The organism is Tardiphaga sp. 42S5 (genome assembly GCF_034044155.1).
GTDB lineage: Bacteria > Pseudomonadota > Alphaproteobacteria > Rhizobiales > Xanthobacteraceae > Tardiphaga > Tardiphaga robiniae.
This window is the reverse complement of sequence record NZ_CP139027.1, coordinates 1428757-1485885: the sequence shown is the minus strand read 5'-3', so window position 1 is coordinate 1485885 and position 57129 is coordinate 1428757. Positions and strand designations below refer to the sequence as shown.

At 62.0% G+C, this 57129-nt stretch carries 55 protein-coding genes, 1 tRNA gene and 1 other RNA gene (1 of these 57 only partly in view); 36 read left to right on the top strand and 21 right to left on the bottom strand.

Features of this window, described 5'->3' with window-relative positions; translation table 11 throughout:
- Positions 1-209: 209 nt before the first annotated feature.
- Both SFY93_RS06925 and SFY93_RS06920 read left to right on the top strand, forming a co-directional pair.
- On the top strand, positions 210-494 hold the full coding sequence (locus SFY93_RS06925) for a hypothetical protein (RefSeq protein WP_320446521.1): 285 nt from the start codon (positions 210-212) through the stop codon (positions 492-494).
- Between the two features lie 657 nt (positions 495-1151).
- Positions 1152-1430 (top strand): metallophosphoesterase, encoded by a 279-nt coding sequence (locus SFY93_RS06920; protein WP_320446520.1) that lies wholly within the window; start codon positions 1152-1154, stop codon positions 1428-1430.
- Between the two features lie 253 nt (positions 1431-1683).
- Here SFY93_RS06920 and SFY93_RS06915 read toward each other — a convergent pair.
- A protein-coding gene (locus SFY93_RS06915; RefSeq protein ID WP_320444660.1) for an IS3 family transposase occupies positions 1684-2876 on the bottom strand; the annotation gives its coding sequence in 2 pieces (ribosomal slippage) (positions 1684-2615 and positions 2615-2876; 1194 coding nt in all).
- A 78-nt stretch (positions 2877-2954) separates the two neighbouring features.
- Between SFY93_RS06915 and SFY93_RS06910 the strand changes: the two genes are divergently transcribed.
- On the top strand, positions 2955-4073 hold the full coding sequence (locus SFY93_RS06910) for a hypothetical protein (protein WP_320446519.1): 1119 nt from the start codon (positions 2955-2957) through the stop codon (positions 4071-4073).
- Positions 4074-4243: 170 nt separating this feature from the next.
- On the opposite strand, the gene SFY93_RS06905 is transcribed toward SFY93_RS06910, so the two are convergent.
- Both SFY93_RS06905 and SFY93_RS06900 read right to left on the bottom strand, forming a co-directional pair.
- Positions 4244-4320 (bottom strand) — tRNA-Arg (locus SFY93_RS06905).
- A 150-nt stretch (positions 4321-4470) separates the two neighbouring features.
- Positions 4471-5898, bottom strand: a complete 1428-nt coding sequence (locus tag SFY93_RS06900; protein ID WP_175368586.1) for an ATP-binding protein — start codon at positions 5896-5898, stop codon at positions 4471-4473.
- A gap of 447 nt (positions 5899-6345) precedes the next feature.
- Between SFY93_RS06900 and rpmH the strand changes: the two genes are divergently transcribed.
- The 12 genes from rpmH (at position 6346) to SFY93_RS06840 (ending at position 16069) form a co-directional block, all read left to right on the top strand.
- A complete protein-coding gene (rpmH, locus tag SFY93_RS06895) occupies positions 6346-6480 on the top strand; it encodes a 50S ribosomal protein L34 (RefSeq protein WP_011471298.1) in 135 nt (44 codons plus the stop codon).
- A 24-nt stretch (positions 6481-6504) separates the two neighbouring features.
- Entirely contained in the window at positions 6505-6867 is a 363-nt protein-coding gene (gene rnpA / locus SFY93_RS06890; protein WP_089262790.1) for a ribonuclease P protein component, read from the top strand.
- A 73-nt stretch (positions 6868-6940) separates the two neighbouring features.
- Positions 6941-8809 carry a membrane protein insertase YidC gene (yidC, locus tag SFY93_RS06885; protein ID WP_320446518.1) on the top strand — a complete coding sequence of 623 codons (1869 nt, stop codon included), beginning with the start codon at positions 6941-6943 and terminating at the stop codon, positions 8807-8809.
- Between the two features lie 134 nt (positions 8810-8943).
- A complete protein-coding gene (gene yihA, locus SFY93_RS06880) occupies positions 8944-9594 on the top strand; it encodes a ribosome biogenesis GTP-binding protein YihA/YsxC (RefSeq protein WP_089262794.1) in 651 nt (216 codons plus the stop codon).
- Positions 9594-9971: a DUF423 domain-containing protein gene (locus SFY93_RS06875; RefSeq protein WP_320446517.1), complete on the top strand. Its 378-nt coding sequence runs from the start codon at positions 9594-9596 to the stop codon at positions 9969-9971. Before yihA ends, SFY93_RS06875 begins: the two co-directional genes overlap by 1 nt.
- A gap of 92 nt (positions 9972-10063) precedes the next feature.
- On the top strand, positions 10064-10960 hold the full coding sequence (argB, locus tag SFY93_RS06870) for an acetylglutamate kinase (RefSeq protein WP_068732793.1): 897 nt from the start codon (positions 10064-10066) through the stop codon (positions 10958-10960).
- An 80-nt stretch (positions 10961-11040) separates the two neighbouring features.
- Positions 11041-12024, top strand: a complete 984-nt coding sequence (locus SFY93_RS06865) for a DUF1036 domain-containing protein (protein WP_320446516.1) — start codon at positions 11041-11043, stop codon at positions 12022-12024.
- Between the two features lie 23 nt (positions 12025-12047).
- A complete protein-coding gene (locus SFY93_RS06860) occupies positions 12048-12755 on the top strand; it encodes a pyrimidine 5'-nucleotidase (RefSeq protein ID WP_320446515.1) in 708 nt (235 codons plus the stop codon).
- Positions 12756-12855: 100 nt separating this feature from the next.
- Complete coding sequence (gene dapD / locus SFY93_RS06855; protein WP_320446514.1) at positions 12856-13701, top strand: 2,3,4,5-tetrahydropyridine-2,6-dicarboxylate N-succinyltransferase; 846 nt, start codon at positions 12856-12858, stop codon at positions 13699-13701.
- A gap of 165 nt (positions 13702-13866) precedes the next feature.
- Positions 13867-14343, top strand: coding sequence for a DUF805 domain-containing protein (locus tag SFY93_RS06850; RefSeq protein ID WP_320446513.1), 477 nt, complete (start codon positions 13867-13869; stop codon positions 14341-14343).
- The gene (dapE, locus tag SFY93_RS06845; protein ID WP_320446512.1) at positions 14343-15512 is read left to right on the top strand and encodes a succinyl-diaminopimelate desuccinylase; all 1170 of its coding nucleotides are present in this window, start codon (positions 14343-14345) and stop codon (positions 15510-15512) included. The genes SFY93_RS06850 and dapE overlap by 1 nt, the downstream gene beginning before the upstream one ends.
- Complete coding sequence (locus SFY93_RS06840) at positions 15509-16069, top strand: phosphorylase family protein (RefSeq protein WP_320446511.1); 561 nt, start codon at positions 15509-15511, stop codon at positions 16067-16069. Before dapE ends, SFY93_RS06840 begins: the two co-directional genes overlap by 4 nt.
- Here SFY93_RS06840 and truA read toward each other — a convergent pair.
- Genes truA through def form a run of 3 tightly spaced genes read right to left on the bottom strand, consistent with a single transcriptional unit; the run spans position 16066 to position 18298 of the window.
- A complete protein-coding gene (gene truA / locus SFY93_RS06835; RefSeq protein ID WP_320446510.1) occupies positions 16066-16806 on the bottom strand; it encodes a tRNA pseudouridine(38-40) synthase TruA in 741 nt (246 codons plus the stop codon). The genes SFY93_RS06840 and truA overlap by 4 nt on opposite strands.
- The gene (gene fmt, locus SFY93_RS06830; RefSeq protein WP_320446509.1) at positions 16806-17738 is read right to left on the bottom strand and encodes a methionyl-tRNA formyltransferase; all 933 of its coding nucleotides are present in this window, start codon (positions 17736-17738) and stop codon (positions 16806-16808) included. The genes truA and fmt overlap by 1 nt, the downstream gene beginning before the upstream one ends.
- A 38-nt stretch (positions 17739-17776) precedes the next feature.
- Positions 17777-18298 carry a peptide deformylase gene (gene def / locus SFY93_RS06825; RefSeq protein ID WP_089262812.1) on the bottom strand — a complete coding sequence of 174 codons (522 nt, stop codon included), beginning with the start codon at positions 18296-18298 and terminating at the stop codon, positions 17777-17779.
- Between the two features lie 231 nt (positions 18299-18529).
- Here def and SFY93_RS06820 point away from each other — a divergent pair, with 231 nt between their 5' ends.
- On the top strand, positions 18530-19744 hold the full coding sequence (locus SFY93_RS06820; RefSeq protein ID WP_320446508.1) for a DNA recombination protein RmuC: 1215 nt from the start codon (positions 18530-18532) through the stop codon (positions 19742-19744).
- 40 nt (positions 19745-19784) lie between these two features.
- Positions 19785-21152, top strand: coding sequence for an AmpG family muropeptide MFS transporter (locus SFY93_RS06815; protein WP_320446507.1), 1368 nt, complete (start codon positions 19785-19787; stop codon positions 21150-21152).
- Between the two features lie 11 nt (positions 21153-21163).
- Here the strand turns inward: SFY93_RS06815 and SFY93_RS06810 are convergent, their stop codons facing one another.
- The 5 genes from SFY93_RS06810 to ffs form a co-directional block, all read right to left on the bottom strand.
- Positions 21164-21610, bottom strand: a complete 447-nt coding sequence (locus SFY93_RS06810) for a hypothetical protein (RefSeq protein ID WP_320446506.1) — start codon at positions 21608-21610, stop codon at positions 21164-21166.
- A gap of 15 nt (positions 21611-21625) precedes the next feature.
- A complete protein-coding gene (gene recR / locus SFY93_RS06805; protein ID WP_089262818.1) occupies positions 21626-22228 on the bottom strand; it encodes a recombination mediator RecR in 603 nt (200 codons plus the stop codon).
- A 1-nt stretch (position 22229) separates the two neighbouring features.
- Entirely contained in the window at positions 22230-22550 is a 321-nt protein-coding gene (locus tag SFY93_RS06800; RefSeq protein ID WP_089262819.1) for a YbaB/EbfC family nucleoid-associated protein, read from the bottom strand.
- Positions 22551-22571: 21 nt separating this feature from the next.
- Positions 22572-24449, bottom strand: coding sequence for a DNA polymerase III subunit gamma/tau (locus tag SFY93_RS06795; protein WP_320446505.1), 1878 nt, complete (start codon positions 24447-24449; stop codon positions 22572-22574).
- 170 nt (positions 24450-24619) lie between these two features.
- Positions 24620-24716, bottom strand: an RNA gene (gene ffs, locus SFY93_RS06790) — signal recognition particle sRNA small type.
- 180 nt (positions 24717-24896) lie between these two features.
- On the opposite strand from ffs, the gene SFY93_RS06785 reads away from it, so the two are divergent.
- The 6 genes from SFY93_RS06785 (at position 24897) to SFY93_RS06760 (ending at position 29892) form a co-directional block, all read left to right on the top strand.
- A complete protein-coding gene (locus SFY93_RS06785) occupies positions 24897-25319 on the top strand; it encodes an HIT domain-containing protein (protein ID WP_320446504.1) in 423 nt (140 codons plus the stop codon).
- 5 nt (positions 25320-25324) lie between these two features.
- Positions 25325-26263, top strand: coding sequence for an NAD(+) diphosphatase (gene nudC / locus SFY93_RS06780; protein ID WP_320446503.1), 939 nt, complete (start codon positions 25325-25327; stop codon positions 26261-26263).
- 18 nt (positions 26264-26281) lie between these two features.
- A complete protein-coding gene (locus SFY93_RS06775) occupies positions 26282-27214 on the top strand; it encodes a sugar kinase (protein ID WP_320446502.1) in 933 nt (310 codons plus the stop codon).
- Between the two features lie 78 nt (positions 27215-27292).
- On the top strand, positions 27293-27802 hold the full coding sequence (locus tag SFY93_RS06770; RefSeq protein ID WP_089262825.1) for an Lrp/AsnC family transcriptional regulator: 510 nt from the start codon (positions 27293-27295) through the stop codon (positions 27800-27802).
- Between the two features lie 145 nt (positions 27803-27947).
- Complete coding sequence (locus SFY93_RS06765; protein WP_320446501.1) at positions 27948-28985, top strand: YeiH family protein; 1038 nt, start codon at positions 27948-27950, stop codon at positions 28983-28985.
- Between the two features lie 10 nt (positions 28986-28995).
- Positions 28996-29892 (top strand): LysR family transcriptional regulator, encoded by an 897-nt coding sequence (locus SFY93_RS06760; protein ID WP_320446500.1) that lies wholly within the window; start codon positions 28996-28998, stop codon positions 29890-29892.
- A gap of 59 nt (positions 29893-29951) precedes the next feature.
- Here the strand turns inward: SFY93_RS06760 and SFY93_RS06755 are convergent, their stop codons facing one another.
- From SFY93_RS06755 to hrpB, 3 genes are all read right to left on the bottom strand, one after another.
- Positions 29952-31451, bottom strand: coding sequence for a phosphomannomutase/phosphoglucomutase (locus tag SFY93_RS06755; RefSeq protein WP_320446499.1), 1500 nt, complete (start codon positions 31449-31451; stop codon positions 29952-29954).
- Between the two features lie 144 nt (positions 31452-31595).
- The gene (locus SFY93_RS06750; RefSeq protein ID WP_093759832.1) at positions 31596-32114 is read right to left on the bottom strand and encodes a TIGR02281 family clan AA aspartic protease; all 519 of its coding nucleotides are present in this window, start codon (positions 32112-32114) and stop codon (positions 31596-31598) included.
- A gap of 141 nt (positions 32115-32255) precedes the next feature.
- On the bottom strand, positions 32256-34730 hold the full coding sequence (gene hrpB, locus SFY93_RS06745; protein ID WP_320446498.1) for an ATP-dependent helicase HrpB: 2475 nt from the start codon (positions 34728-34730) through the stop codon (positions 32256-32258).
- Between the two features lie 202 nt (positions 34731-34932).
- On the opposite strand from hrpB, the gene SFY93_RS06740 reads away from it, so the two are divergent.
- Positions 34933-35997, top strand: coding sequence for an acyltransferase family protein (locus SFY93_RS06740; RefSeq protein ID WP_320446497.1), 1065 nt, complete (start codon positions 34933-34935; stop codon positions 35995-35997).
- Positions 35998-36000: 3 nt separating this feature from the next.
- On the opposite strand, the gene SFY93_RS06735 is transcribed toward SFY93_RS06740, so the two are convergent.
- The gene (locus SFY93_RS06735) at positions 36001-36606 is read right to left on the bottom strand and encodes a hypothetical protein (protein WP_320446496.1); all 606 of its coding nucleotides are present in this window, start codon (positions 36604-36606) and stop codon (positions 36001-36003) included.
- Between the two features lie 139 nt (positions 36607-36745).
- Here SFY93_RS06735 and polA point away from each other — a divergent pair, with 139 nt between their 5' ends.
- Positions 36746-39766 (top strand): DNA polymerase I, encoded by a 3021-nt coding sequence (gene polA, locus SFY93_RS06730; RefSeq protein ID WP_320446495.1) that lies wholly within the window; start codon positions 36746-36748, stop codon positions 39764-39766.
- Positions 39767-39885: 119 nt separating this feature from the next.
- Positions 39886-40521 carry a LysE family translocator gene (locus SFY93_RS06725; RefSeq protein ID WP_089262849.1) on the top strand — a complete coding sequence of 212 codons (636 nt, stop codon included), beginning with the start codon at positions 39886-39888 and terminating at the stop codon, positions 40519-40521.
- A 219-nt stretch (positions 40522-40740) separates the two neighbouring features.
- On the opposite strand, the gene SFY93_RS06720 is transcribed toward SFY93_RS06725, so the two are convergent.
- Positions 40741-41367, bottom strand: a complete 627-nt coding sequence (locus SFY93_RS06720; protein WP_320446494.1) for a glutathione S-transferase family protein — start codon at positions 41365-41367, stop codon at positions 40741-40743.
- A 175-nt stretch (positions 41368-41542) separates the two neighbouring features.
- On the opposite strand from SFY93_RS06720, the gene pyrE reads away from it, so the two are divergent.
- From pyrE to SFY93_RS06705, 3 genes are all read left to right on the top strand, one after another.
- Positions 41543-42106, top strand: a complete 564-nt coding sequence (gene pyrE / locus SFY93_RS06715; protein ID WP_089263651.1) for an orotate phosphoribosyltransferase — start codon at positions 41543-41545, stop codon at positions 42104-42106.
- A 115-nt stretch (positions 42107-42221) separates the two neighbouring features.
- Positions 42222-43586: a sodium:proton antiporter gene (locus tag SFY93_RS06710; RefSeq protein ID WP_320447712.1), complete on the top strand. Its 1365-nt coding sequence runs from the start codon at positions 42222-42224 to the stop codon at positions 43584-43586.
- A 100-nt stretch (positions 43587-43686) separates the two neighbouring features.
- A complete protein-coding gene (locus SFY93_RS06705; protein ID WP_414717075.1) occupies positions 43687-44508 on the top strand; it encodes a DUF2865 domain-containing protein in 822 nt (273 codons plus the stop codon).
- Between the two features lies 1 nt (position 44509).
- On the opposite strand, the gene SFY93_RS06700 is transcribed toward SFY93_RS06705, so the two are convergent.
- Positions 44510-44941: a hypothetical protein gene (locus tag SFY93_RS06700; RefSeq protein WP_089262853.1), complete on the bottom strand. Its 432-nt coding sequence runs from the start codon at positions 44939-44941 to the stop codon at positions 44510-44512.
- Between the two features lie 230 nt (positions 44942-45171).
- Here SFY93_RS06700 and SFY93_RS06695 point away from each other — a divergent pair, with 230 nt between their 5' ends.
- Positions 45172-47703, top strand: a complete 2532-nt coding sequence (locus tag SFY93_RS06695; protein WP_414717132.1) for a glycogen/starch/alpha-glucan phosphorylase — start codon at positions 45172-45174, stop codon at positions 47701-47703.
- A gap of 12 nt (positions 47704-47715) precedes the next feature.
- Here the strand turns inward: SFY93_RS06695 and SFY93_RS06690 are convergent, their stop codons facing one another.
- From SFY93_RS06690 to SFY93_RS06680, 3 genes are all read right to left on the bottom strand, one after another.
- Complete coding sequence (locus tag SFY93_RS06690) at positions 47716-48153, bottom strand: EamA family transporter (protein WP_320446493.1); 438 nt, start codon at positions 48151-48153, stop codon at positions 47716-47718.
- 286 nt (positions 48154-48439) lie between these two features.
- Positions 48440-50053, bottom strand: a complete 1614-nt coding sequence (locus SFY93_RS06685) for a phosphoenolpyruvate carboxykinase (protein WP_320446492.1) — start codon at positions 50051-50053, stop codon at positions 48440-48442.
- A 183-nt stretch (positions 50054-50236) separates the two neighbouring features.
- Positions 50237-50974: a HugZ family pyridoxamine 5'-phosphate oxidase gene (locus SFY93_RS06680; protein WP_320446491.1), complete on the bottom strand. Its 738-nt coding sequence runs from the start codon at positions 50972-50974 to the stop codon at positions 50237-50239.
- 215 nt (positions 50975-51189) lie between these two features.
- Between SFY93_RS06680 and SFY93_RS06675 the strand changes: the two genes are divergently transcribed.
- The 5 genes from SFY93_RS06675 (at position 51190) to SFY93_RS06655 (ending at position 55185) form a co-directional block, all read left to right on the top strand.
- Positions 51190-51891 carry a response regulator transcription factor gene (locus tag SFY93_RS06675; protein ID WP_068733897.1) on the top strand — a complete coding sequence of 234 codons (702 nt, stop codon included), beginning with the start codon at positions 51190-51192 and terminating at the stop codon, positions 51889-51891.
- Positions 51892-52026: 135 nt separating this feature from the next.
- Positions 52027-53832, top strand: a complete 1806-nt coding sequence (locus SFY93_RS06670) for a sensor histidine kinase (protein WP_231081226.1) — start codon at positions 52027-52029, stop codon at positions 53830-53832.
- A 17-nt stretch (positions 53833-53849) separates the two neighbouring features.
- Positions 53850-54353: an HPr kinase/phosphorylase gene (locus SFY93_RS06665; RefSeq protein WP_414717131.1), complete on the top strand. Its 504-nt coding sequence runs from the start codon at positions 53850-53852 to the stop codon at positions 54351-54353.
- Positions 54354-54484: 131 nt separating this feature from the next.
- Positions 54485-54886, top strand: coding sequence for a PTS sugar transporter subunit IIA (locus tag SFY93_RS06660; protein WP_068733893.1), 402 nt, complete (start codon positions 54485-54487; stop codon positions 54884-54886).
- Positions 54883-55185, top strand: coding sequence for an HPr family phosphocarrier protein (locus tag SFY93_RS06655; protein WP_089262865.1), 303 nt, complete (start codon positions 54883-54885; stop codon positions 55183-55185). Before SFY93_RS06660 ends, SFY93_RS06655 begins: the two co-directional genes overlap by 4 nt.
- A gap of 33 nt (positions 55186-55218) precedes the next feature.
- Here the strand turns inward: SFY93_RS06655 and SFY93_RS06650 are convergent, their stop codons facing one another.
- The gene (locus SFY93_RS06650) at positions 55219-56850 is read right to left on the bottom strand and encodes a glycosyltransferase family 39 protein (protein ID WP_320446490.1); all 1632 of its coding nucleotides are present in this window, start codon (positions 56848-56850) and stop codon (positions 55219-55221) included.
- A 126-nt stretch (positions 56851-56976) separates the two neighbouring features.
- Between SFY93_RS06650 and lepA the strand changes: the two genes are divergently transcribed.
- On the top strand, positions 56977-57129 hold the beginning of the coding sequence (lepA, locus tag SFY93_RS06645) for a translation elongation factor 4 (RefSeq protein WP_175368555.1). It continues 1653 nt past the right edge of the window; the window shows 153 of its 1806 coding nt (coding positions 1-153); the start codon lies at positions 56977-56979; its stop codon lies beyond the right edge, outside the window.

Sequence of the window (57129 nt, the reverse complement as noted above, 5' to 3'; positions counted from 1 at the left end):
GTCGCAATCAAACCAAGCCCATCAATGCAATACTTCCGGGAGTGACGCATGCCCGCAAAGTACAAGCGAACTGCAGCGGACGAAATCGAGACAAACGTCTCCAATGTAGCCGCGCCATCAGCACCTAATATTCTGCCATTTGCCAATCCGCCCACCCTCTGCATTGGTGGCGCAGCCGCTCGCCGCATGCCTTCCGGGGCAAAGACGTCATGGTCATACGTCAGGCGTTACTGTTGGCAGATCCCGTCGATTTCGACTGGATGCGCGCAATTACGGGAAGCTCTCCGACCGCGATTCGAATTGCCGTCGAGCAGCTCAAGAACCATCGGATAACAGCTCCGGTGATTGACGATGTTCTGTCGGCTGTCGTGTGTTGCGCGATCGAAGGCAACGCCGCGTCTTCGATCTTGATATCCAGCGCCCTGCGTCGCAGGTCAAAGATAGATCCGGCTTGCCTTTCGCTGAGCTCACTTTGGCTTGTTGCTCGCCTTTGAGAAGTTGCACGTTTGACGCCAAGCCAGATTTGTTGCTCTCGCGAACAACATCGATGAAACGGCTCACGCCGTACGAGCCCGATTTCAGGGGCGCTAGGTCGCCGAAAGAAATTCGATCGATTCTGCCGTGAACTCTGCTTGCTCTCGCATGCTGCACATTTCTGATATCCATGCACCGTCGGGAAATGCCTCTATAGATCGTCAATCGTTGGAGCCCGCAATGCCAAACACTTCTCACCACGTCGGTTCTCTTCTCCGTGACTTAGAAAGACTAACTACTGACATACGCGGCCTGAACGCAGGTAACGCACCGTCCGAACAGGAACTGCGAGCCTCTCCAGTGATTGATCAATGGTCGCTCGGATTCCGACCGACAGCCTGCCTTGTCGGCGCAATTTACCAGCACCCGTTACTCGGTAACCGTCCGGACGCGCAAACCTCGGCATTGGTGTTCATCGATCCGGACAAACGCTAGGCTCGCACTTGGTCAAGATATTATAGGCTCGGAAATCAGCAGAGAAACGAGCGCGACGCCGGGACCAATAGTCACCCATAATTTAGTCACCCATAATTCCATTCGGCTTCAAGGATTCTAGATACCGCCTGAATGTCGCGCCCTCTCGGGCGCGGCTCGCCAATGCAACCTGGAGAAGCCGCGTGCGAATTTGGATCCTATCCGATCTACACCTTGAGTCGACCCGCGGGTGGGACCTGCCGCCAGCTGATGCGCGCCCGCAATTCGACGTCCTGGTTGTCGCCGGCGACCTGATCACCCGAATGGAACGCGGCGTGAACGGAACGGTGGAGATTTTTGAAACGAAGCGCGATGACGACCGAAGGCTGCAGGAGCCTCTCGCCCGCGTCATTGCGAATATCGCCGTACCATTGTGGAAGTTGGATGTTGAGGCCGCTCCATTACTGCCCGGAGAGTGGTGAAAAGCTAGTTTCCTCCTGTCCCAACCCGAACTGCGGACGATCGCTGGGCTGGAACACGGCTTACGGCATTCCGTTTTGCGAATACTGCCTCGACGAAGATTGCGGACCGACGACCGACCTCCGCAACTTCCCTCAACCGATGCTTGAAGAACAGGATTTCAAGATCTATGCGCCTGTCGCCCGTTTCCTGACTGACCCGTCCAACAGGGACAAAACCGTGCCCGATTGCTTCTCGACATGGTGGCCTGCCCCATTAGGGAGGTCCGCTGGATAAGTTAGAGCTCCGGCGGTTGTAGTCGCCGAGATTGGCTGAGCGTGGTGGAGCGTAGAGGATGCTGGCCGCACGAGGCAAGATGGCTTGCGGTGTCGGCGGTACATAGCCGAGTGAGCTGTGCGGCCTGATCGTGTTGTAGTGCTGCCGCCAGTTCTCGATCAGGATCTGAGCCTCCTTCAGTGTGTAGAAGATTTCCCCGTTGAGCAGTTCGTCGCGAAGCTTGCCGTTGAAGCTCTCGCAGTATCCATTCTCCCAAGGTGATCCTGGCTCGATGTAGAGCGTCTTGACGCCGATGCGGCCCAGCCATTCGCGAACAGTAATGGCGGTAAATTCGGCGCCATTGTCTGACCGGATATGCGCCGGCGGACCATGCCGAGCGAACAGATCGGTCAACACCGCCAGCACGTCGTCGCTTCGGATCTGACGCTGGACGTGGATCGCCAAGCACTCACGGCTGAACTCATCGATCACCGTCAGCATGCGGAAGGCCTTGCCGTCGTGGGTGCGGTCAGCCACGAAGTCATAGCTCCAGACGTGACCGCGATAGCGTGGACGCAGTCGAACACACGATCCATCGTTCAGCCATAGACGGCCACGTTTCGGCTGTCGGTGCGGCACTTTCAGCCCCTCTCGACGCCAGATGCGCTCCACCCGCTTGGCATTTACCGTCCAGCCTTCCTGACGAAGCAGGGCTGTGATGCGGCGATAGCCATAGCGACCATAGTTCGAAGCCAGCCGGACGATATCCGCCGTCAGGCGCTTCTCATCGGATCGTGGCTGCAAACGCCGGCGCGGGGTCGAGCGGTGCTGGCCAGTCACACGACATGCACGACGCTCGGACACACCGAGCGCCGCACAGACATGGGCTACGCCAGCACGACGTCGGGAAGGGCTCAGTACTTTCCCTCGACGACTTCCTTCAGGATCAGCGCGTCCAGCGTCAGATTGGAGACCGCTTTCCTGAGCCGCGCGTTCTCCTTCTCCAACGCTTTCAGCCGTGCTGCCTGGGTCATCTTCAGACCGCCATACTCACGACGCCAGCGGTAGTAACTCTGCTCCGATATCCCGAGGCTGCGGCAGATCGCACCGGTCTTCTCACCCTGTGAAAGCCGAACCTCAGCTTCGCGCAACATCCCGATGATCTGCTCTGCCGTGTAGTGTTTCCGTGCCATTCCGTGCTCCTTTCAAAGCCCAAAATAGCCGAAACTCTAACTCTCAAACCGGACCACTTCTCAGGGGGGAGGCCAGTCATGGACTGGCCGCACGGCATGGGCGCTGTCGTTCAGCTAATGAGAGAAACTGCGGATTCGCGGGCTGGCTATTACGGTCTGCGGAAAGAACTCGGCCCGTTGGCAGACTTTGGCGTTGACTACGGCGCAACCCAGAGGGTCGTCGCGGAAGTTAGCACGGCGACTAACAACTTCTACGCCTCAAACGGACGAACTAGGCCTGGGACTAGTTACGAAGCCCTCGAAAATGCACGCCATCGGCTATTGTCCTACCGTGAGGCAGTCCGAAAGCCCGGCGCCAATCCAGCCTATCTGACCTCAATCGTGAAGCATCACGACATTGAGGTCGTTCAGGCTGACGCTGCAAAACACGCTCCCGTCTTTTTCAACGAGAGCGAACTGAATCAACTATTGAAGGAGCGCAATCAGCTACGGCCGCTCGACCGGCTCCCGGTCATAACCGGCCTGCCAATGTTTGCGGTGCATGGGCTCGTGCAATCGGGTCACATCTGCCTCGCGGCAGGTGCAGTCGCACGGTTTCGATCCGCGGTCTTTCACCCGAGCGAGATCGAAAGGCTCGAGGCGCGACTTCTTGCAAACGCAATCGAGCAGGACGTTGACAATGCCAAGCCATTGCTAATCGCGATCAGGGATACCTGCAGCAGAGGTAGAAATCTTCTGCCGCTGCTTCGTCTCTCTCTCGACGGAGACCTGCAGTACTCCTTCCACGGAGGTTCCGAGCCCTTGCTCTCGCGCATCATGGTACGCGAAGAAATCCTCCTCGCTTCCATCAGGAAGATTTCCAATCACTCGGTCCCGGTGCCAGACAAGATGTCGCGGAGGGACGTGTCGATCTACCTCGACGTTGACAATGACGACATCATTGGCCTGGTCCAGGCAGGTCTGTTGAAAGTAGCCGACCTGAGATATGGCAGAATGGTGGAAGGCAAAAGTGTCATCGATTTTGCCGAAAAGTACATGTCGACACATTTCATCGCACGAAGCTTCGAATTTGCCACCCGTTCCGTCCAAAAAAATCTGGCGCTCCTCAACATCAAACCTGCAGCAGTTTTTCAATCGGCCAATCGGACGAACGGTTATGCTTGGCATAGACGGGATATTGATCCGTACTTGGGGTAATGCCCGCCACCGCCGCAGACCGATCACAGGCCCCTTCGGGGCCTTTTTCGTGATCCATCGATATAGACTCGCCGTTATTGAAAAAAGCGACTCAGGGCGAAAATGAAAAGGCCGGCTTTATTGGGCCTAATAGACTCGCTCTTAACTTGGCCCGATAAATGAAGCGGAAATGGCGCGCCCGAAAGGATTCGAACCTCTGACCCCGTGATTCGTAGTCACGTGCTCTATCCAGCTGAGCTACGGGCGCGTGCCGCGATGTGGGGCCAAAGCCACCAGCACCGGATGCGTTTCGGAAACGATGTTTGCGAAAGCGGGCCATAGCTACCGGGTCGAGCCCGGCTTGGCAAGCGCCCTGAGCCGCTTATTTCACTCCCGTGACATACCCGGAAAAGACGGCTCAGGCCCGCGCGCGTTCGTTACGGATGCTGTGCAGTTCCACCGGCCGGTCGGGAAGGCTGATCCGGAAGGTGGCGCCCAAAGTGCCTTCCACAAGGTGAATATCGCCGTCATGAGCGCGGACCAGTTCGGCCGCGATCGCGAGGCCCAGCCCACTACCACCGGGGCGGGACGAGCCCTGAAATGCCTCGAACAGGTGGTCGCGCGCCCGCTGCGGGACGCCTGGGCCGGTGTCGGACACTTCGAGAATGGTGACAGCGCCTTCGCGGCGGCCGGTGATGCGGATCTGCTGCGGGGCGACGTCGCTCTGCGGCTGCCCCTCCAGCGCCTGAGCCGCATTGCGGACCAGATTGAGCAAAATGCGAAACAACTGGTCGGGATCGGCATCAATCATCAGCCCGCGCTCGATGGCGTTGACCCAGCCAATCGACACGTCGGTCGCAAGCCCGGCCGATTCGCGGACTTCGTTGACCACCGGCTCAACGAGAATCATCTTGCGATCGGGGGCAGCTTCCTGCGCGCGGCCATAAGAGAGTGTCGACTGGCAGAAGGCGATGGCGCGCTCCAGCGAGCGCATCAGCTTCGGCGCGAAGCGCTGCACGCGGGGATCGGGCACGCTGGCGAGCTGATCCGACAGCAATTGTGACGACGCAAGCAGGTTGCGCAGGTCATGATTGATCTTCGAGACCGCGAGGCCCAGCGCAGCGAGACGGCTCTTCTGATGCAGCATCGAAACGAGATCGCGCTGCATGTCGGACAATTCGCGCTCCGCCACGCCGATTTCGTCGGCGCGCTGGCTCGGCACGATGATCCGCGCCGAGCTCTCGGGGTTTTCATGGAAAGCGACGAGATTGGCCGTCAAATTCCGCATCGGCCGCACGAACAGGTAATGCAGCGCCAGATAGACCAGCCCTGCAGAGAGAATCGCCAGCCCGAGAGACACCCACAACAGATTGCTGGAGAAACGATACATCGCCTGCCGCAGCGGCAATTCATCGACCACCACTTCAATGAATTGCGCCCCGCCGGGCGCCGGCCCGATGATGCGCATCGTCTGATCGCCGGTTTCCAGCATGACTTCGAAGGCATCGACGATCGCCGACCACACCGTCATCGACCGCATGTCGATGTCATGATCGATCTGCGCCGGCAGATCAGCGCTGGCGAGCAGACGGCGCTGCTGGCCCATCTTGATGGCCACCGCACGCGCGCCGATGCTGCTCAGGATTTGCCGCGACAGCGATTCCGGGACCATCCCAAGCGGCGCAGCGTCCAGCACCAGCGCCGCCGTATTGGCCGCCGCAAGCCTGTCATTCAGCCGGTTGATTCTGAAATTGGCGATCGAGGGCACATAAATGAGAATTTCGGCAATCAGCACCAGCGGAATGGTGAGCAGCAACAGCTTGCCCGACAGCCCCAGCCGTCGCATGGGGCCGAGCCTGAACGCGGGCTCGATGGGCTTTTCGCCGGCCGAAGACACAATATTGGCCTCTGATCTCACGGTCTGACGCTGAACTATCGAGAGATACGGGTCCAACGACGATTTGTTACGATGATGTTTGCGACCAGTTCTTAAATTTGTCCGCTGAGCGAACACGCTTAAGCCATAGAGCAATTTCACAACCGCCAACAACCTGAAAACACCGGGAAATTGGGATTAATCCCATGGTTCCAGGAATTTGGCGGATCAGAACACCGCTACAGGGCAACATTGACGAAAACAGGACGCTCCCGTATAAGCCCGCCAACTGTCCGCGATGACCCGGTTTTAGATCGGGTGCGGCTCGTCTTTGGGCCGGAAATGGCTCGTTGAGCCAACATCTTAGGACTTACCTCAAATTACTCGGCGAATTGCCCGGTCAGCGGAGAACGACCCGTGAAGCGGACTTATCAACCCAGCAAATTGGTGCGCAAGCGCCGTCACGGCTTCCGCGCTCGCTTGGCGACCGTTGGCGGCCGCAAGGTTCTGGCTGCGCGCCGCGCACGTGGCCGCAAGCGCCTCAGCGCCTGATCGGATCTCTTCCGAGAGTTCATCATGGACCGGTTACGGCAGCGGGCGGACTTTCTCGCCGCTGCCAATGGGCCGCGGGTGAACAGCCCTGCCTTTGTGATGCAAACCCGGCGACGTGACGACGACGGCCCGATCAGGGTCGGCTTTACCGTGACCAAAAAAAATGGAACCGCCACCGAGCGGAACCGTATCCGGCGCAGGCTTCGCGAACTGGTGAAGCGCGTCGATGTCTTATCCATGCGACCCCACAGCGATTATGTGCTAGTCGGCCGTCGTGTCGCGCTCCAACGCGATTTCACGATGATGCTCGACGACCTCCGCTCGGCGCTGCACCGCCTCGATCGGCAATCTTCTAAGACGCAATCTTCTAAAACCAGCGTGACCTGACGCTTTCAGCCTGCGACAAGCGCGCAGCCGGAAGCGAGAGCCGCACCCGCATTTGAATGACGAGACCTGAACGATGACCGACAATCGCAACACCATCATTGCCGTCATTCTGTCCGGCCTGGTGCTGATCGGCTGGCAATATTTCTACAACATCCCGCAGATGGAGAAGCAGCGCGCACAGACCGCGACGCAGACCCAGCTCGCCAACCCGACCGCACAGCCAAACGCCACGCCCGGCAGCACAACGCCGACCGCGAATTCCACCGCCGCAGGCGGCGCACCCACGAATGTGGCGCCGGCCAACGCTCCGATCGTCAGCCGCGACAGCGCCATTGCAGCGACGCAGCGCGTCAAGATCGACACGCCGCGCATCTCCGGCAGCATCGCGCTGAAGGGCGCGCGCCTCGACGATATATCGCTGACCAAGTTCCGCGACACCGTGGATCCGAAGTCGCCGGCGATCGTACTGTTCTCCCCCTCCGGCACTGCCGCGCCTTATTATGCCGAGTTCGGCTGGGTCGCCGCCGCCGGTGCAAACACCAAGATTCCCGACCAGAACACCCAGTGGCAGCAGGAAGGCTCCAACGCCCTGACGCCGACCACGCCTGTCGTGCTCAAGTACAACAACGGCGACGGCCTGACTTTCACCCGCACCATCTCGATCGACGACCGCTACCTGTTCTCGGTCAAGGATGACGTCAGCAATATCGGCAACGCGCCGGTGACGCTGTATCCCTTCGCGCTGATCTCGCGCCACGGCACGCCGCATGTCGAAGGCTATTACATCCTGCATGAAGGCCTCGTCGGCTATCTCGGCGACCAGGGCCTGCAGGAATACGGTTACAAGAAGATCGACGAAGCCAAGGCGGTGAATTTCAAGGTCACCAATGCCTGGCTCGGCATCACCGACAAATACTGGGCTTCGGCGCTGCTGCCCGACACCAATGCGCAGCTGCAGGCCCGTTTCTCGTCGAACCTGACCGGCACCCAGCGGACCTACCAGACCGATTATCTGCAGGACGCGCAGACCATCGCCATCGGCGGCACCGGCACGGCCAATGCCCGCTTGTTCGCCGGCGCCAAGGAAGCGGCCACTGTCGGCATCAACTTCCCGCTGGCGGTCGGCCTCGGCGGCTATAATCAAGCGCTCGGCCTCAACCACTTCGACCTTCTGATCGACTGGGGCTGGTTCTACTTCATCACCAAGCCGATGTTCCTGGCGCTCGACTGGTTCTTCCACCTGTTCGGCAATTTCGGCATCGCCATTCTGCTCGTCACCGTGCTGGTGAAGATCATCTTCTTCCCGCTGGCCAGCAAGTCCTACGCCTCGATGGCGAAGATGAAGGCCGTGCAGCCGCAGCTGGCGGCGCTCAAGGAGCGCTTCCCTGACGACAAGATGAAGCAGCAGCAGGAGATGATGGAGATCTACAAGAAGGAGAAGATCAACCCGATCGCCGGTTGTCTTCCCGTCATGTTGCAGATCCCGGTGTTCTTCTCGCTCTACAAGGTTCTGTTCGTCACCATCGAAATGCGCCACGCGCCGTTCTTCGGCTGGATCAAGGATCTGTCGGCGCATGATCCGACCAATCTGTTCAACCTGTTCGGCCTGATCCCCTTCGATCCGACGACTATTCCGGTGTTCGGCCACTATCTCGCGCTCGGCATCTGGCCGATCATCATGGGCATCACGATGTGGTTCCAGATGAAGCTGAATCCGACACCGCCAGATCCGACGCAGAAGATGATCTTCGACTGGATGCCGCTGATCTTCACCTTCATGCTGGCCGGCTTCCCGGCAGGCCTCGTGATCTACTGGGCATGGAACAACACCCTCTCGGTGCTGCAGCAGGCCTACATCATGAATCGCAACGGCGTGAAGGTCGAACTGTTCGACAACGTGAAGTCGAGCTTCGCGAAGAAGCCGGCTGAAAAGAAGACGTAACCCTTGGAGCCCTCATCCTGAGGAGCGGCCACTTGGCCGCGTCTCGAAGGACGAGGGCGGGGCGCTCATGGTTCGAGACGGCGCTTGCGCCCTCCTCACCATGAGGGCCGGAGCAGCACAGAAAGCCACTTCGCATGACCACTGACACCGATGCGAAGCTGATCGAACAGGGCCGCCTGCTTTTTGCAGGCGAATGGACGTTCATCTGGGCGTCGCCCTCGATCGAGACGCTGCCACCAATGGCAGGGATGGAAGTGGCCTTTGCCGGCCGCTCCAATGTCGGCAAATCCAGCCTGATCAATTCGCTGACCGGCCGTAATGCACTCGCGCGGACCTCGCATACGCCGGGCCGCACACAGGAGCTGATCTTCTTCGAAGGTCCCGATGGCTCCGATTTCCGACTCGTCGACATGCCCGGCTACGGCTATGCCTCGGCGCCGAAGGTCAAGATCGCGTCCTGGACCAAGCTGATCTACAATTTCCTCCAGGGCCGCGCGAGCCTCGCCCGTGTCTACGTCCTGATCGACTCCCGGCATGGCCTGAAGGATGTCGACCTCGACGTGCTCAAATCCCTCGATCGCTCTGCGGTCAGCTACCAGATCGTGCTGACCAAGGCTGATCAGGTGAAGAAGAGCGAACTCGAAAAGACCCTCGAAGAGGTCCGCACCGAGTTGAGGACTCATCCGGCAGCCTTTCCGGACGTGCTGGTTACATCGTCGCGCACCGGTGACGGCATGGCCGAATTGCGGGCTGCAATGGTCCGCCTGTTGAACGAGCGCAACTGATGACCCGCTTTAGCCTGTTTCGCATTCTTGTCATCCTGGCCGGCGTGATGGGCGCCGACGGCGTCATTCTCGCCGCCGCTTCGGCGCACCAGCCGGACGCGACCCGGCTGGCCTCGGCCTCCTCGATGCTGCTGTTTCATGCTGCCGCCATTCTCGGCGCCGTTGCCCTGATCGAGCGCGGCATCGCCCATTTGCAGATCGGCCTGACGGCCGCCTTCGGCTTCGTTATTGCTGCCGCGCTCTTCGCCGGCGACCTGACCCTGCGCCAATATGTCGGTCACGGCTTGTTCACAATGGCCGCACCGACCGGCGGCACCCTGCTGATCCTGAGCTGGCTGGCACTGGCGGTATCGGCGGCATGGCCGCGCAGCGCCTGACGCCGGGCTGTTGGACAGAGCAGCGATGCTTTGCGCGGCGGCAATCAATCGGCTAGAACGCGCCGCAGATTGCTCACCGTGAGATCCGCTTCATGACCGACGCGCCCATCATCAGTGCTCTCGACCAGGCCCGCATCCTGTCGGAGGCGCTGCCCCACATGCAGCAATATGACGAAGAGACGATCGTCATCAAATATGGCGGGCACGCCATGGGCGCCGAGGATACGGCCCGCGCATTTGCCCGCGATATCGTCCTCTTGGAGCAGACCGCCATCAATCCGGTGGTTGTGCATGGCGGCGGCCCGCAGATCGCGCAGATGCTGCAGCGTCTCGGCATCAAATCGGAATTCGCCGCCGGATTGCGCATCACCGACGCGGCGACCATCGAGATCGTCGAGATGGTGCTGGCCGGCTCGATCAACAAACAGATCGTCAGCTACATCAACGAAGCCGGCGGCAAGGCCGTCGGCCTATGCGGCAAGGACGGCAACATGGTCACCGCGTCGAAGGCGACGCGCACGATGGTCGATCCCGATTCGAACATCGAGAAGGTGGTCGATCTCGGCTTTGTCGGCGAGCCGGAAAAGGTCGATCTCACGCTGCTCAACCAGCTGATCGGCTATGAGCTGATCCCGGTGCTGGCGCCGCTCGCAGCGAGCAAGGACGGCAAGACCTTCAACGTCAATGCCGATACCTTTGCCGGCGCCGTCGCCGGCGCGCTGAAGGCCAAGCGCCTGCTTCTGCTCACCGACGTGCCGGGCGTGCTCGACAAGTCGAAGAAGCTGATCCCGGAACTGTCGATCAAGGATGCCCGCAAGCTGATCGCCGACGGCACGATTTCCGGCGGCATGATTCCAAAGGTCGAGACCTGCATCTATTCGCTCGAACAGGGTGTCGAAGGCGTCGTCATTATCGATGGCAAGACTCCCCATGCCGTGCTGCTCGAACTCTTCACCAATCAGGGCACGGGCACACTGATCCACAAGTGATGGACACACCACACCACACGTCGTCATGGCCGGGCTTGTCCCGGCCATTCGCGTCTGGCTGGTGGGCGCGAAAAACATCGTTGACGCTTCTCGCCAGCGTCATCTGGCTATTTGCCAGCACGGCCGCCCGCGCCGACCTCAAACTCTGCAACCGCATGAGCTATGTCGTCGAAGCCGCCATCGGCATCGACGACAAGAGCGCCACCGCGACGCGCGGCTGGTTTCGCATCGATCCCGCGCAGTGCCGCGTCGTCGTACAGGGAACGCTGACGGCCGACCGCATCCTGCTGCATGCCCGCGCGCTCAGCATCTACGGCGCCTCACCCGTGGCGCAGAACGGCACCGACAACCTGTGTATCGCGCCGGATAACTTCGTGATCGCCGCTGCCCGGCAATGCCGTGCCGGACAGTCACAAGTGCCGTTCACGATGATCAAGCCGACACAGACCGACGACGGCAACATGGTCGCCTATCTCGCGGAAGACAGCGAATATGACGACGAACAGGCCAAGCTCGCTGCGATCCAGCGCCTGCTGGTGATCGCGGGCTATGACGCCGCCCCCATCGACGGCGTGGATGGGCCGAAGACCCAGAGTGCGCTCTCGTCCTTCCTCAAGAGCCGTAGTCTTGCTGCCGATGTGGTTTCAACGCCGAATTTCTTCGAGACAATGATCGCCGCCGTGCAGGCGCCCTCCGCAACAGGCCTGACCTGGTGCAACGACACGTCCTACAAGGTGATGGCATCAGTCGCGACCGATGATGGCAAGGGCGTTGTCAGCCGCGGCTGGTATCGCATCGAACCAGGCAAGTGCCTGCGGCCGGATATTGTCGGCCAACCCCGCCAGATCCTCAGTTTCGCCGAGGCCGTCGACGACAATGGCCGCAGCATCAAGCTCAACGACAAGCCGCTGAGCTGGGGCGGCGTTCGCATGCTCTGCACGCGCGAGAGCAAATTCGAGATCCGCGAACACAACGACTGCAATACCCGCGGCCTCACCAGCGCCGGCTTCGCCATCGTCGATATGTCCGGCGGCGGCAGGACTCTGCGCTTTGGGACACCGTGACGGCCAGACAACAGAGACAATCAATGACCCTGCCGACCAAATCGCCGCGCGCCTTCAACCATGTCGAGACATGGGTGTTCGATCTCGACAACACGCTGTATCCGCACCACGTGAACCTGTGGCAGCAGGTCGATGGCAAGATCCGCGACTTCGTCGCGAATTTTCTCAGGATTTCGCCCGACGCGGCCTTCAAGGTTCAGAAGGACTATTACAAGCGTTACGGCACCACCATGCGCGGCATGATGACCGAACACGGCGTCCGCGCCGACGACTTTCTGGCTTTCGTCCACGAGATCGATCATTCGCCACTCGAGCCCAATCCGGTGATGGGCGCCGCGATCGCACAACTGCCAGGCCGCAAACTGATCCTGACTAACGGCTCGGTCGCCCATGCCGGCGCGGTACTGGAGCGCCTCGGTTTCGCCGACCAGTTCGAAGCGATCTTCGACATCATCGCCGCCGATCTTGAACCGAAGCCCGCTCAGCAGACCTATCACAAGTTCCTCCGCCTGCACGGCGTCGATCCCTCCAAGGCCGCCATGTTCGAGGACCTGTCGCGCAACCTCGTAGTGCCGCACAAACTGGGCATGACGACCGTGCTGATCGTGCCCGACGGCGCCAAGGAGGTCGTGCGCGAGGACTGGGAGCTGGAAGGCCGCGACGACGACCATGTCGACCACGTCACCGACGATCTGACGGGTTTTCTGGCCGCGCTGAACGCGGCGCGGTAGGACGGGATGGCCGCCCGCGCGTCTTGACTCTCCCCGGCCAAATCCCGACAAAAGCTTCAAGAAATCACCTTTTACCCACGATCTGCCCAAGGAAATCGCGATGTCGCTGACCGCCCTCGAATCCACCATCAATGCCGCCTTCGACGCGCGCGATAACGTCAACGCCTCAACCAAGGGTGAAGTCCGCGACGCCGTCGATCAGGCGCTGAACCTGCTCGACAAGGGCGAGGCCCGCGTCGCCGTCCGCGCCGACGATGGCAAGTGGACCGTCAATCAGTGGCTGAAGAAAGCTGTGCTGCTGTCGTTCCGCCTCAACGACATGACCTCGATCTCGGGCGGCCCCGGCGGCGCGCCGTGGTGGGACAAGGTGCCCTCGAAGTTTGACGGCTGGAGCGACGACCAGTTTCGCAGCGCGGCGTTCCGCGCCGTGCCGGGCGCCATCGTGCGCAAGTCGGCCTTCATCGCCAAGAACGTCGTGCTGATGCCGTCCTTCGTCAATCTCGGCGCCTATGTCGATGAGAGCTCCATGGTCGACACCTGGTCGACGGTGGGCTCCTGCGCCCAGATCGGCAAGCGCGTGCACATTTCCGGCGGCGTCGGCATCGGCGGCGTGCTGGAGCCGCTGCAGGCCGGCCCGGTGATCATCGAGGACGACTGCTTCATCGGCGCCCGCTCGGAAGTCGCTGAAGGCGTGATCGTGCGCAAGGGTGCGGTGCTGGCCATGGGCGTGTTCCTGGGCGCATCGACCAAGATCGTCGATCGCGAGACGGGCGAAGTATTCGTCGGCGAAGTGCCGGAATATGCGGTGCTGGTCCCCGGCAACCTGCCCGGCAAGCCGATGAAGAACGGTCAGATCGGCCCCTCCACCGCCTGCGCCGTGATCGTGAAGCGTGTCGACGAGCGCACCCGCTCCAAGACCAGCATCAACGAACTGCTGCGCGACTAAAGCGTTTTCACGCGAAGTGGACACCGGTTCGCATCAAGAAAACGCGCCAGAATAAAACGGAGCTTCGGTCTGATTCTTATCAGGACCGAAGCTCCGGTTGTCGTTTCGTCCGGTTTGCGCGTAGCATCGTGCAAACCGGACCGATCTGTTGACCTGGGGGCTGCCATGGACTGGACCACGCTGCTTTTCAGCTTCACGGGACGGATCAACCGCGGCAAATACTGGCTAGCCATCCTGATCTACCTGGTCATCTGGATCGCCTTCATTGCCGCTGCCGTGATGTGGCTCGGCGGATTCGACACCGACCGGCTTTTCAGCATGGTCGGCGCAGCCATCCTGCTGTGGCTGGCGGCCATCGTCCTGATCGTCGCCGGCACATGGTCCGGCATCGCCACCGGCATCAAGCGGCTGCATGACCGCGAGAAGAGCGGATGGTGGATCCTGGTGTTCTGGCTTGGGCCGAGCGTCCTCAGCGGCATCGGCAGCACCAGCAGCGCGAGCACCAGCTTCGTCTTTCATATCGCCAGCTTCGCCGTGACCATTTGGGCCATCGTCGAGCTTGGCTTCCTGCGCGGCACCGCCGGGCCGAACGAATACGGTCCCGATCCACTCTCCGCGCTTGTCACTGCACCAAGGGTCTGATGTCCACCGACGCTCTCTCCATCGCTCAAGATCTTCTCCGCTGCCCTTCAGTCACCCCTGCTGATGCCGGCGCACTCGGCGTGCTCGAAAAGCTACTGACGTCGGCCGGCTTCGACGTCCATCGCATCACCTTCAGCGAGGAAGGCAGCTCCGATATAGACAATCTCTATGCGCGTATCGGGACTTCCGCGCCGCATATCTGCTTCGCCGGCCATACCGACGTGGTGCCGCCCGGCGATGAGGCCGCGTGGACCCATGGCGCTTTCTCCGGCGACGTGAAGAACGGGTTGCTCTACGGCCGCGGCGCGGTGGACATGAAAGGTGGCATCGCCGCGTCAGTTGCCGCCGTGCTGGATTATCTGGCGGCAAATGACGGCAAGCCGCAAAAGGACGGCGGCGGCTCGATCTCCTTCCTGATCACCGGCGACGAAGAAGGCATTGCCGTCAATGGCACCGTGAAGCTGCTGCAATGGGCGGCCGAACGCGGCGAAAAATTCGATCATTGCATCGTCGGCGAGCCCTCGAATGTCGAGGAGATGGGCGACACGATCAAGATCGGACGCCGCGGCTCGCAATCAGGCACGCTGGTCGTCGATGGCGTGCAGGGCCATGTCGCCTATCCGCATCGCGCATCGAATCCGGTACCGGATATCGCCGCGTTGATCACAGCGCTGAGCAGCGACCCGCTCGATCAGGGCAATGCGCAGTTTCAGCCGTCCAATCTCGAATTCACCTCGGTGGATGTCGGCAACAAGGCGACCAACGTCATCCCCGCGCAAGCGCGCGCCAAGTTCAATATCCGCTTCAACGACCATCACACGCAGGCGTCATTGCGCGACCTGATCGATGCACGCGTCGCAACTGCCGCCGGCAATCGCATTCGCGCGCATGTGATCTGGGAGCCGAGCAATTCGGACAGCTTCGTCACAAAGCCCGGCGCCTTTACCGATACGGTCGTCGCCGCGATCAAGGATGTCACCGGCCGCACACCGGATCTCAACACGGGCGGCGGAACCTCGGATGCGCGCTTCATCAAGAATTACTGCCCGGTGATTGAATTCGGCTTGGTCGGGCAGACCATGCATCAGATCGACGAACACACGAAGGTTGCCGATCTGGAGAAGCTCACCCAAATCTATCGCGGCGTGCTGGATCGGTATTTCGCATGAACGGCAAGATTCTCGTCCTCACCGCGCTCGAAACCGAGCTCGACAAATCACGCGCGCCTGCCGAGATCGAGGTGATTTTCACCGGCGTCGGCAAGATCAACACCACGATCGCAACACTTCAGGCGGTGCAGGCAATGCAGCCCAAGCTCGTCGTGAACTACGGCACCGCCGGCAAGCTAAACACCAAACTCAACGGCCTCGTCGAGGTCAGCGACGTGATCCAGCGCGACATGAATGCCGAGCCGTTGGCGCCGCGCGGCCGCACGCCCTTTGCACCCGATCTCGACCGCCTGGTCTCGGGCCAGCGCGGCGTGATCTGCGGCAGTGGTGACAGTTTCGTCACTTCCACCGATCCTTGGCTGGTGTCGAACAATGTCGATATCGTCGATATGGAACTGTTTGCCATCGCGCAGGTCTGCCTGCGCCACGGCATTCCCTGGCGCGCCTTCAAGTTCATCACCGACGACGCCAATGATTTTGCGCATGAGCATTGGACGGCGAATGTCGCGAATGGACAGGATCTGTTCTGGGACGCGATGAAGGGCGTGAAGGTCTAGTAGTCGACCTTTACCAGATACAGCCCATCCGGCGGCGCCACGATGCCGCAGGCGCTGCGATCCTTCGCGGCAAGCGCCGCAGCCAGGTCGTCCGGCGTCCAGCGGCCGTTGCCGACCCAGACCAGTGAGCCAACCATCGAGCGCACCTGGCTGTGCAGGAACGAGCGTGCGGAGGTCGTGATGGTGATCGCCTCACCGTTCTGCACCACATCGAGCTGATCGAGCGTGCGGATCGGCGACTTGGCCTGGCATTCGGTATCGCGAAAGGTCGTGAAGTCGTGTCGACCGAGCAAACGCTTCGCAGCCTCGCTCATGGCAGCGACATCGAGCGGGCGCGGCACGCGCCAGACCCGGCCGGCATCGACGGCGAGGTTCGCGCGACGATTGGTGATGCGATAGACATAGTGGCGTTTGATGGCCGAGAACCGCGCCTCGAAATCATCCGGCACGATATCCGCCGACAGCACGCCGACCGGGTGTGGCCGCAGATGGGCATTCATGCCATCGCGAAAGCGACCGGGCAACAGCACTTTCGGCACGTCGCAATGGGCGACCTGGCCGAGCGCATGGACGCCGGCATCGGTGCGACCGGCGCCATGGACGCGGATCGGCTCGCCGCAAATGGCCTCGGCGGCACGCTCCAGCGCGCCCTGTACGGTCAGCGTTGCGTTGGCCTGCACCTGCCATCCGGAAAATGGCGTGCCGTCATATTCGATTATCATCTTGTAGCGCGGCATCAGCCCACCCGCAGAGGCGGCTTCAACAGCGTGCCACGCAGAAATTCACTGGCCCTCATCGGCTGCTTGCCGGCGCGCTGCAGATCGATGATGCGGATCGCGCCCTCGCCGCAGGCGATGGTGAGCTGATCGTCGATGATCTCGCCGGGCGCTCCCGCGCCCTTTGCAAGCTCGCAGCGCAGAACCTTCACGCGCACCGCCTCGCCCTCGATCGGCACTTCGCACCACGCGCCCGGAAACGGCGACAGGCCATGACAATGCCGAAGCACGTCGCGCGCCGGCTTCGACCAGTCGATCTTGGCCTCGGTCTTGTCGATCTTAGCCGCGTAAGTGACGCCGTCGGCGCTCTGCGGGGTCAGGCTCAGCCGTCCCCTTTCCAGCGCACCCATGGCCCGCACCATCAAGTCGGCACCAAGCGGCGCCAGCGCATCGTGCAGGTCCAGCGCCGTCATCGCATCGGTGATCGCCAGGCGCTCGGCCATGGCGACATCGCCGGTGTCGAGGCCGATATCCATCTTCATCACCATGACGCCGCTCTCGGCGTCGCCCTCCATGATGGCACGATTGATCGGCGCCGCGCCGCGCCAGCGCGGCAGTAGCGAGCCGTGCAGGTTGAAGCAGCCGAGCGGCGGCACATCGAGAATGTTCTGCGGCAGGATCATGCCATAGGCGACAACGACCGCAGCCTCGGCCTCATGCGACCGGAACTCGGCTTCGGCTTCCGGCGTCCGCAGCGTCTTCGGCGTGAACACGGGAATGCCGAGCCGTTCAGCCTCGCGCGCCACCGGCGTCGGCTGCAGCTTCATGCCCCGGCCGGCGGGCTTTGCTTCGCGGGTATAGACGGCGACGATCTCATGGCCGTGGGCCACGAGTTCGAGCAGCGTCGGCACCGCGAAATCCGGCGTGCCCATGAAGATCAAACGAAGCGACATAGGTCTGAGCCGATCTGTTGCAGCGTTGCGCGGAGAAACTACTCCGCGCGCTTGGCGAGCTTGGTGAACTTCTTCAGCACGCGGTCGCGCTTCAGCTTGGAAAGGTAATCGACGAACAGCACGCCATTGAGATGGTCGATCTCGTGCTGAATGCAGGTCGCGAACAGGCCGCTGGCCTCTTCCTCGATGGTCTTGCCGTCGAGGTCCATATAGCGGATCCGCACCGTCGCCGGTCGTTCCACTTCCTCGTAATATTCAGGGATCGACAGACAGCCTTCCTCATAGACCGAGAGTTCTTCCGAGGCCGAGATGATCTCCGGATTGATGAAGACGCGCGGCTTCTTGCCGTCCTCCTCATCGTCCTTCTTGGCGATGTCCATGGTGATCAGCCGCAGCGGAACCGCGATCTGGATCGCCGCCAGCCCGATCCCGGGTGCGTCATACATCGTCTCGAACATGTCGTCGGCGAGCTTGCGCACCTCTGACGTCACCTTCTCGACAGGTTTGGAGATCAGCCGCAACTGTTTGTCGGGCAGGATAATGATTTCACGAATGGCCATGGCGGCGATTTAATCTGCGCGCCGGTCCGGGTCAATCCGCTGGAAAAGCTGGACTTTGAAGGACGTTAACTCCCCGCTAACCATGAAAATTGAGGCGCGGTTAACCATGCCGGTTAAGGTCTGCTTAACCACATTTCTTAGGCTTGGGTTAACCAGGAAAATTCATTTTGCATTAACCATAAATGTTCCCTCTTCGTTCGCGCAACCGACCGAATCGGCTACAAGGATGGGATGAACGAGATTCTTTTCATGATCGGCGACATGCCGGTCACCGCCGGCGTGGCATTGATGGGCTTCAGTGCTCTGGCGCTGGGTTTGCTGCTCACCATCGCCATCATCATCGCTCGCTCCGGTAGCCGCGGCGCCGCCATGGCCATGGCCCAGGCGATCCGCGCCGACGAACTGGAAGAACGCCTCAGCGAAGTGCTGAAAGCACAGAACGAAGCCACCGGCCGCGTCGACGCCATGGGCCAGACCTTGGCAGGCCGTCAGGCCGACATGGCACGCGCGGTGTCCGAGCGACTGGACTCCGTGACCCATCGCGTCGGCCAATCCATGGAACAGACCACACGCAACACGATGGAAAGCCTGAGCGCGCTGCATGAGCGGCTGGGCATCATCGACAACGCCCACAAGAACCTCACTGACCTCACCTCGCAGGTGACGACACTCCGCGACGTGCTCGCCAACAAGCAGTCGCGCGGCGCCTTCGGTCAGGCGCGGATGGAAAGTATCGTCAAGGACGGCATGCCGAGCGGCGCCTATGCGTTCCAGCACACGCTGTCGTCGGGCAAGCGGCCGGATTGCGTGATCTTCCTGCCGGACCAGCGCCCGCTGTGCATCGACGCAAAATTCCCGCTGGAAGCCGTCACGGCGCTGCATGACGCACGCAGCGACGAGGAGAAGAAATACGCGGCGCAGCGCTTGCGCGCCGACGTGATGAAGCATGTCACCGACATCGCCGAGAAGTATCTGGTTGCCGGCGAGACGCAGGATACGGCGCTGATGTTCGTGCCGTCGGAATCCGTCTATGCGGAAATCCACGACGGATTCGATGACATCATCCAGAAGGCCTATCGCGCCCGCGTCGTCTTGGTGTCGCCGTCGCTGTTGATGCTGGCGATCCAGGTGATGCAGCAGATTCTCAAAGACGCGCGGATGCGCGACGCCGCCGACCAGATCCGTACCGAGGTGCTGAATTTGGGCGACGACCTCACCCGGTTGCGCGACCGCGTGATAAAGCTTCAGACCCATTTCGGACAGGCCAACGAGGACGTCCGCCAGATCCTGATCTCCGCCGACAAGATCGAGAAGCGCGCCGGCCGCATCGAGGAACTGGATTTCAGCAAGAGCGAGCCGGCGGCCGAGGTAGCCCCGGTCATCGCGAAGACCGCCGCCCCCGACATGTTCGCGCCGCTGCCGCGCAAGATTCAGGCAGGGGAATAGGCTACAGGCCGCTTTCCCCCGAATCTGCTAACCCTTCCCCATGACCAGCGCGCCTGACTCGTCCGAAGCCGCCCTCGCCTTGAAGCCCCGTGCCACCTGGCGCGAGAGCATGGCGGTGTATCTGCAGCCGCGAGTCCTGATCGTGCTGCTGCTTGGCCTGTCGTCGGGCCTGCCGCTCGCGCTGTCCGGCTCGACCCTGCTGGTGTGGATGCGCGAATCCGGCGTCGATCTCGGTACCATCGGGTTGTTCGCCCTCGTCGGCACGCCCTACACGCTGAAATTCCTCTGGGCGCCGCTGGTCGACGCGCTGCACGTGCCATTCTTTACACGGCAGTTCGGTCGCCGCCGCGGCTGGCTGGTATTTTCACAGCTGCTGCTGATCGGCGCGATCCTGCTGCTGGCGCTGACCGATCCTGCACGTTCCCCGCTGTTCGTCGCCCTCGGCGCGCTACTGGTCGCCGCGATGTCGTCGACGCAGGACATTGTCGTCGACGCGTTTCGTGTGGAGAGCCTGCCGGAGAGCGAACAGGCGGCCGGCATGGCGTCTTATGTCGCGGCCTATCGCATCGGCATGCTGATCTCCACCGCCGGCGTGCTGTTTCTGGTCAGCGCCTTCGAAAGCACCGGCATCGCGCGCTCCGCCGCATGGATGTGGGGCTATGTGGCAATGGCTGCGATGGTGCTGATCGGCACAGTCACAGCGCTTGCGGCCACCGAGCCCGAGCAATCCGCGCAGGCCGAAGCCGCCACACGCGGCGAAAGCGCCTTCACGCGCGTGCTGCAGGCCGCAATCGGCGCGTTCTCCGAATTCCTGGCGCGCAAGGACGCCTGGGCGGCGCTGGCGTTCGTGGTGCTGTTCAAATTTACCGATGCGTTTTCCGGCACCATGACCGCGCCCTTCGTGATCGATCTCGGTTTCACGCGGAATGACTATGCGGCCATCGTCAAAGGCGTCGGCCTTGCCGCGACGCTGATTGGCGGTTTCGCTGGAGGTTTTGTCGCGCGGCGCTATTCGCTTGCGGCGAGTTTGTGGATCGGCGCCGTGTTGCAGGCGGTGTCCAATCTCGCCTTCTCGTGGCTCGCCATCGTCGGCGTCAATCAATGGGCGCTGGCACTGGCCATCTCGGTCGAGAATTTCACCAGCGCCATCGGTACGGTGATCTTCGTCGCCTATCTCTCCGCGCTCTGCAAAAACCCGCTGCACACAGCCACGCAATATGCGCTGCTCACGGCGCTCGCTGCGGTGGGGCGGACCTATCTGTCGGCAGGTGCAGGTTACGTCGCGCAGGCGACGGGATGGCCGATGTTCTTCGTCATCAGCGTGGTCGTCGCGGTGCCGAGCCTGATCCTCCTGATCTGGCTGCAGCGCCGCGCGCATTTCGAGATGCTGGGGCCGGTAAGGGTTTAACCGAAGCGAACTCAGTTCGGCTTCGTCACCACGCTCCATTTCGTCACCAGCGCTTCACTCATCTGCCCGGCCTGCTCGGCGCAGGTGACTTCAGCAACCTTGAGCGCAACTTCCTTGCCGACAAGCTTCTTCAGCTGCGTGGCCTGCACGTCATTGGCAACGACGATCTCGAACGTCTCAGGTCCGGTCTCAAGATTGCACAGCCCTGCAGGCGCCGGCAGCCGACGCGGCTCGCTGACCACTTGATACACATTGGTGCGCTTGCCCTTGGCATCGCGGCTGCGCATGGCGTTGAGCTGCCCGGTCAGCACATCGCCGATCTTCATGGTCCTCGGTGCCACCGGTGCGGCTGGCGGAGCCGGCGTTTCGGTCGCGCCTCTGGCAGCCGTAGCAAACAGGCCGGCCGCACAAATCGCAGCGGCCCAGGTCGGCAAAGCCTTCAAGTCATATCGTGTCATCAATGCTCTTCCAGTCTAAAACAGCGTCCGCTGTCGCATCGCGGCCGACAGCGTGCCTTCGTCGAGATAATCGAGTTCACCACCAACCGGCACGCCATGTGCCAGCCGCGTCACCTTCACATTGGCCTCCTGCAGGAGGTCGGTGATGTAATGTGCCGTGGTTTGCCCATCAACCGTCGCATTCAGCGCCAGGATGATTTCGCTCACCTCTGAATCATGCGCACGTGACACCAGCGCGTCGATGGTCAGATCCTGCGGGCCGACGCCGTCGAGCGGCGACAGCGTTGCACCCAATACATGATATTTGCCCGTCGTCGCATGGGCGCGTTCGAGCGCCCACAAGTCCGCGACATCGGCGACCACCACGATGGTCGAAGGATCGCGGCGCGGGTCCGTGCAGATCGTGCAGGGATTCTGCGTATCGATATTGCTGCAGACCTTGCAGACCTGAATCCGGTCGATCGCCACCTGCAAGGCACCGGCTAGCGGCGTCATCAGCGCCTCGCGCTTCTTGATCAGATGCAGCGCGGCACGCCGGGCCGAGCGCGGGCCAAGACCGGGCAGCCGCGCCAGCAGCTGAATCAGGCGCTCGATTTCCGGACCGGCCGTGGATGCCATCTCAGGTAAGGCCCATCCCCGGCGGCAGACCGAGGCCGCCGGTCAGCGCCTGCATCTTCTCTTGCATCGCAGCTTCCGCCTTGCGGCGCGCATCACCGAGCGCTGTGACCAGCAGATCCTCAAGGATCTCGACTTCGTCGGCTTTGACCAGCGAGGGATCGATCTTCACGGCCTTCACTTCGGTCTTCGCGGTCATCCGCACGGACACGAGGCCACCGCCGGAGATACCTTCGACCTCGACATGGTCGAGCTCGTCCTGCATCGCCTTCATCTTTGATTGCAGCTGCGCTGCCTGTTTCATCATGCCGAGAAAATCAGCCATGAGTTTTCCTTCGCAGTTCGATTAATCGTCGTCGTTGAGACCGTCGGTCGCGTCATCGCTGATCAGGTCGCTATCGCTGCCGTTGAAGTCCGGCGGCTCAGGGGCGATGACACGAACCTCGACCTTCGCACGCGGAAACCGTGCCAGCACTTCCTTGACCCGCGGATCGGCTTCCGCCGCGCGCTGGCGTTCGTTCTTCTGCTCGAGCTGCTGATCGCGCAGCGTCGGCTGTCCCTGCTCGTTGGACACGATCACGGCCCAACGCCGGCCGGTCCACTGTTCGAGCTTCCGCGACAGATCGTTGATCAGCGTGCGCGACGCCGTGCGCTCCATCGCCAGCTCAAGCCGCCCGTCCTCGATCCTGATCAGGCGCACATCGGCTTCGAGCGCCCCGCGCACCATCAGGTCGCGTTTCTCGCCGGCCAATGCCACAAGTTCGGGGAAGGTCGAAATCTTCAGCACCGCTGCGGGCGGCGCGTCTGCCATGCCGACTTGCGGCCGCGGCGATGGTTCCGCGCCGCCGCGCTGCATGGTCGGACCACGCGACGCACTCGCTGACATCGTCGGCATGGCGGACGGCATCTGCGCTGACGGCAAAGATGCCGACGGAGGGGACGATGGCGCGGCACGGCCTCCACCATTCGTTGGGATCATCGGCGACGTCCCGCCATTCTGGTCGAGCATCCGGATCGCTTCATCCGGCGTCGGCAGATCGGCAACGTAAGCGATGCGCACCAGCACCATCTCGGCGGCGGCGGCGGGACGCGTCGCGCCCTGCACCTCGGTGATGCCCTTGAGCAGCATCTGCCACATCCGCGACAGCACCCGCATCGACAGCTTCGAGGCGAAATCGCGCGCGCGCAGACGTTCGGTCTCTCCAAACGCGACATTGTCGGCGGTTGCCGGCACGATCTTCACGCGGGTGACGAAATTGACGAATTCGGCAAGATCGCTCAGCACCACAATCGGATCAGCGCCGACGTCGTATTGTTCGCGAAATTCCTTAAATGCGCTGGCGATGTCGCCACGCGCCAGCGAATCGAACAGGTCGATGACACGGGTGCGATCGGCGAGGCCGAGCATCTGCCGCACAGCATCGGCGCGCACGGTGCCCGCGGCATGCGCAATCGCCTGATCGAACAGCGACAGCGAATCGCGCACCGAGCCTTCGGCGGCGCGGGCGATGATGCCCAGCGCTTCCGGCTCGACCTCGACATTCTCTTTGCCCGCGATGTTCGACAGATGCGACATCAGCACGTCGGCATCGACGCGGCGCAGGTCGAAGCGCTGGCAGCGCGACAGCACCGTCACCGGCACCTTACGGATTTCGGTCGTGGCGAACACGAACTTGGCATGTTCCGGCGGCTCTTCCAGCGTCTTCAGGAACGCGTTGAAGGCGGCGGTCGACAGCATGTGGACTTCGTCGATGATGTAGACCTTGTAGCGCGCGCTGGATGGCGCATAGCGCACGCTGTCATTGATCTGGCGGACATCGTCGACGCCGGTGTGGCTCGCGGCATCCATTTCGAGAATGTCGATATGCCGGCTTTCCATGATCGCCTGGCAGTGGATGCCGGGCGTCGGCATGTGGATGGTCGGGCCTTTGACCGAGCCATCGGCCATCTCATAATTCAATGCGCGCGCCAGAATACGCGCCGTCGTCGTCTTGCCGACACCGCGGACACCGGTAAGGATCCAGGCCTGCGGAATGCGGCCGGTCTCGAACGCATTGGAGACGGTGCGGACCAGCGCTTCCTGGCCGATCAGATCGTCGAAACTGCCGGGGCGGTATTTACGCGCGAGCACGCGATAGGGCGTGGCGGCAGCAGGCGCCGGGGCAACGCCCATATCGAAACCGCTCTGGTGATCATCAGGAGGGGACGTGCCAGCGTCGGTCATCGAGGAATCCGCAATGTGTTGTCTCGTAAAGCCGGCTTGCGGAACATCTGGCGCATCATAGGCGGAACGGGACACAGGTTCCGGCCTTCGATGCTGCCTCACTCATCGAACAAGGCGCCCACCGAGCTAACGACCCATGTGCAGGACGCTGAATTTGCTCGATAAAACAAGTAGGAGACTGACGAGCGACCCGATCCGGATCTCGTTAGGGCTGCTTCCTTCCGGACCTGACCCGATTGGCGAGTGGCTCGTCCACCGCCAATCTCCCGGTGCTTATTTGGGGCCAAAATGGTCGGAAAGCAAGCGCGGCGCGTGTCGCAAGTCCGCCGCAAGTTTTGCGCAGGAAAGTCGCAAGAAAACGTGGTCCAGACGCGCAAAACCGGCCATGACGGGAGTTGTCTGCGCAGCCGCTTCCTGCGACGCTGTGCGCCTTAATCGAGAGTCAGAATGGCCGCTCCCTCCTCCTGGTCGCTGCACGAGCAGCTGCAACAAGACACCATCGACATCGGCGACCTCCCGCTCAGCCGCGTGCTGGTGGTGAAGGACGCGCATTATCCCTGGCTGATGCTGGTGCCACGCCGTGCCGACACGACCGAGATCATCGATCTCGACGAGGTCGCGCAGGGCCAGTTGATGACCGAGATCAACCGCGTCGGCCGGGCGCTCAAAGACATCACCAAATGCGACAAGCTCAATGTCGCGGCGCTCGGCAACATGGTGCCGCAGTTGCACGTCCACATCATCGCGCGCCGCAAGACCGATGCCGCCTGGCCGCGGCCGATCTGGGGCGTGATGCCACCACTCGCCCATGACGCGGCAGAAGTGCAGCGCTTCATCTCAGAACTCCGCCGCAAGATCTGGCTCGGTTGACCATCATGACAAGCAAGCTGTTTCCGCTCGGCCATCCGGCCTTCGTCTCCAACACGCTCGACCGCGCCGCGCATCTGCGCTTCAGCGACGAGAAACTGTTCGCGCTGGAGGGCAAAAGCTCCTCGCGCGCTTATGTGATCTACCGCGACTCGCTGGTCATGAAGAAGGATGGCGATGCCCAGCGCGCGCTGCTGACCATCGACGAGGCGCTGAAATTCGGCGCCAATCCTGGCACTGTCTTTCTGGGCCTGCGTGATGGCGATGCGGTGTTCGGCATGGGCATCGGCGCACCCGCCGTCGAAAAGCTGTTGACCCGCGACGATGTCGTCGTCAGCGAACTCCGCGGCATGGCCATGCAGGGCATGGTGCCGCCGGAACAACTCTCGGCGGTTGCACAGGCCAAGTCGCTCGTCTCCTGGCATCAGCGCCACGGGTTTTGCGCCAATTGCGGCGCCAAGTCCTCAATGGCCGAAGGCGGCTGGAAGCGCGTTTGCCCGAGCTGCAAGACCGAGCATTTCCCGCGTACCGATCCTGTCGTCATCATGCTGGTGGAGAAGGGCGACAAGTGCCTGCTCGGCCGCCAGAAGCAGTTCGCTCCGGGCATGTATTCGTGCCTTGCCGGTTTCGTCGAAGCGGCCGAGACCATCGAGGACGCGGTGAAGCGCGAGATCTTCGAGGAATCCGGCATCCGCTGTACCGACGTCACCTATTACATGACGCAGCCCTGGCCCTACCCGTCATCCCTGATGATCGGCTGTTCGGCGCGCGCCATCAGCGACGAGATTACCGTCGACAAGATGGAACTTGAGGACGCCCGGTGGTTTGACCGTGACGAGGCGATGCTGATGTGGAAACGCGAACACCCGGACGGGCTCGCGGGGCCGCACCCATTCGCCATCGCGCATCATCTGCTCGGTCGCTGGCTGCATCCCGACCAAGCCTGACCACACGGGGAATCCTTCATGAGTGCCAAGCCTATCCACGTATTGTGTATCGGCCTGCCGGTTCGCGACCTGACCTTTGCCGTCGAAGCCGTCCCGGGGCGTGGCCAGAAATTCCCCTCCCAACGTTTCGCCCAGATCATCGGCGGCAATGCGCTCAACGCCGCCATCGGCGTCAGCCGGCTGGGTGGCCGGGCGTCGATGACCGGGCCGATGGGCGACAAGAACGAGACCGCCGACCAGTTTCTGTTCGACGACCTCGCCAAGGAAGGCATCGACTCCGCGCATCTGGTGCATATGCCGGGTCTGGTGACACCGATCTCGGCCGTCATGATCGACCCTTCGGGCGAGCGCACCATCGTCACCTTCCGCGATCCCGAACTCTGGAAAGTGAAGCTGCCCGATCACGACCTGCTGCTGCAGGACTGCAGCGCCATTCTGGTCGAGAGCCGCTGCGCAGGCTTCGCCACCGAGCTTTGCATCGAGGCGCGCCATCGCGGCATTCCCGTCGTCGTCGATATCGACAGCACGCTGTCGCAGCGCGAGGGCCTGCTGACCGCCTCCTCGCACCTGATCTTTTCGGACGATGCGCTGCAATCGACCGCCGGCATCACCGACAATCTCAAGGCGCTGCAGAAGATGGCGACGCTGACCTCGTCTTTCCTCGCCGTCACCCGCGGCCCGCGCGGTACCCTGTGGCTCGACGAGCACGGACATCCCAAGGAAACCCCGGCCTTCCCCGTTCACACCGTGGACACCCTCGGTGCCGGCGACATTTTCCACGGCGCCTTCGCGCTGGAATTCGCGGGCGGCAAGTCGGTACCGGAGGCGCTGCGCTTCGCCTCCGCCGCCGCAGCCCTGAAATGCACCCGCTATGGCGGTGCTTTTGCCTGCCCGCAACGTGCTGAAGTCGAACAGCTTTTGAGGGAATCCAGGGTCGGTGCCCTTAGCTGAGGCGGTACAGGGCTTGCCTTGGAAGAATGTTCTATATATGAGGTTACTCGACCCCATAATTAGAACAAAGTTCTTCCCATGACCGATGTCGCCGACCAGCCCCTTGAATCCACCCGCCGCCTCGATGCGATCGATCGCAAGATCCTGACCGTCCTGCAGGAAGACGCCTCGCTGTCGGTGGCCGAGATCGGCGACCGCGTCGGGCTTTCGTCGACACCGTGCTGGAAGCGCATCCAGCGCCTCGAGGCCGATGGCGTGATCCTCCGCCGGGTTGCCCTGGTCGATCAAAACAAGATCGGCCTGGGTATCTCGGTGTTTGTCTCGGTGGAGAGCGGCGACCATTCCGACGCCTGGCTGAAGAAATTCGCCGATGCCGTCAGCGCCATGCCCGAAGTCATGGAATTCTACCGAATGGCCGGCGACGTCGACTACATGCTGCGCGTGGTCGTGGCCGACATGCAGAGCTACGACATCTTCTACAAGAAGCTGATCAGTGCCGTGGCCCTGAAGAATGTCACCTCGCGCTTCGCCATGGAGAAGATCAAGTCGGTCACGGCACTGCCGGTGCCACCGATGCCGGCTGCTTGAGAAATACCGCGCTGTCGTCGCCCTGTCGGACCGGGCGACGACGCCGAAACAGATCAATCATATACTCCGATTGAATCAACAATAATGATCAATTAGATTTATTGATCAAACGGCATGAGGATGTGGCCAAACCGGAGTTTGGCCCATGACCGTTCTTGCCCAAGATGCCAACCGCACCAGCCCGCTTGCTGCTCGCAACCTCCCGCTTCTCCCCGGATTGGCGCTCACGGCCGCAATCGCTGGCGTCGCATTCGCTTTGCGTGAAATCCCCTATGTCGGCGTCGCCAGTCCGATGATCCTGGCCATCGGCATCGGTATCGCGATCCAGAACACATCCGGCGCGCCGGCTGCAGCCAAAGCCGGCATCACCTTCTCCATGCGTAGCATCCTGCGCTTCGCCATCATCCTGCTCGGCCTGCAGCTCACCGCAGCGCAATTGCTGGAGGTTGGCGCCGTCGGCTTTGCAGTGATCGCGGCGACGCTCATTGCAACCTTCGCCTTCACCACCTGGCTCGGCCGCACCATGGGCATCGACCACAGGCTGGTCGAACTGATCGCCGCCGGCACATCGATCTGCGGCGCCTCCGCCGTGATCGCAACCAACACCGTGACCCGCGCGTCCGATGAGGATGTCGCCTACGCGGTCGCCTGCGTCACCATCTTTGGCTCGATCGCCATGTTCGTCTATCCGCTACTCGGTAGCGTGCTGCAGCTCGACCCACATCATTTCGGGCTTTGGGCTGGCGCATCGATCCACGAGATCGCGCAGGTGGTCGCGGCCACCTTCCAGCAGAGCCGCGACGCCGGCGAATTCGGTACCGTCGCGAAACTCGCGCGCGTGATGATGCTGGCACCGGTGGTGATCACACTTGGCCTGCTGGCGACACGGCGCGCACGCGCCATCGGCGCGGGATCCGGCAGCGCCAAGGTGCCGATGCCGTGGTTCGCCTTCGGCTTCGTGGCGATGGTGATCCTGAATAGCCTCGTTGACGTGCCGCATACAGCTATGAGCCTGATCATTCCGATCACGACCTTCCTGCTGACCATGGCGCTCGCCGCAATGGGGCTGGAAACCAATATCCAGAAGCTGCGCGCCAAGGGCCTGCGCCCGCTGCTGCTCGGCGCCGCAGCCTTCCTGTTCATTGCCGGCTTCGGCCTCATGCTGGTGAAACTGACGACCTGACGGAGATGCCATGACGCTCGAACAGCTCCGGATATTCGTCGCCGTCGCCGAACACGAGCACATGACGCGGGCTGCCGAGAGTCTGCATCTCACCCAATCTGCCACCAGTGCCGCCATTGCCGCGCTAGAAACGCGCTATGCGACGCAGCTGTTTCACCGCGTCGGCCGCCGCATCGAATTGACCGAGATTGGCCGCGCCTTTCTGATCGAAGCCCGGGCCGTGCTGGCACGCGCTGCCGCCGCGACGACCGTCCTCACCGATATGGCCGGCATGACGCGTGGCTCCCTTGCGCTGGCCGCGAGCCAGACCGTCGGCAACTACTTTCTGCCGCCTGTCATGGCGCACTATCGCCAGCGCTTCCCCGGCATCGACCTCAGCCTCCGCATCGGAAATACCGAACAGGTGGCCGATTGGGTGCGCGACGGCGAAGTCGATCTCGGCATCGTCGAAGGCGCGGTTGACCATCCGGCACTCGCGACCCAGCCCGTGGGCGACGACGAACTTGTGCTGGTGGTCGGCCGATCGCATCCATGGGCGAAGCAACACACTGTCGTGCCGGGTCAGCTCGCCGAGACGAACTGGGTGCTGCGTGAAGCCGGTTCCGGCACGCGCGCCATTGCGCAATCGGTACTGGACCAATCAGGAAACGCGCCCGATGACATCCGTATCGCCATGGAGCTGCCGTCGAACGAAGCCGTCTGCGCGGCCGTCGTGGCCGGCGCTGGTGCGAGCATCATCTCCCGGCTGGCCGCCACCGCCCTGATCGGCAACGGTGATCTCATCGCCATCAAAGCCTCGCTGCCGACACGGCGCTTCGTCCAGCTGCGCCACAAGGAGCGCTATGTGACGCGAGCGGCAAGGGAGATGTCGGAAATGATTGCGGCGGATCAGGCAGCCAGAACGTAACTCGCACGATTTTCCACCAACTGTTGTCGCCCGGCTTGGCCGGGCGACAACAGCAGAAATCAAATCGTCTGGTTATACGCGCCGACTTCCGGATGCGTCCGCAGCACCACATTCATGGCTTCGAACATGTCGTGCATCCGCGCTTCGGAGACCGGGCTTTCGACCACGACCACCAGCTCCGGCTTATTTGATGACGCCCGCACCAGACCCCAGCTGCCGTCCTCGCAGGTGACGCGCACGCCGTTGACCGTGACGAGATCGCGGATCGATTGTCCTGCGACCTTGTCGCCCTTCTTCTGCGCATCCTCGAAGTACTTCACCACCGCAGCGACGACGCCATACTTGGTCTCGTCGGCACAATGCGGCGACATGGTCGGCGACGACCAGGTCTTCGGCAGCGCGTCCTTGAGATCGGCCATGGTCTTGCCCGGGGCGCGGTCCATCATCTCGCAGATCGCAATCGCCGAGACGAGGCCATCGTCATAACCACGGCCTACCGGCGCATTGAAGAAGAAGTGACCGGACTTCTCGAAGCCAGCGAGCGCCTTCAGCTCATTGGTGCGGCGCTTCATGTAGGAGTGGCCGGTCTTCCAGTAGGTCGTCTTGGCATTCTGCTTCTGCAGCACCGGATCCGTCACGAACAATCCGGTCGATTTCACGTCGACCACAAAGGTCGCATCCTTGTGAACCGCGGACATATCGCGCGCGAGCATCACGCCGACCTTGTCGGCGAAGATTTCCTCGCCGGTGTTGTCGACGACGCCGCAGCGATCGCCGTCGCCGTCGAAACCGAGGCCGACATCGGCCTTGTGTTCGAGCACCGCATCGCGGATCGCGTGCAGCATCTCCATGTCTTCCGGATTCGGATTGTATTTCGGGAAGGTGTGATCGAGCTCGGTATCGAGCGGAATCACCTCGCAGCCGATCGCTTCCATCACTTGTGGTGCGAAAGCACCCGCGGTGCCGTTACCGCAGGCCACGACGACCTTCAGCTTGCGCTTCAGCTTCGGGCGGTTGGTGAGGTCGGCGATATAGCGCGCCGGATAATTTTCGTGGAATTGATAGGAGCCGCCAGCCTTGTTCTTGAACTCGGCATTGAGCACGATTTCCTTCAGCCGGGTCATCTCGTCCGGACCGAAGGTCAGCGGCTTGCTGGCGCCCATCTTCACACCGGTCCAGCCGTTGTCGTTATGCGAGGCCGTCACCATGGCGACACAGGGCACATCGAGATCGAACTGCGCGAAATAGGCCATCGGCGTTACCGCGAGGCCGATATCATGGACCTTGCAGCCGGCGGCCATCAGGCCCGTCATCAGCGCATATTTGATCGAGGCGGAGTAGCCGCGAAAATCGTGTCCGGTGACGATTTCCTGCTTCTGGCCGAGTTCTGCAATCAGCGCGCCGAGCCCCATGCCCAGCGCCTGAATGCCCATCAGGTTGATTTCCTTGCCGAACAGCCAGCGCGCGTCATATTCGCGAAAACCCGTGGCCTTGACCATCGGCTCGGATTCGTAGGCGTAGGTATTCGGCACGAGCAAGGGCTTCGGCTTCGGAAACATCGCAGGACCTCGCATCAATTGGGATCAATCTTGAATGCGCAGGCTTAGCCTTTGCGCACGCCTGTGGGAAGACGCATGGGCATTCAAGGATGCGAGTTTGTTTAGAATTGGGCTGCGGCGTGAATGCGTGGGGGATATGAGGTACTACTGTTCGAGTACCATCCGGCCATTTGCATATTCGAAGCGTTTCAACTTCGAGAGAAACGACAGGCCGAGCAGATTCTCGGACAGTGCCTCATCGGGCAGCACCATCGCATCGACATCACGCACGGTCAGCTCACCGACCTGCACGACAGCGATTCGCGTGCGCGCAGCCTTCAGCGTTCCGTTCGCCGTTGTCACCGTGGCGTTATAATCGGCACGCGACGGACGCAAACCAAATCGTGCCGCCGACTTTTCATTCAATGCGATGACGGACGCGCCAGTATCGACCATGAAACCGATGCGCTGGCCCTCGATACTCCCCTCAGTCTGGAAGTGACCGCGCGCATCGCGCGCAATCGACAGGCTGCGGACACCGGCCTTTGCATTGGCCTGTGTGGTGGGTGCGGGGGATGACGCCTTCGCCATGGCCGGCGTCGTCGCCGTCATCTTGTCGGCCATCTGCGCCATCACGGTGCCCAGACCGATCAGGATCGCCGCGAAGAACATGATACTACGCATACGCAACCTCACTGAACGCAATCAGGGGAACCGCGAGTTCATCACACGGGCTCACCACCGTCCGTTCAGGACGGTCTTACAGACTGCTATTTTCGCGAAAAGGATGAGCGAAGCGTTAATGAGCGGCACTTTGCCTGATGATCACGTCCCGCGCGGCTTCACGCGGCGCGTCGGCAGCGCATTGGCGGGATCTTCCGGCCAGGGATGTCGCGGATAGCGGCCGCGCAGGTCCGAGCGCACGTCGAGGTAGCTGCCCCGCCAGAAGCCCGGTAGATCGCGCGTCACCTGCACCGGCCGCTGCGCCGGCGACAGCAATTCCAGCACCAGCGGCACCTTGCCCTTGGCGACCGACGGATGGGTGTTGAGCCCGAACAATTCCTGCAGACGGACCGCAATGGTCGGCCCCTGCTCGGCTTCGTAATCGATCGCCAGTACCGTCCCCGTCGGCGCCTCGAAATGCGTTGGCGCTTCCTTGTCGAGCCGCGCGCGCAGATCCCAGGGCAGCAGGCCCATCACGGCGTCGGACAGATCGCCCGCCGAAAAGTCCTTCAGCGAGATCTTGTCGAACAGCGCCGGCATCAGCCAGCTCTCGCGCGTCGCGGCAAGCGCAGTGTCGGACAGATCGGGCCACGCGTCGCCTTCCGACGCACGCAGGAACATCACGCGTCCGCGCCACTGCTGCAGCGCCTTGGACCATGGCAGGCGGTCGATACCCGCGGCGACCAGACCGTCGGCGAAGACACGCGCGGTGTCTTCGGACGGTTTCAGCGTGAACGGTGCTTCCGACAACGTGATCGCATGCAGCACACGCTTGCGACGGCCACGCAGCGACATCGATGCGCGATCGAAACTGACATCGTCGGTATTCTCGATCTGATCGGCGAAGCGCGTTTCGATATCGGCCTGCGCGATCGGCGCTGCCAGCAGGATGCGGCCATTGGCGGCGGTTCCGGTGAGTTCGGCAACGGCGATGTAAGGCGCCCGCGCAAGCGCGGCGCTTTGTTCGATCGACGCCCCGCGACCATTGGCCAGCACGAAACTGCCATTGCCGCGGTTCTTGGCCATGCGATCCGGGAAGGCGAAAGCGAGCATGGTGCCGGTGGAAAGCTCCTCGTTCTCTTGGGCAGAAGAGGATTTTTCAACCTGCGACGCCCAGCGCTCCGCGAGCTGCCGGGCGCTGCCGGCGCGCTGCGAGCGGTCGCGGCGGAATTGATCGAGTCTGACATCGAGATCGACGCTGTCGCCACCAAGACCACGTTCAGTGAGGATGGCAGCGATCTCGGCAGCCTCCTCGCCATAACCGAACCGCGCCGAATCCACGATCATGCGCGCCAACCGCGGCGGCAGCGCCAGCGCGCGCAGCGCGTGACCTTCCTCGGTGATGCGGCCATCGCCATCGAGCGCGCCGAGTTCGCCGAGCAGGCCGCGTGCTTCCTTCAGCGCAGGCGCGGGCGGCGGATCGAGGAAGGTCAGTCGTGCGGGATCGCTGACGCCCCATTGCGCGAGATCGAGCACCAGCGTGGACAGATCGGCGCTGAGAATTTCCGGCTGTGTGTAGGCCGGCAATGAGGCCGTCTGCGGCTCGTCCCATAGCCGGTAGCAGATGCCGGGCTCGGTCCGGCCGGCGCGGCCGCGGCGCTGATCGACCGCGGCGCGCGAGGCCCGCACGGTTTCCAGCCGCGTCAGTCCGATGTCCGGCTCATAGCGCGGCACGCGCGCGACGCCGGAATCCACCACGATCCGCACGCCTTCGATGGTCAGCGAGGTCTCGGCAATCGAGGTCGCCAGCACCACCTTGCGCTGTCCCTTGGGCGCGGGCTGGATCGCGCGGTCCTGCACGCCGGCATCGAGTGCACCGAATAAAGGGACGATCTCGATGGATGCATCCTGTACGCGCTCGGCGAGAAAATTCTGCGTGCGACGAATTTCTGCAGCGCCCGGCAGGAACGCCAACACCGAGCCGGGATCGGCACGCAAGGCGGTCGCGATGGCGTCGGCCATCTGCCGCTCGAGCTGGATATCTGGCTTGCGGCCAAGATAGCGTGTCTCCACCGGATAAGCGCGCCCCTCGCTGGCGATGACCGGTGCATCGCCAAGCAGCTTCGCGATGCGCGCACCGTCGATGGTCGCCGACATCACCAGTATGCGTAGGTCCTCACGCAATCCGGTCTGCGCATCGCGCGCCAGAGCGAGTCCCATATCGGCATCCAGCGAGCGTTCGTGAAATTCGTCGAACAGCACCGCGCCGATATTCCTCAACTCGGGATCGTCGAGGATCTGCCGCGAGAAGATGCCTTCGGTGACTACTTCGATCCTGGTGTTGCGCGAGATCTTGGAGCCGAAGCGGACGCGATAACCGACGGTTTCGCCGACGCGCTCGCCCAGCGTTTTCGCCATCCGCTCGGCGCTGGCGCGGGCTGCGATGCGGCGCGGCTCCAGCATGATGATCTTCCTGCCCTTCAGCCACGGCGCATCGAGCAACGCCAGCGGCACGCGCGTGGTCTTGCCGGCGCCCGGCGGCGCCACCAGCACCGCGGCGTTGCCGGCGTCCAGCGCGCCTGACAGGTCGTCGAGCACAGCATCGATGGGCAGGGATGTATCGAAGGTTCGGGTCAAATCAGGCTCTGTAATGGTCCGGGCTGTCATACGCGGCAGCGGAGCGGCGGACCATCCCACATTCCTTAACCTGCGTTAACCACCCCGCCAAACTCGCACTGCCGCGACCATTTGCGGGGCATATTTGGGGGGCAGAGAAAGGCAATTGAAACCGATCTCGTCTCATGATCCGGCCAAAAGAAGCGCCGAACAGGGGATACCGATGACCACCAGTGGCACCTTCGCCGTCGCCGATCGCGCGGCGCTGTCAGGCACAGAGCGAATCGACTGGGTCGATTACGCCAAGGGTATCTGCATCATCATGGTGGTGATGATGCATTCGGTGCTGGGCGTCGAACTGGCAGCCGGCCAGACCGGCTACATGCATCTGCTGGTGGCCTTCGCCAAACCGTTCCGGATGCCGGATTTCTTCCTGATCTCCGGACTCTTTCTGGCCCGTGTCATCGACCGCGACTGGCGGACCTATCTCGACCGCAAGGTCGTCCACTTCCTGTATTTCTACGTGCTCTGGGTGACCATCCAGTTCGGCTTCAAGGCGCCCGGCTTTGCCGCCGAACACGGCTGGGCCTATGTCGCCAATCTCTATCTGATCTCCTATATCGAGCCGTTTGGTACGCTGTGGTTCATCTATATGCTGCCGGTGTTCTTCATCGTCACCAAGCTGGCGCGGCGCGTGCCGCCGCTACTGATCTGGGGCATCGCCGCCGCGCTGGAGATGGCGCATATCGCCACCGGTTGGACGATGATCGACGAGTTCTGCGCGCGCTTCGTCTATTTCTATTCGGGCTACCTGTTCGCGACGCAGGTCTTCGCGCTGTCCGATCGCGCACGGGCCAAACCAGTGATGGCGCTGGTCGGCCTTGCGGCCTGGGCGCTGGTCAATGCCGCTCTCGTCTATGACGGCTGCAGCGAATGGCCAGTGATCTCGCTGATGCTCGGCTTTGCCGGCGCGGTCGCGATCATCGTGATGGGCACGCTGCTGGCGAAGATGCAGTGGCTCGGCTTCATCCGCTTCTTCGGTGAGCATTCCATCGTGATCTATCTCGCCTTCTTCCTGCCGATGGCGACATCCCGCGCGCTGTTGCTGAAATTCAGCCCGTTCGACATCGGCACGATCTCGCTGCTGGTGACGCTCTGCGGCGTCATCGGCGCGCTGGTGATCTGGAGGCTCGCGCTGATGGTCCGTGCGAACTTCCTGTTCGAGCGCCCGGCAGCGTTCTGGATTGCGCCGAAGAAGAAAAGCGCGACGCTGCAGGCGGCGGAGTAGAACTTACACCGCCGTCGGCGACCTTCCGTCATCGAGCTTCACGCCGTCCTTCATGCCATCAATTTTGGCGCGGAAACCTTCCGCATCGCCGAAATCTGCAAATCCGACATAATGCGGATGCGGGCCGAGCACGCGGCGCGCATGCTTGATCGGACACCAATAGACCTCGGTGCGCGCGGCAACCTCGCGCACGAAGGCGGCCACGCCGTTACAGTATGAGCAATAGGCGCAGTTCACCTTCTCGATGATGTTGAGATAAGCGAGATGATGCCGGTCGAACACCAGATAGTCGCGCCGCCGCACCTTGGGGATGCCATAAATCGGAAAGCAGACCGCCTGATAGGCCATCACCCAGAGATCGATCAGCACGAAGGGGATGATCAGTGAATAGATCACCGGAGCGGACAACACGATCAGCGGATTGGCGCTGAAGAGGTATTTCGACGCGCCCACCTTGATGGCGCGCTGCAGCTTCTCAATATCCTGCTCGAAGACAATCTTGCGCCGCTCGAAACGGAAGCGCAGCTCTTCCCGCCGGCGGGTCAGCTCGGCCTCGATCTCGGCCTCCACGCCCTTCAACTTGTCCATCAGTTCGGCGAGCTCGGGCATGAATGGTCCTTCGATTGGCAATGACCGGCGCAAGGGCACATGGAACAGGGCGCGGCGCAAGCCGGGCGGCATCACAAAAACCGGCGGGATGACTGGCTGACAGACTGTCATTTCCGGCGAAAATCCTTAAGTTGCGGCCATGCCGAAAACCTCAGAAACAGCCGCCGCCAAGCCCGCCACCGTCAAGGCCCTCGCGGAGGGCGACCATGTCTTTCTGGTCGATGGCTCGTCCTATATTTTTCGCGCCTATCACGCACTACCACCGCTGAACCGCAAATCCGACGGGCTGCAGGTCAATGCGGTGCTGGGCTTCTGCAACATGCTGTGGAAGCTGATCCGCGACATGCCGCCGGACAACCGGCCGACGCATCTGGCGATCATCTTCGACAAGTCGGAAGTGACCTTCCGCAACAAGCTGTATCCCGAATACAAAGCACACCGGCCACCGGCGCCAGACGACCTGATCCCGCAATTCGCGCTGATCCGCGACGCCGTGCGCGCCTTCGACCTGCCGAGCATCGAACAAGGTGGTTTCGAGGCCGATGACCTAATCGCAACCTATGTCCGCGAAGCCGGTGAACGCGGCGCGACCGCCACCATCGTGTCGTCGGACAAGGATCTGATGCAGCTCGTGACCGAGCAAGTCACCATGTACGACACCATGAAGGATCGTCGCCTCGGCATTGCCGAGGTGATTGAGAAATTCGGTGTGCCGCCGAACAAGGTCGTCGAAGTGCAGGCGCTGGCCGGCGACAGCGTCGACAACGTGCCGGGTGTCCCCGGCATCGGCATCAAGACCGCTGCGCAACTGATCACCGAATATGGCGATCTTGAAACGCTGCTGAACCGCGCTGGCGAGATCAAGCAGCCGAAGCGGCGGGAATCGCTGATCGAGCACGCCGAAAAGGCACGCATTTCGCGGCAGCTCGTCCTGCTCGACGACAAGGTCGCCCTCGACGTGCCGCTCGATGACCTCGCAGTGCACGAGCCCGACGCGCGCAAGCTTATCGCGTTCCTGAAGGCGATGGAATTCTCGACACTGACGCGCCGTGTCGCTGAATATGCCGAGATCGATCCGGCAGATGTGGATGCCGACAGCACAACGAAAAGCAGCTCCGCGCCCTCCGCGCATAGAGCAGGCGGCGATCTGTTCGGGAGCACCGAATCTACGCCCACTCCGAAAGGTAAAACAAGCGCAACCAGCCCGATGAGCGGTAGCGCCCATGCGACCGGTCCAGGCAGCAAGGACGTGCTCACCCCGATCTCGCTGGCCAAGGCCCGCGCCGAAGCCGCGCGCAAGATGCCAGTGAAGCGCGAGACCTATCAGCCTGTACGCTCCCTGAAAGAGCTCGAGCTATGGATCGCGCGCATCCTCGATACCGGTCACGTCGCATTCGAATGCAAGGCGTCGTCGATCGATCCGATGCAGGCCGATATGGTCGGCATCGCGCTGTCGCTCGGTCCGAATGATGCCTGCTATGTGCCGCTGGCCCATCGCCAGTCCGGCGACGGCGCAGGCCTGTTCGCCGCCGATCTCGATCCCGACCAGATCAAGGCTGCCGATGCGCTTGACGCGCTGAAACCGGTGCTGGAATCCGCGGGCCTGCTGAAGATCGGCTTCAACATCAAGTTCACCGCGGTGCTACTCGCACAACACGGCATCACGCTGCGCAATCATGACGACGTGCAACTGATGTCCTATGCGCTCGACGCCGGGCGCAACGCCCATGGCCTCGATGCGCTCGCCGAGATCTGGCTCGGCCATGCCATGTTGACCTTTGGCGAACTGATCGGCTCCGGTAAGGGCAAGCTGACGTTCGAGCAGGTCAAGATCGACCGCGCCACGGCCTATGCCGCCGAAGACACCGACGTGCTGCTGCGGCTATGGAATGTGCTGAAGCCGCGCCTTGCGGCCGAGCACATGACCACCGTCTATGAAACGCTGGAGCGGCCGCTGATTTCCGTGCTGGCCCGCATGGAGCGCCGCGGCATTTCCATCGACCGTCAGGTATTGTCGAAACTCTCGGCCGACTTCGCGCAGACCGCTGCGCGCATCGAAGCCGAAATCCGCGAGATTGCCGGCGAAGAGGTCAATATCGGCAGTCCCAAGCAGCTCGGCGACATCCTGTTCGGCAAGATGGGCCTGCCGGGCGGCAGCAAGACCAAGACCGGCGCATGGTCGACGTCCGCGCAGGTGCTTGATGACCTCGCCGAACAGGGCCACGAATTCCCGCGCAAGATTCTGGACTGGCGGCAGGTTTCGAAATTGCGCTCGACCTATACCGACGCACTGCCTAATTACGTGCATCCGCAGACCCATCGCGTTCACACCACCTATGCGCTGGCAGCGACGACCACGGGACGCCTGTCGTCCAACGAACCGAATCTACAGAACATCCCGGTACGTACCGAGGACGGCCGCAAGATCCGCCGCGCCTTCATCGCCGCTGATGGACACAAGCTGGTGTCGGCCGACTACTCGCAGATCGAATTGCGACTGCTCGCGGAGATCGCCGATATCCCGGTGTTGAAGCAGGCCTTCCAGGACGGGCTCGACATTCACGCCATGACGGCGTCGGAAATGTTCGGCGTGCCGGTGAAGGACATGCCGGCGGAAATCCGCCGCCGCGCCAAGGCGATCAATTTCGGCATCATCTACGGCATTTCGGCCTTCGGCCTCGCCAACCAGCTCAGCATCCCCCGCGAGGAAGCCGGCGCCTATATCAAGAAGTACTTCGAGCGTTTCCCCGGCATCCGCGCCTATATGGACCAAACCCGCGATTTCTGCCGGGAGCACGGCTATGTGCAGACCCTGTTCGGGCGTAAATGTCATTACCCGGACATCAAGGCCTCGAACGCCTCGATCCGCGCCTTCAACGAACGCGCCGCGATCAATGCCCGCCTGCAGGGCACCGCCGCCGACATAATTCGCCGCGCCATGACGCGGATGGAAGACGCGCTGGCGGAGAAGAAGCTGTCAGCGAAGATGCTGCTGCAGGTGCATGACGAACTGATCTTCGAGGTGCCCGACGACGAAGTCGCGGCGACGCTGCCGATCGTGCAGCACACGATGCAGGACGCACCGTTCCCGGCGGTGCTGCTGTCGGTGCCGCTGCACGTCGACGCCCGCGCAGCGGATAATTGGGAAGAGGCGCACTAGTTTTACCGCCCAAATCGGCGCCGCAGATGGATTTCGACTATCTGCGATGCCGAATCTGAAATGGTTCGACGCCATCCCATGGGCTAAACAACGACCATTCCCAGCCAGCGAATGGTCCCATGCCCCATCTCACATCCCTGCTCGGTTTTGCCCTCGTCTCGCTCGGCATGGTGCTGACGCCGGGACCGAACATGATCTATCTGATCTCGCGCTCGATCACGCAGGGGCCTGCGGCCGGCATGGTGTCGCTCGGCGGCGTGGCGCTGGGCTTCATTTTCTACATGCTCTGCGCGGCCTTCGGCATCACCGCGCTGCTGTTCGCGGTGCCCTATGCCTATGACGCGCTACGCCTCGCCGGCGCGGCCTATCTGCTGTGGCTGGCCTGGCAGGCGCTGAAGCCGAACGGCCGCTCGCCGTTCCAGGTCAAGAAGCTCGCCATCGACAGCCCACGCAAACTGTTCGTCATGGGCTTCGTTACCAATCTGCTCAATCCGAAGATCGCGATGCTGTATCTGGCTCTGCTGCCGCAGTTCATCGATCCCACGGCCGGCAGCGTGCTGACGCAGTCGCTGGTGCTGGGATCGACACAGACCATCATCAGCGTCGGCGTCAACGGACTGATCGCGCTCGGCGCCGGGTCGATCGCGCTGTTTCTCGGCGAACGACCGACCTGGCTCAAACTGCAGCGCTGGCTGATGGGCACGGTGCTCGCCGGCCTCGCCGTGCGGATGGCGCTGGAAACGCGGAAGGCGTGATCTTCCTAACCTCGTCCCGCTCTTTGCGGGGAGAGGTCGCGCGCACCTTTGCGCGCGGGTGAGAGGCAGGATACCGGGCCTGCCTCACTAACAGTCTATCGGATCGGAAAGTCGAACCACGCGTTGAGTAATACGCGAGTAGCAGGGACGTTGTGACGTCAGCACCATGCCCCTCACCCCAGCCCTCTCCCCGCAAAGGGCGGGGAGAGGGAGCCGACCTCAATCCAGCTTCGCGTCCATGCCGCGCTTCACGCCCGGACGCGCCATCAGCGTGTCGTACCAGCGGCCGACATTCGGGAAATCGGCGAACGACACCTTGTGGCGCTCATGGCGCCAGGCCCAGCCGAGGATGGCGAAATCGGCCACCGACAGCGCGCCGGCGACGAATTCGTGGTCGGCCAGACGACGATCCAGCACGCCATAGAGCCGGCGCGTTTCGTCGGAATAGCGCTTCAACCCGTAGGCACGCTGGCTTTCGTCCTCCAGCGCGATGAAATGATGCACCTGGCCAGGCATCGGGCCGAAGCCTCCCATCTGCCACATCAGCCATTCCAGCACCGGAATCCGCTCACCGAGAGACTTCGGCAGGAATTTGCCGGTCTTCTCGCCGAGATAGAGGAGGATGGCGCCGGATTCGAACACACTGACCGGCTTGCCATCCGGCCCCCCGGGATCAACGATGGCCGGGATCTTGTTGTTAGGGCTGATTTTCAGGAATTCGGGCTTCATCTGCTCGCCCTTGCCGATATGCACCGGGAAAACCTTGTAAGGCAGCCCCATTTCCTCCAGCGCGACGGAGACCTTGCGGCCGTTCGGCGTATTCCAGGTGTGCAGCTCGATAGTCATGCGATTCCTCTTCCGGTCTTGCCTGATCTTGTTGCCCGGTCTGTAGCATCGTCTCGATGGGCGGTAAAACGGCCCGAGAGTGTTGACGGGGCCCGCGCCAGTCTGGAATGTGCCGGAAAGCGCCGATAGATTGCGCCCGGTTCAGCACAGAGACCGTTTCAACAGAGACATGCCATTGACCAAATCAGCCGCCCGCGCCCGCCTGTTCGAGATCATCCGCGACCGTTCGTTCGGTTACGGCGAGATCACGCTGGCTTCGGGCCGCAAGAGCAATTTCTATTTCAACCTGAAACCCACGATGTGCCACCCGGAAGGCGCGGCCCTGCTGGCCGAGCTGACCTATGACGCGCTGCGCGACGACAATCTCGATTATGTCGGCGGGCTGGAAATGGGCGCCGTGCCGCTGGCCGGCGCGCTGGCGCAGCTCTCCTGGCTGAAGAACCATCCGATCGCGGCCTTCTTCGTCCGCAAGAAGCCGAAGGAACATGGCGCGCGCCTCGCTGTGGAAGGCCTCGCCAAGGGCGAAACGCTGGAGGGTAAGCGCATCGTCATCGTCGAGGACGTCACCACCACTGGTGGCTCTGCCGTGAAGGCGCTCGACGCCGTGCGCGAGGCCGGCGGCGAAGTCGTGCTGGTGTTCACTATGGTGGACCGCGACGAAGGTGCAGCCGAGACCTTCGCCAAGGCCGGCGTGGCGTTTCGCTCGCTTTACAAGGCCGGAGAATTTCTGAAGGGTTGATCCTTCATCGGCTCCGTTCGCGCGCAATGTGCGCGAGGATGCAGTGAAAGGTCACGCTTTGCTTCGCTTCCTCGTTCTCGCCGCTTTCCCCCTCATCGTCACGCTAGCACCCGATATGGCGCATGCCGCCGAAGGCGGCCTCGATGGCACCGGGCTGTCGCTGCTGTGGGCATTACCATTTGCCGGCATCCTGCTGTGCATCGCCACGGGGCCGGTGGTCTATCATCACCTGTGGGAGCACCATTACGGCAAGTTCGCCGCATTCTGGGCCGCGCTGGTGATCGTGCCGCTGTTCTTCGTGACTGACGCAACGACGGTGGTGCACACGCTCTCCCACACCGTGCTGCTCGAATACATGCCCTTCATCCTGCTGCTGCTGGCGCTGTTCACGGTGGCCGGCGGAATCTATGTCGAAGGCAACCTGCATAACAGCGTGTTCACCAATACGGTGCTGCTGGGCTTCGGCACGCTGATCGCGAGCGTTGTCGGTACCACCGGTGCGTCGATGATCCTGATCCGGCCGCTGATCCGCGCCAATGACGATCGTCGCACTAACGTCCACGTGGTGGTGTTCTTCATCTTCCTCGTCTCGAATATCGGCGGCTCGCTCTCGCCGCTCGGCGACCCCCCACTCTTCCTTGGCTTCCTCCGCGGCGTCGATTTCTTCTGGACCACGGTGCACATTTTTCCGGAAACGCTGTTCGCGGCCAGCATCGTGCTGGCGATCTTCATGGTGCTCGACGTCTATTTGCATCATCGCGAAGGCAACTTTCCCAGGAAGAAAGACCCGACGCCGGATTCGCCTGTTCATCTGCACGGCAAGATCAACCTGCTGCTGCTGGTCGTAATCATCGGCGCGATCCTGATGAGCGCGAGCTGGAAGCCCGGCATCACTTTCACCGTGCTCGGCACGCCGCTCGCATTGCAGGATCTGCTCCGCGACGTGATTTTCGTGCTGGTGACATTTGCGTCGCTGTGGCTGACAAAGGCCGAGCACCGCAAGGCCAACGATTTCAAGTGGGGCCCGATCGAGGAAGTCGCGCTGTTGTTCGCCGGCATCTTCATCTGCATCGTGCCTGTGATGGCGATACTGCAGGCGGGCGCGCAGGGGCCGTTTGCACCGCTGGTTGCCCTTGTCAGCCATGCCGACGGTACGCCGAACAACGCGGCCTATTTCTGGCTCACCGGCATCCTGTCGTCGTTCCTCGACAACGCCCCAACCTATCTGGTGTTCTTCGAACTCACCGGCGGCGATGCCAAGACGCTGATGACGACGGGGGCGGCGACGCTGGCGGCGATTTCGGCAGGCGCAGTGTTCATGGGCGCCAACACCTATATCGGCAACGCCCCGAACTTCATGGTCTATGCCATCGCCCGCGACGCGGGCATAAAAATGCCAAGCTTCTTTGGTTACATCCTATGGTCGGGTGCGGTGCTGATCCCGGTCTTCCTGGTGATGACATGGGTGTTTTTCATCTAGCCCGCTGCGCTGGTTACCATTCATTTACCATGACACCCTAACATGACACCGCACCGGAGCGTTTTCGCTCGGGCACTGACATGCGGTCGCGGAGCTGGCGTTGCGTCACAATCGAACATCCTCGCGTGTCGTGCGTCCCCTGGTGCTGCTGACGGCGATGAGTCTCGTCGCGCTGACCCCGCAGATGGCATCTGCGCAAAATTTCTTCGACTTCCTGTTCGGCGGCAACCAGCCGCAGAAACAGCAACAGCGCCGTGGCGCGCCACCGGCCGAGAGCAATTTCTTCTCGGATCCGTTCGGCCTCAACACGCCGGCCGATGCGCCGCCACCTCAGCGCAGCGCATCTATCGGCGGCTCCGGTCCCGCCTTCTGCGTGCGCACCTGCGACGGCAAGTATTTTCCGCTCGGTCGCGGCATGAGCCCGGCGCAGATGTGCCAGGCATTCTGCCCGGCGGCGACCACCAAGATCCTGTTCGGCAGCAGCATCGAGAACGCATCATCGAGCACCGGTGAGCGTTACAACGATCTGGAAAACGCCTTCGTCTATCGCAAGGCGCTGAAAGCCGACTGCACCTGCAACGGCCGCGATCCCTCCGGCCTCGCGCCGGTCGATCTCACGCTGGACACTTCTTTGCGTCCCGGCGATGTCATCGCCACTACCAACGGCCTCGTCGCTTTCTCGGGCGTCCGCACCGGCAACACCCAGACCGCGGAATTCACGCCGGTTGCAAATTATCCCGGCCTGACCTCTGATGTCCGTGCCCGGCTCGGCGAGATGAAGGTCGCACCGGTCTCTGCAGAAATGATCACCGACGAAGCGCCCATTTCAGAAGCCGCGCGTGATGCAGCGCCGGCTGCTGCCACGACCGTCGTGCCGAAGAGCGCGCCGGCTGCCCGCGCCAAGCGCGCCGAGCTTCAATAGATCATCGCCCGACGATGACGCCGATCACGTTCGGCGCCGAGAGATACTTCTCCTCGATCTCGGCACGCGCTGCCGCGCGATTCTCCGGCGTCAGCAACCCGCGCTTCTCGGCGAGGATCATCCAGCAATAGCCCCACCAGTCCGTCAGCATTCCGTGGTCGTCGACGAGGTCGTAGCCTTGTTCCGCGGCGAAGATCCGCGCATGCGCCTCGTCGAGCTGATCGAGCCAGGCGTGGTCCTCCAGCGAAAACAGGTCATCGCTGATGTCGTCCGTCGTATAGCCCCAGACCGACAGGCAAACGGTGTTGAACTCGCGATCTATCTGATCGTCATCGATCGGATGCCGGCGCGCCATCAAATGCAGCCGCGACAGCGACCGCGCGAAGTCGGCTATGCGGGTGAGAGCAAACTGATCGAAGGCAATGGTGGACATCTAGTCCTCGCGAGCTTGAACAGACCATAGATATTGTAGGCGAAGTCAACGAATCACCTCGGAATATCAATAGCTTACTAATTTGTTCTTAATTTGTTCCAGTTTTTATAAATCCGGTTCTCGCGTGCCTGCCCAAATCCCGGGCAGTTCCATGGCAAAAGCTCGCCACCCCCACGGGTTCCGGGAGCAGCCAAATGCGCGTATGATTTTGGTCAGTGACACAGCTCAGGATGGCCGGTTTGTCAGATCAATCAGTCCCAGCAAAATTCCAGCCGGAGAATATGCCTGTCGATGAACTGGCGCTTGCCGACATCAAGAGCGCCATTCTCGTCAAGCTGAGGCTGGCAATCGGCAAGGAAGCCGCCTTCGCCACCAAGCACGACTGGTACAAGGCTGCCGCACTGACATTGCGCGACCGCATGGTGCATCGCTGGCTGACCTCGGACAAAGAGAGCTACGATGCCGGCCGCAAGCGGGTCTATTACCTCTCGCTGGAATTCCTGATCGGCCGCCTGTTCACCGACGCGCTGAACAATATGGGCCTGCTGCCACTGTTTGAGGCGGCGCTCGGCGACCTCGGTGTCGGCCTCGACGAACTCCGAAAATGCGAGCCCGATGCTGCGCTCGGCAATGGCGGCCTCGGCCGCCTCGCCGCCTGCTTCATGGAGAGCATGGCGACGCTCGGCATTCCGGCTTTCGGCTACGGCATCCGCTATGACTTCGGCCTGTTTCGTCAGGTCATCTCGCACGGCGTGCAGCAGGAATATCCCGACGAGTGGCTCGGCTTCGGCAATCCGTGGGAACTACCCCGGCGCGAGGTCACGTATAACGTTTATTTCGGTGGCAGCATCGAGACCATCGATGACGGCAAGGGCCGCAAGCAGGTGATCTGGCATCCCGGCGAGACCGTTGAGGCCGTTGCCTATGATACCCCCATCGTCGGCTGGCGTGGCCAGCATGTGAACGCGCTACGGCTGTGGTCGGCGCGCGCGCCGGATCCACTGCGGCTCGACGTCTTCAACACCGGCGACTATGTCAGCGCCAGCGCCGAACAGGCGCGCGCCGAGGCCATCTGCAAGTTTCTCTATCCGAACGACGAGAGCGCCGCCGGCCGCGAATTGCGTTTGCGCCAGGAATACTTCTTCGTCTCCGCCTCGCTGCAGGATCTCGTCAAGCGTCACCTCCATTCCGACGGCAACCTGCGTGGCCTCGCCAACAAGGCGGCGGTGCAGATGAACGACACGCATCCGAGCCTCGCCATTGCCGAGCTGATGCGCATCCTGGTCGATCAGCACAATATGCGCTGGGACGCCGCCTGGCAGATCACCAACGCGACGCTGTCCTACACCAACCACACGCTGCTGCCCGAAGCGCTGGAGACATGGCCGGTCGAACTGTTCCAGCGTCTGCTGCCGCGGCATCTCGAAATCATCTACCGCATCAATGAAGCGCATCTCGACCGCGCCGATGCGACGCGCCCCGGCGACACCGCCTATCGCGCCTCAGTCTCGATCATCGACGAGACATCAGGTCGCCGCGTGCGCATGGGCAATCTCGCTTTCATCGGCTCGCACCGCATCAACGGCGTCTCGGCGATGCATTCGGAGCTGATGAAGGAGACCGTGTTCCACGATCTCAACCAGCTCTATCCCGGTCGCATCACCAACAAGACCAACGGCATTACTTTCCGCCGCTGGCTGATGCTGGCCAATCCGAAGCTCACCGACCTGTTGCGCGCCACCTGCGGCGAAGCCGTGCTCGACGATCCCACGCGGCTCATCAAGCTCGAGGCTTTTGCCGGCGATGCCGCGTTCCAGCAGGAATTCCGCAAGGTCAAGCATCACAACAAACTCGCGCTCGCGCGCGTGATTGGCGAGAAACTCGGCGTTCAGGCCGATCCCTCGGCGCTGTTCGACGTGCAGATCAAGCGCATCCACGAATACAAGCGACAATTGCTCAACCTCATTGAAACAGTCGCGCTTTATCAGGCGATCAAGGACGAGCCGGGCAAGGACTGGGTGCCGCGCGTCAAGATTTTCGCCGGCAAGGCGGCAGCGAGCTATCGTTATGCCAAGCTGATCATTCGCCTGATCAACGATGTGGCCGAAGTCGTGAACAACGATACCACGATCGGCGGCAAGCTGAAGGTCGCGTTCCTGCCGGACTACAATGTCAGCCTCGCGGAAGTCATCATTCCCGCGGCCGATCTGTCCGAACAGATCTCGACCGCCGGCATGGAAGCCTCCGGCACCGGCAATATGAAGCTCTCGCTGAACGGCGCGCTGACCATCGGCACGCTGGACGGCGCCAATATCGAAATCCGCGACAATGTCGGCCCGGAGAACATCGCGATCTTCGGCATGACCGCTGCTGAGGTGGTTGAGCGCCGCGCCAAGGGCCTCGACGCTTCTGACGTGATCAACAAATCGCCTAATCTCGGCCGCGCCATCCAGGCCATCGAGACCGGCGCGTTCTCGCCGGATGATCCCGGCCGTTACGCGTCGGTCGGCCACGCGCTGCGCCACCTCGATCACTATGTGGTCTCGGCCGACTTCGACTCCTATTACGAAGCCCAGCGCGGCATCGACACGCGGTGGAGAGCCGGCTCAGCCTGGAGCCGCGCCGCGATCCTCAACACCGCCAGGATGGGCTGGTTCTCGTCAGACCGCACCATCCGCGAATATGCCGATGATATCTGGGGCGTGCCGGTTGCTGGCGATCTGCCGGGCACACCGAGTCTGCAGGCACGAAAGGCAACCTAAGCGCGACGGTGCTCACGCGCGATACGCAACGAGCACCGCGCCGCAGGCGATCAGGATGACGCCGAGCCAGTTCGGCAGCGACAATTTCTCGCCGAGAAACAACACGGCAAACACCGCCACGAACACCACACTGAGCTTGTCGATCGGCGCCACCTGCGCGGCATTGCCAAGTTTCAGCGCGCGGAAGTAGCAGATCCACGATGCTCCGGTCGCGAAACCAGACAGCACCAAAAACACCCACGTCTTCGCTGATACATTGGACGGCGACTGCCAGTTGCCGGTGACATAGACCATCATGCCCGCGGCCAGCAGGATAACGATGGTGCGGATGAAAGTGGCAAAATCGGAATTGACGTTCTCGATGCCGACCTTGGCGAAGATCGCCGTGAGCGCCGCAAAGGCCGCGGACAGCAGCGCCCAGAGCGGCCAGGAGAGCATGACGTTTTTCATTTGAAGTGTCCTTGCCTGTCAGCCGTCATTGCGAGGAGCCCTTGCGACGAAGCAATCCAGTCTTCGCGTTCTAGCGGGTCGTGCATCGCATGCCGACTAACGGTTTCGTCATGGCCGGGCTTGTCCCGGCCATCCACGTCTTTTTCTAAGACCAAGACGTGGATGCCCGGCACATCTAGCGAAGCTCGCTTCGCGCTGACCGGGCATGACGGCTGATAGGTTCCGCGTGACATGAAAAAGGGCGGCCTTACGGCCGCCCTTTCGCACTCACAATCAAAGCAGCAAATTACTCAGCAGCCAGCTTCACATCCGGTGCAGCGGCGCGGACATCCGCATCGACCTGGGCTTCGAACTTGGCGAAGTTCTTCTGGAACATGCCAACCAGCTTGCGCGCGGTGGCATCGAACTCGTCCTTGTCCTTCCAGGTGTTCACCGGATTGAGGATCTCCGACGGCACGCCATCCAGCGCGGTCGGGACTGCGAAGCCGAAATACTTGTCGGTGCGGAATTCCACGTTGCGCAGCGAGCCGTTCAGCGCCGCAGTCAGCAGCGCGCGGGTCACCTTGATCGGCATGCGCGAACCGACGCCATACTTGCCACCGGTCCAGCCGGTATTGACCAGCCAGCAGTCGACATTGTGCTTGGCGATCAGGTCGCGCAGCATGTTGCCATAGACCGACGGATCGAGCGGCAGGAACGGCGAGCCGAAGCAGGTCGAGAATTCCGGCTCCGGATCGTTGCCGAGGCCGCGCTCGGTGCCAGCGACCTTGGCGGTGTAGCCGGACAGGAAGTGATACATCGCCTGCGCCGGAGTCAGCTTGGCGATCGGCGGCAGCACGCCAAACGCGTCGGCGGCGAGCATCACCACATTCTTCGGCTGCGGCGCGCGGCCGGTGCGCGACGCATTCGGGATGAAGTCGAGCGGATAGGCGGAACGGGTGTTCTCGGTCTTCGAGCCATCGTCGAAATCCGGCAGGCGGGTGTTGGCGTCGAGCACGACATTTTCCAGCACCGCGCCGAAACGCTTGCTCGCCGCATAGATCGCGGGCTCGGCTTCTTCGGAGAGTTTGATGGTCTTGGCGTAGCAGCCGCCTTCAAAATTGAAGATGCCATCCTTGCCCCAGCCATGCTCGTCGTCGCCGATCAGCGTGCGCTTCGGGTCGGCCGAGAGCGTGGTCTTGCCGGTGCCGGAGAGGCCGAAGAAGATCGCGCTGTCGCCGTCGGGGCCGACATTGGCCGAGCAATGCATCGGCAGCACGCCCTTGGCGGGCAGATAGTAGTTCAGCGTGGTGAAGACAGACTTCTTCATTTCGCCGGCATAATAAGACCCGCCGATCAGGACGATCTTGCGGGCGAAATCGATGGCCACGACGTTTTCCGACCGGCAGCCGTGACGTTTGGGATCGGCCTTGAAGCTCGGCAGGTCGATGATGGTGAGTTCAGGCACGAAGTCCTTCAACGCAGCGGCTTCCGGACGGATCAGCAGCGTGCGGATGAACAGCGAATGCCATGCTAGTTCGGTGAACACGCGGGTCTTGATCTGGAAACTCGGATCGGCGCCGCCATAAAGGTCCTGCGCGAACAGGGTCATGCCTTCGGCGTGCTTCTTGAAATCGATATAGAGCGCTTCGAACTGCTCCGGCGTGATCGCCTGATTGCCAGCCCACCACATCTGTTCGGTGGAAGCGTCCTTGACGGTGAACTTGTCCTTCGGGCTGCGGCCGGTAAATTCACCCGTGTCAGCACAGAGCGCGCCATCGGACGACAATTCGGCTTCGCCGTTACGCAGCGAATATTCGTAAAGCTGCGGCGCGCCGAGATTCCAGTTCACCGCTTTGAGATTTTTCAGTCCGAATTTGTCGGCGCCATAGGCACCGTTGCGTACGCCCGTCTCTTGCACGGAATATTCCTCCTTGAGTCCGCATATCCGACCTGTGCAACTGTCTTCAATCGCACGTCAGCAGCGGTAGCCGTCATTATAACCACCGAGGCCGTAACCCGGCGATCTAATAGTGACGAAGATGTGAAATGCCAAGCTGCTGTCCGCATATTTGGTTTATTCCAGCACGGCACTTGATACCGCTCAATTATTCAAAGCGCGGGCCTGCTCTGCGAGTTCCTTCAGGACTTGCCGCAATGCACCCGGAGTGACAATCCGCCGCGGAAAGTCCAGCCGGATCACCGTCGCGCCGTTCTGCAGGTCCATGCCATCCGGATCGCATCCGGTGCACCGCCAGTCGCCTGCGTCCGCGTGGAGAAGCTTCGTTGCATAGAGATTAAGCGCATCGAGATGATCGGCGTTCATATGAGCAACAGCGCCCTCCTCGGCCTCCAGCATCCCTTCGGCATCGGTGAGATCGGTCAGGAATTGCTCCGGCTTCAGGTCGTTGATACGGCCAAAGCCGGCCACCAGATGGGCACTCTTCGGCTTGATCCGGAAGAACGAAAAATCCTTAAAATCCACAAAGGCTTGCGCGGATGGATGGACGCTGAGATAGCGCCGGCGCAGCAGCGATTTTTCGCTGTCGCTGGCCTCCTGCGCGAGACCTCCGAGCATGATGCGCGAGCCCTCCAGGGGGTCCCCCGGCGCCCGCTCATCGAGCATCAGCGAGACGCGGGCATCGGCCAGAATATTGCGGGTATGGAGCGCCAGCCTGGAAATCAGGAGAATCGGCGACCCGTCCGGGTGGCTCGCGACATTGGCCAGCGCACAATAAGGATCGCCGGAACCGACGGCCAGGGTAGCCAGCGCCCCCTGCCGACTGCGCCGCAACAGCGACCGGGTGACGCGCGAGGGGTCGAAATCAGGGGTCGACTGCATGGTTAAATCCCGTATTTCATTGCAAAAAGTAGCTTCTTCTTCTTTGGCGGGAGGTCTATACATCTATGGAACCCACGCGTCATTCAAGCGTTCAGGGAACTCGGCCACACTTCAGCCCAGCTTGCATTGCTCGTTGACTGTGTTCTTAAGGCCACCTCATACGGCGGATTGTCGAATTCTGCCGGATAGCCCATCCCGCTTCGGAAAGTAGGCTCATGCCAACTATCGCACTGGTCGACGACGACCGTAACATTCTCACATCCGTATCGATCGCGCTGGAAGCCGAGGGCTACCGCATCATGACCTATACGGATGGTGCTTCCGCACTCGATGGCTTCCGCACGAGCCAGCCGGACCTCGCAATCCTCGATATCAAGATGCCTCGCATGGACGGCATGGAGACACTGCGCCGTCTGCGCCAGAAGTCCGATCTGCCGGTGATCTTCCTGACGTCGAAGGACGAGGAGATCGACGAGCTGTTCGGCCTGAAAATGGGCGCCGACGATTTCATCCGCAAACCGTTTTCGCAGCGTCTGCTGGTCGAGCGCGTCAAAGCCGTGCTGCGCCGCGCCGCGCCGAAGGACCCGACTGCCGCCCCGAAGGAGACCGACGCCAAGGCACTCGATCGCGGTTTGCTGCGGATGGATCCGGAACGTCACACCTGCACTTGGAAGAACGAGCCGGTCACGCTGACCGTCACCGAGTTCCTGATCCTGCAGGCGCTGGCGACGCGCCCCGGCGTGGTGAAGAGCCGCAACGCGCTGATGGATGCCGCCTATGACGATCAGGTCTATGTGGACGATCGCACCATCGACAGCCACATCAAGCGGCTGCGCAAGAAGTTCAAGGTCGTCGACGACGACTTCGAGATGATCGAGACGCTGTATGGCGTCGGTTATCGCTTCAAGGAAACCTGATCTGTAAGGGTTCCCGCGGCACGGCTGGGGGCCTGACGGCTCAGCCGTGCTGCGCTAGAATGCGCATCCGCACACGCAACAATGCGCGCCGCGTGGCGCATCGCAGATATCGACAACAACCGGGCAGTTTTGGCATTGCTGGATCGTACGCAGCCTGATGAAAGCCTGGACGCCGACGGCACGTCGCCGCATGCGGCAGGCGGCGATACCGATCGCACCCGTCGCGGCTGGCAGCGCCCGCTTGACTGGCTCCGCCGTGCCCGGCAGTTCTTCGTTGCACTGACCTTTTCGAGTCTGACGCGCCGCATCGTCTCGCTCAACCTCGCCGGCCTCTGCGCCCTGGTCGCCAGTATTCTCTATCTCTCACAGTTTCGCGCCGGCCTGATCGACGCGCGTGCGCAGAGCCTGCTGGTGCAGGCCGAAATCATCGCCAGCGCCATTGCCGCTTCGGCAACCGTCGAAACCAATACGATCACGATCGACCCCGACCGCTTGCTCGATCTCAAGCCCGGTGAAACCTATGGCGTGCCGGACGAACTCTCCGGCCTCGATTTCCCGATCAATCCCGAACGCGTCGCGCCGGTGCTGCGGCGGCTGATTTCGCCAACCAAGACTCGTGCGCGCATTTACGACCGCGATGGCGTGCTGATCCTCGACAGCCGCAGCCTTTATGGCCGCGGTGATGTGCTGCGTTTCGAACTGCCGCCCCCGACCACCGAAAAGCCCGGCTTTGCCGAACGCACAATGATCGCGGTCCGAACCTGGCTCAATCGCGGCGACCTTCCGCTGTATCGCGAACTTGGTCCGGAAAACGGCAACGGCTATCAGGAAGTGCAACAGTCGCTCGACGGTCTGAAGAGCAGCATGGTGCGCATCAACGAACGGGGCGAAGTCATCGTCTCGGTCGCCGTCCCAGTGCAGCGCTTCCGCGCCGTCCATGGTTCGCTGATGCTGTCGACCCAGGGCGACGACATCGATCAGATGGTGACCGCCGAACGTCTGGCGATTCTGAAAGTCTTTGCGGTCGCGGCCGTGGTGATGATCGTGCTGTCGCTGCTGCTGGCATCGACCATCGCAGGTCCGGTGCGACGGCTGGCCGACAGCGCCGAGCGCGTTCGCCGCCGCATCCGCACCCGTGTCGAGATCCCGGATTTCACACGCCGCCGCGACGAGATCGGCCATCTCTCCGGAGCGCTGCGCGACATGACCGATGCGCTTTATAACCGCATCGAGGCCATCGAGATGTTCGCGGCCGACGTCTCCCACGAGCTCAAGAATCCTTTGACCTCGCTGCGCTCCGCCGTGGAAACACTCCCGCTGGCAAAGAACGACAACAGCCGCGGCCGCCTGCTCGCGGTGATCGAACACGACGTGCGGCGGCTTGACCGGTTGATCTCGGATATTTCCGACGCCAGCCGTCTCGACGCCGAACTACAGCGCAACGACACTGCGCCCGTCGATGTCCGACGGTTGTTGACCACACTGACCTCGGTCGCCAACGAAACCAAGCTCGGTCATGACGTCGGCGTTGAAGTCCGCTTCGAAGGCGCTGCCACCGACGCCTTTTCAGTGCCGGGCCACGATTCCCGCCTCGGTCAGGTCATCACCAATCTCGTCACCAATGCGCAGTCATTCTCGACGCCGGGCGGCAAGGTGCGGATCGTCTGCCGTCGCCTGAAAGGCAAGATCGAGATCGTCGTCGATGACGACGGCCCCGGCATCGGACTGGATGCACTCGAACGGATCTTCGAACGCTTTTACACCGACCGCCCGCATCAGGGCTTTGGTCAGAATTCTGGCCTCGGCCTGTCGATCTCCAAGCAGATCGTCGAGGCCCATAGCGGTACGATCTGGGCGGAGAACCGCATCGGCCCGGCCAATGCCGACGGCGAGATCCCGGTGCTCGGTGCGCGCTTCGTGGTACGGTTGCCGGCCACATGAGCGCGGATGGCAAAAGCATCCATGCCTCCGCCGTACTGGTCGATGACCGCGCCGTCCTGATCCGGGGGCCGTCCGGCTCCGGGAAATCGCGGCTGGTCTTCGACCTGATCCTCGCCGCTCAGAGTGGACAGCTTCCCGAAGCCATGCTGGTCGGCGACGACCGGGTGCATCTGGATGTCAGGGATGGAAAACTGTGGGTACGGCCGGCGCCCGAACTGGTCGGGCTGCTTGAGGTCAGGGGGCTCGGAATCCGGCGTCTGGACTGCGCTACCGGTGCCATCGTCGGGCTGGTGGTCGATCTCGCCGCCACCGACGCTGCACGCCTGCCAGAGCCGGAAGCGCTCAAAACCACACTGGAGGGCGTTGAATTGCCCCGAATCCCGGTCGGGACAGGCTTTTCACCACTACCATTGGTCGTAGCCGCGCTTATTACAAACGATGGTTTAGCCGCAGTGCGACCTTTGGACGATTGCTCGAAGGGAATTGGTAACCATATTAGTCCCACTATCGCCACCGAATAGACCCGCGCTACTTCCCGCCGCATCCGTGCAATTTAAGGGAGATTCGCGAAGAGCCCTCTTGCATAGGGGCTCTGGATGGTCAAAGTGGCCCTTTCGTGCGGTGCACCAAAAGCACCCACGAGGAGTTTCCGATGATTGGTCTAGTACTTGTGACCCATGGGCGCCTTGCCGACGAGTTTAAGGCGGCGCTTGAGCACGTAATGGGTCCGCAAAAACAAATTGAAGCCGTGACGATCGGCGCCGAAGACGATTCCGATTTGTGTCGCAGCGACATTATCGAAGCGGTCAATCGCGTCGACAGTGGCGATGGCGTTGCCATCCTCACTGATATGTTCGGCGGCACGCCATCGAATCTGGCGATCTCCTGCATGAGCCGGCCAAAGGTCGAGGTTCTTGCCGGTATCAATCTGCCCATGCTGGTGAAGCTCGCAAAGGTGCGCGAAGAGCGCACGCTGCCCGATGCGATCGCCATGGCACAGGAAGCCGGCCGCAAATACGTCACCATCGCCAGCCGCGTTCTCGCCGGCAAATGAGCGACAGCCCAGACGATACGACGGTGTCCGGCAGCGTCTCCCGCGAGATTCCGATTACCAACAAGCGTGGCCTTCATGCGCGCGCCTCTGCCAAATTCGTGCAGATGGTCGAACGCTTCAATGCCGACGTCACGGTGACACGCAACGGCGAGACCGTTGGCGGTACATCCATCATGGGCCTGATGATGCTGTCCGCCGGACCCGGGACCAGCATCATGGTCACTGCCAAGGGCGCCGAAGCTCAAGCGGCGCTGGATGCGATCACCGAGCTTGTGACCAACAAGTTCGGCGAAGAGTAGCGGTTCGCCGAAAGCTGCTTCGTCAGCGAACGGCTATTTCATCGCTCCAGGCGCCACCACATAGACATTCCACCGCGTGGTCGTGCCGACGTTGCCCTTGAAGAAGCGTCGCGTCGACATCACGATGCGTTCGGCATTCGGGAGATTGTCCTTCATCCACGCTTCGCAGCGATCGAATTTCCAGTCACCGACCATGCAGATTCCGATGAAGCCGTTACGCTTCGCTTCGGCCATCGACGTCACGCCTGACGGCCACGGCTCGTAAGGCGTCAGCGGCAGCGGATGATCGGGACTGTAGAACGTCATCTGCTCGGCGACATCGACGAAGCCCACGACCTCGCTCCAGCGCGTGTGGAAGCGCTTGTGCCAGACCTCGGTGAGTTCACGCGCGAGCTGCGAATAGGAGATGTGGGCGAAATTGCCGTTGGCATCGCGCGGCAGTGACGCGATGGCGATCTGCGGTGCGGCGGCGAGCGTAACCAGCGACAGGACGAGCCAGATCGCGGCGAGCCGTACCAGCGCCCCCCGCGGCACCCTCAGCGATGGAATCGCAATCACTGCCAGCGGCACCAGGAAGAACAGCGAGATGCCCCAATCGGTCTTGATGTAGATGTCGAACAACAACGCACCGATCGGCGGGCCGACGGCGACAATGGCCTGGATCAGCCAGATATTCAGGGCCTGATCCCTGCGGACACCGGGATTAGTCGTCAGTGACCACGGCCGCCTGACGAATGCGCGGGGATCGCGCGCCACCGACGCCCACCAGCGTGGGCCCCAGGCCAGCACCGCAGCGGCCAAACCCAGCGGCAACAGCAGCAGCGCGACGTTATGGCCGACATAGCCCCACGCCAGCTGCAAACTCTCCCAGCGTGACGAGATCGCATAGGTATTGCCGGCATAACGAAATGGCGCGTATTCTACCTGCCGCACCCAGTCGAGATGCGGAATCAGCGCCGCCGCCATCGTCGCGATGGCGATCCATGGCGCCGGCGAGCGCAGGAACAGCATCCGCTGGGGATGGATCAGCGCGGCCAGACCGATGGCGCCGATCATCGTCACCACCCAGTATTTGGTCATCAGCGCCAGCGCAGCGGCGAGGCCAAGCAGGAAGCCCGAGCGAATCGAGCGCTTCTCGAACGCGTGCAAATAAGCGAGCACCACCAGCGGCAAAGTTACCAGCTGCAGCAGGTCCGGATTGTATTTGAAGCCCTTGAAATTGAAGATCGGATAGATCGCGACCATCAGCAGCACGAAAAAGGCACGGCGGCGATCGACCACGCGCAGCGCGATCGCCCAGCAAACGATCATGCCGATGCCGACCGTGACCATGGCGAGCAGATAGGTCGCCCAGTCCACCGGCGGGAAAAATTTGAACCAGACGCCCGAGATCCAGCCCGATAGCGGCGGATGCTTGCCGTAGCCCATCAGGAACTTCTGCCCCCAGGCATAGCCCTCGGAGACGTCGAAATGGATGTCCTGCGCCGCCTTTACCTGGGACAGGATCGCGGTCCACAGCACCACATGGGCGATCGTGAAGCCGAGCACCAGCAGGACGCTCAATTGCGGATCACACGCCCAGGCAACGAGCCGCGCAGCGCCGCGGCGGCCGATCGACAGCAAGCCCCGGCGTTTGGCGGGGGTAGAGGAAGCGATTGTACTCATGGGCCCCTGCCTAGCGTGTTTCGGGCCGGAGTAAAATCAGGATGCCGTGACGGAAACAGGGCCGGGAATCAGGCCGAAACCCGCATTAAGGTTGCCGCATCGGGGCCTGAATGCTATCCCGCGCGCATGACAACCTCCCCGATTTCGAACGTTCGCAACTTCTCCATCGTCGCCCATATCGACCATGGCAAATCGACGCTGGCCGACCGCCTGATCCAGATCACCGGCGGGTTGCAGGCGCGCGAGATGAAGGAGCAGGTGCTCGATTCGATGGATATC

Coding starts and splice junctions, on each gene's coding strand:
- dapD (WP_320446514.1), top strand. CDS start 12,856: ATGTCGCTGACCGCCCTCGAATCCACCATCAATGCCGCCTTCGACGCG.
- SFY93_RS06755 (WP_320446499.1), bottom strand. CDS start 31,451: ATGTTTCCGAAGCCGAAGCCCTTGCTCGTGCCGAATACCTACGCCTAC.
- SFY93_RS06655 (WP_089262865.1), top strand. CDS start 54,883: ATGAGCGACAGCCCAGACGATACGACGGTGTCCGGCAGCGTCTCCCGC.
- truA (WP_320446510.1), bottom strand. CDS start 16,806: ATGCCGCGCTACAAGATGATAATCGAATATGACGGCACGCCATTTTCC.
- SFY93_RS06820 (WP_320446508.1), top strand. CDS start 18,530: ATGAACGAGATTCTTTTCATGATCGGCGACATGCCGGTCACCGCCGGC.
- SFY93_RS06740 (WP_320446497.1), top strand. CDS start 34,933: ATGACCACCAGTGGCACCTTCGCCGTCGCCGATCGCGCGGCGCTGTCA.
- SFY93_RS06910 (WP_320446519.1), top strand. CDS start 2,955: ATGGACTGGCCGCACGGCATGGGCGCTGTCGTTCAGCTAATGAGAGAA.
- yidC (WP_320446518.1), top strand. CDS start 6,941: ATGACCGACAATCGCAACACCATCATTGCCGTCATTCTGTCCGGCCTG.
- SFY93_RS06815 (WP_320446507.1), top strand. CDS start 19,785: ATGACCAGCGCGCCTGACTCGTCCGAAGCCGCCCTCGCCTTGAAGCCC.
- SFY93_RS06775 (WP_320446502.1), top strand. CDS start 26,282: ATGAGTGCCAAGCCTATCCACGTATTGTGTATCGGCCTGCCGGTTCGC.
- SFY93_RS06725 (WP_089262849.1), top strand. CDS start 39,886: ATGCCCCATCTCACATCCCTGCTCGGTTTTGCCCTCGTCTCGCTCGGC.
- SFY93_RS06765 (WP_320446501.1), top strand. CDS start 27,948: ATGACCGTTCTTGCCCAAGATGCCAACCGCACCAGCCCGCTTGCTGCT.
- nudC (WP_320446503.1), top strand. CDS start 25,325: ATGACAAGCAAGCTGTTTCCGCTCGGCCATCCGGCCTTCGTCTCCAAC.
- SFY93_RS06675 (WP_068733897.1), top strand. CDS start 51,190: ATGCCAACTATCGCACTGGTCGACGACGACCGTAACATTCTCACATCC.
- SFY93_RS06650 (WP_320446490.1), bottom strand. CDS start 56,850: ATGAGTACAATCGCTTCCTCTACCCCCGCCAAACGCCGGGGCTTGCTG.
- polA (WP_320446495.1), top strand. CDS start 36,746: ATGCCGAAAACCTCAGAAACAGCCGCCGCCAAGCCCGCCACCGTCAAG.
- SFY93_RS06840 (WP_320446511.1), top strand. CDS start 15,509: ATGAACGGCAAGATTCTCGTCCTCACCGCGCTCGAAACCGAGCTCGAC.
- SFY93_RS06785 (WP_320446504.1), top strand. CDS start 24,897: ATGGCCGCTCCCTCCTCCTGGTCGCTGCACGAGCAGCTGCAACAAGAC.
- SFY93_RS06735 (WP_320446496.1), bottom strand. CDS start 36,606: ATGCCCGAGCTCGCCGAACTGATGGACAAGTTGAAGGGCGTGGAGGCC.
- SFY93_RS06810 (WP_320446506.1), bottom strand. CDS start 21,610: ATGACACGATATGACTTGAAGGCTTTGCCGACCTGGGCCGCTGCGATT.
- SFY93_RS06860 (WP_320446515.1), top strand. CDS start 12,048: ATGACCCTGCCGACCAAATCGCCGCGCGCCTTCAACCATGTCGAGACA.
- recR (WP_089262818.1), bottom strand. CDS start 22,228: ATGGCATCCACGGCCGGTCCGGAAATCGAGCGCCTGATTCAGCTGCTG.
- SFY93_RS06795 (WP_320446505.1), bottom strand. CDS start 24,449: ATGACCGACGCTGGCACGTCCCCTCCTGATGATCACCAGAGCGGTTTC.
- SFY93_RS06800 (WP_089262819.1), bottom strand. CDS start 22,550: ATGGCTGATTTTCTCGGCATGATGAAACAGGCAGCGCAGCTGCAATCA.
- fmt (WP_320446509.1), bottom strand. CDS start 17,738: ATGTCGCTTCGTTTGATCTTCATGGGCACGCCGGATTTCGCGGTGCCG.
- yihA (WP_089262794.1), top strand. CDS start 8,944: ATGACCACTGACACCGATGCGAAGCTGATCGAACAGGGCCGCCTGCTT.
- SFY93_RS06770 (WP_089262825.1), top strand. CDS start 27,293: ATGACCGATGTCGCCGACCAGCCCCTTGAATCCACCCGCCGCCTCGAT.
- dapE (WP_320446512.1), top strand. CDS start 14,343: ATGTCCACCGACGCTCTCTCCATCGCTCAAGATCTTCTCCGCTGCCCT.
- SFY93_RS06750 (WP_093759832.1), bottom strand. CDS start 32,114: ATGCGTAGTATCATGTTCTTCGCGGCGATCCTGATCGGTCTGGGCACC.
- rnpA (WP_089262790.1), top strand. CDS start 6,505: ATGGACCGGTTACGGCAGCGGGCGGACTTTCTCGCCGCTGCCAATGGG.
- SFY93_RS06695 (WP_414717132.1), top strand. CDS start 45,172: ATGGCCGGTTTGTCAGATCAATCAGTCCCAGCAAAATTCCAGCCGGAG.
- SFY93_RS06720 (WP_320446494.1), bottom strand. CDS start 41,367: ATGACTATCGAGCTGCACACCTGGAATACGCCGAACGGCCGCAAGGTC.
- def (WP_089262812.1), bottom strand. CDS start 18,298: ATGGCCATTCGTGAAATCATTATCCTGCCCGACAAACAGTTGCGGCTG.
- SFY93_RS06900 (WP_175368586.1), bottom strand. CDS start 5,898: ATGCGACGGCTGGGGCTGTCGGGCAAGCTGTTGCTGCTCACCATTCCG.
- SFY93_RS06875 (WP_320446517.1), top strand. CDS start 9,594: ATGACCCGCTTTAGCCTGTTTCGCATTCTTGTCATCCTGGCCGGCGTG.
- SFY93_RS06700 (WP_089262853.1), bottom strand. CDS start 44,941: ATGTCCACCATTGCCTTCGATCAGTTTGCTCTCACCCGCATAGCCGAC.
- SFY93_RS06680 (WP_320446491.1), bottom strand. CDS start 50,974: ATGCAGTCGACCCCTGATTTCGACCCCTCGCGCGTCACCCGGTCGCTG.
- SFY93_RS06760 (WP_320446500.1), top strand. CDS start 28,996: ATGACGCTCGAACAGCTCCGGATATTCGTCGCCGTCGCCGAACACGAG.
- SFY93_RS06925 (WP_320446521.1), top strand. CDS start 210: ATGGTCATACGTCAGGCGTTACTGTTGGCAGATCCCGTCGATTTCGAC.
- SFY93_RS06850 (WP_320446513.1), top strand. CDS start 13,867: ATGGACTGGACCACGCTGCTTTTCAGCTTCACGGGACGGATCAACCGC.
- argB (WP_068732793.1), top strand. CDS start 10,064: ATGACCGACGCGCCCATCATCAGTGCTCTCGACCAGGCCCGCATCCTG.
- SFY93_RS06690 (WP_320446493.1), bottom strand. CDS start 48,153: ATGAAAAACGTCATGCTCTCCTGGCCGCTCTGGGCGCTGCTGTCCGCG.
- SFY93_RS06710 (WP_320447712.1), top strand. CDS start 42,222: ATGGCGCATGCCGCCGAAGGCGGCCTCGATGGCACCGGGCTGTCGCTG.
- SFY93_RS06660 (WP_068733893.1), top strand. CDS start 54,485: ATGATTGGTCTAGTACTTGTGACCCATGGGCGCCTTGCCGACGAGTTT.